Consider the following 46,031-nt stretch of genomic DNA (forward strand, 5'->3'; position numbering starts at 1 on the left):
TTCTTCTTAAAAATTGACTTCTTCACCATCCTGTTGTACTATGTGTACTATAAATAGTAGTACACATAGTACGGACGCGGAAGGAGTGGAATGCCTGCGCCATGATACAACTGAACGAGCGGAGCATGATGCCGATCTACGAGCAGATCGTGCAGCAGCTGAAGGAATCGATTGCGAAAGGGATCCTGCAGGAAGGCGACAAGCTGCCGTCGGTAAGAGAGCTGTCGGCCCAACTGCTGGTTAACCCGAACACCGTCGCCAAGTCGTTCCAGGAGCTGGAGCGGCAAGGCGTGATCGCCACGCTGCGGGGTAAAGGAACATTCGTCGCGAAGCCGGCCGCCTCGCCCGGCATGGAGCGCGAGCGCACCGAGCATCTCCAGGAAGAGCTGCGAGCCGTCATTGTCGAGGCGAGACATCTCGGCATCAGCCGGGAACAGTTTGCGGCGTGGACGGACGAAGAATGGAAACGTTTTGGAGGCGATGAATCATGATAACCGTTAAAGGCTTAAGAAAGTCGATCGAAGACCGCATCGTGCTCGCGAACGTCCACTTCGCGCTGACGCCCGGCAGCGTCGCCGGCTTGATCGGCCGCAACGGAGCGGGCAAGACGACGCTCCTGAAAACAATGGCCGGCATCCTCGACCCGGACATGGGTACCGTCGAATACGAAGGCGTCCCCGTTCACGCCCATCCGGAGGTCAAGCGCAGCATCGTTTTCGTGCCGGATGCACCGGAGGCATTTTACGGCTACACCCCGCTGGAGAGCGCCAAGCTGTACGCGATGATCTACCCGGATTTCGACATGGCGTTTTTCCTCGCCACGCTGGAGAGATTCGGCTTGAACAAGTCGAGAAGAGTGAAACAGTACTCCAAAGGCATGCGCATGCTGTTCAGCATTACACTCGGACTGGCGACCCGCGCCAAAGTCGTGCTGCTCGACGAGCCTACGAACGGAATCGATCCGATCGCCAAGAAGCAAGTGCTGACGCTGCTCATGGAGGCTGCAGAGGAAGGCGTCACCTTGGTCATTTCCTCACATCTCCTCGATGAGCTGGAACGTATTACGGATACGGTCCTGCTGATGAAGGACGGATTGATCGAGCAGTCGATGTCGGCGGACACGATGGGGGACACTGTGCTGAAGCGCCAGATCGTCTTCCGCGGGCAGCCGCCGACAGGATGGCTGGATCGGCCGGATATCCACGTGCTGGACCACATCGGTCGCGTCTATACGGTCCTGATCCAGACGGAGCGAGGAGCGGAGGCGCTGGAGAGGCTGAAGGCGGCCGATCCGCTGCTGAACGAGCCGCTCCCGGTGAAGCTGGAGGATTTGTTTATATGGAAGCTGGGGGGACAAGCGAATGTGGAATAAAGCCTTATGGTGGAAAGAGTATAGGCAAGTGATGTGGCTCGTCTGGATTTTTCCCATCGTCCATTTTCTCTTGCTCGGCATGCAGCGCTTCGATAAGTGGATTCTGGAATGGGAAGAGAAAAGCAGGCTATATCCCCGGACGATCACGGATATGGCCGTTGCCTACAACAACGGGGATATGGAAAGCGTGACGCGTGTCATCCTGTGTTTGCTGGTTGCCTTGTTGGGCGGCATGCTGCTCGGCGCCGAACGCCGTAACGGGGTGCAGGAGCTGATGTTCGCCATGCCCTATACGCGCAAGCAGCTGTTTTGGACGAAATGGATGTTCGGGCTGGTGCTGATTATGGGTTCCACCTTGCTCAACTCCGCGATCGACATCGCGATTGTTCTGAATTCGCCGATCGCCTCGTTTTTCAGCTTCAACTATCATCTGTTTCAGTGCGTGTACACGATTTTTATTCTCATGGCTGTCTACGCGACTGTTCTGTTCATCGGCACGATCAGCGGCAGCATGGCTTCTCAATTGATTTTCTCAGGCATATTCGCCGCCTTGCCGATCGGATTCAGCGTGCTGCTGGAAGTGTTCCTGGAAGTGAACGGTTGGGAGCGGGTGCGGTATTACACCGACAGCTATCCTAGCTCATTGAACATGTGGATGGAAAATATAAGCCTGGTCAGCTACTTATACATGGGAATGGAGTATACGGATGCGTTGCCGATCATCGTGCCTGGTGTCTATTTGCTGCTTTTCACCGTATGGGGATATTGGCTCTATGAGCGCAACCGGCTAGAGAACAACGGTAAACTGATGCTTTTTCCGATCGGGGAGACGACTCTGAAAATCGGCTTCGTGGTGTGCACATCGCTACTGGGGGCGGCCTTCCTGTACGGAATATTCCAAAATAAGGCGTTTATGTACTATGTCGGGCTGCTTGTTTCTATCGTGTTCAGCACGCTGCTCATTCGACGGATGACCAAGGTCAGGTGGAAAGTATAATTCGAGAGCGGAGAGGAGGGGAACCGGATGTTCAAATCAAGCAAGGAGCTGCTGACGCTTGTGGTGGTCACTCTAGTGCTGACGGGATTCAGCTACGGCTTGCAGCCCGGGCGGACTGAGCTGGTGGAGGAAAATATCGATTCCGTCTCGGTCGACAGTCATGGCGTAGGGGGATTGAAGAACTATAAAGATGCGGAGACGATTCGTGCGGCATCGGAGCTGCTGAACGGACTGGATCAGGAGATGACGGAGTCGAATTATCGGGAGAAATGGCAATTTACAAATGTGAACAACTACACGGTACGGATCAATATGAAGGACGGCTCCACCCGTACCTTTTTCATCGAAGCTATGCGGAACCGTGGGGAAGCGTACGTGCATCCGTTCAACCGAGAGCGGACCTATATGTACCCGAACGAGAAATTGGAGCCCCTGGTGCATGACGAATGGGGAGCAAGATAAAAAAGAACGGCCTGAAGCTGAGCGAATCGGCTTTGGGCTTTTTTGTTCTTCCGGGGTTGCAACATCGGACTTTCGATACTAAAATGTATAAGAAGTCATGAAATCGGCATATAAGGTGGAATTAATCATGCATATTACAATTTTGGCGGGAAGCAACCGCAAGGAATCGACGAGCACCCGGCTCTGTGAGTATATTCAGCGTCAAATGGAGGCCAAAGGCTGCACCGTGGAGCTGTTTGATTTGTATAAGAAGCCTCTTCCGTTTTTTAACGCGGACAACCGCAATCCGGATGACGCCAACCTGCAGGAGCTTAAGCTTACGATGCTGAAGACGGATGCCGTCGTGCTCAGCACCCCGGATTACCACGGAGGGATGACCGGCGTGTTGAAAAATGCGCTCGATTTTCTCGGCTTCGATCATTTCGACGGCAAAGCCGTGCTCTCGGTCAGCTCGTCGGGCGGCGCGGTTGGCGTAAGCCCGTTGCAGCAGCTGCAAGTGACGGTGCGCAACGTACACGGGATCAACTGCCCCGAGTGGATCTCGATCGGCGCCGAGTTTCGCCAGTTCGACGAAGAAGGCGCACCGGCGAACGAGAAACTCAAGCAACGGACGCTCAAGACGATCAACTATTTCATTCAGATGGCGGCCAAGCTGAGAGCTTGATCGCATCAAAAACGGCGGGACCGCTCAAGAAGCGGATCCCGCCGTCTTCATTATGGCACACCATACGCGACACCCGGCGTATACGTATTGCCGGCATTCCAGAGCAGAAACTCGTCGATGCCGTTGTCGTGCAAGGCACGGATTTGTTCTTCAACCTCATGTTTGCCGTACTTGATATAGCCTTGCACCCAGGACGCCGTAAAATCTTGCAGCCAGGGCCGGATAATCGGCTTCTCGGCTGCTGCGGCAAGCGGCTCGAGCTTCTTGTGCGTGTCGGCCATCGCCCCGTTGATCGTGGCGTAAGGCGCCGCATCCGGCACCTTGGAGCCGAACCAGCCCGGTCCGTAGTGGCTAGGGTACACCATAGGCGAGATCACGTCGACTTGCTTCGAGATTTTCTCGAAATCTTGCCCGATGCCTTCCGCGGCGGGGACAGAGGCGGCATAGCCGAAGATGTCGACGGATACGCGCACCCCTAGCGGGGCCAGCTGCTCTCTGGCGTACTTCACGAAATCGGCTACAATGTCGGTGCGCGCCCGATCGTCGCGGTCATACTGCAGCGTATCCGCTCTTGTCTCGAAGCCTTCGGGAAAACGGACGTAATCGAACTGGATTTCCTTGAACCCGGCTTTCGCCGCTTCTTTGGCAACCGCCACGTTGTATTCCCATACTTCCTTCCGGTAAGGGTTCAGGAAGCTGTCCGGCGGGTTTTTCCCATTATTCCACAAGGTCCCGTCCGGATTGCGAAACGACAGCTCCGGCCGTTGCTTCGCCAATACCGTATCCTTGAACACAACGACTCTGGCGATCGGGTAAACGTCGTGCTGGTTGAGCTTTTCCATGAGCGCCGGCATATTCGAGATGATTTTCTGCGTCGTTCCCAGCGCTTCCAGCTCTGGATTGCCCGTCTGGTATGTGATGTAGCCGAAATCATCCTTCACGTCGATCACCATAGCATTCAGCTCGGTCTCGTCCATCAGCTTGAGCAGCGTCTCCATTCTCGAGCCGGCCGCACTGTGGGCGGTGGCGTAGACGCCTTTTACGATCGGAGCGGTGCCGGTTTGCGGGTCCTTCTTGACCGCGGATTGCCCGGTGCCGGTGGAGCCGTTTGGCGCTTGCTGCTCCGCCGCTTGCGCGGCTTGGGCTTGCTGAACGTAAGTCTGCAGCGCCTGCTCCATCGACACCCTATCCGGCGACCCGCCTGTCAAACTTCCCCATAACGCGATCAGCGCCGCGAACAGCAGCTCCATTTTCGATGCCCCCTCGTTTCGTCTAGTTGCGGTGTCCGTAACTCCGCTTGCTTTGCCCAACCTATTCGCGCTTCACAATCATTATAGATGGCGGTCTCGAAGCCCGGTAAGAGTCATCTGTAGGATTTTGATGGCTTTTGTCGACTGTTTCGAGTACGATTAGGTGGATTGCCATCCTATATTAGAGATAAGAGTGAAGAGAACATGCAGCCGCCTTACAAGACACCCCCACTAACGCTTATCAAAAGTGTCCTGTTTTCTTATTACGCGATCAATGCTACATTGCTTCCCTATTTGCCCTCCTACTTCGGGCTGCGGGGCTATTCCGCCGTCGAGATCGGCTGGCTGATGAACATCGGGCCGTTCATGGCGATGTTCGCCTCGCCGGTATGGGGCGTCGTCAGCGATCGCTACCGCGCGCTCAAGCAAGTGATTCTGCTGCTGTGGGCGCTTGCGATCGCTGCGAGCATCGGTCTGTTCGTTACCGAAGCGTTCCCGGCAGCGCTGCTGTTCGTCTTGCTGCTATACTTCTTCATGTCGCCTTCGGCGCCGCTTCTGGATACGCTGGTTGTCCGGACGGTCGATGGCTCGCGATCGAGCTACGGCTCGGTACGGCTGTGGGGCTCCATCGGGTTTTGCGTCGTCGCCTTCGCCAGCGGCTACGTGCTGCAGATGATCGGCGGCTTGTCCGGAATCCCCTATTTATTCTGGAGCTTGTGGATCATTCCAATTGTATTGCTGGTGATATTGAAAATACCTTCGTCGTCGAGCGCCAGGCCGGTCCGCTTGGACGATATTCGTCGGTTGCTCGGCAATAAGAGACTGTTGTGGTTCCTCGTGCTGCTGTTCGTCATCGCCATCCCGCACCGGATGAACGACGTGATGTTCACGCTCGTGCTGACCGAGATCGGCGTCTCCGACCGCAGCCTGGGCATGGCATGGTTCTTCGCAGCGCTTAGCGAGATCCCGACATTCGCTTTGCTCGGCCGCTATATGCATCGCTTGAACGAGCTGTCCGTCATGCTGATCGCCACGCTGCTGTACGCGATACGCTGGATTTTTTACGGATTCGTGGACGACCCGGCCATCCTCATCCTGCTGCAGACCACGCATGCGATTACGTTCGCCGCGTTCTGGATCGCCGCCGTGCAGTTCGTCGTTCGGCTTGTGCCGGAGGAGCTCGGCTCGACCGGCCAGACCGTGCTGTCCGCCGTCTTCGTCGGTTTGGCCGGCATTGTGGGCGGGATCGGCGGCGGCTTCATCATGGACGAGCTGGGGAAGGACCCGCTATATTATTTCAGTTCCGTCATTTGTGTAATTGGAGCGGGAATGCTCATAGCCACACGGATGTACTGGAAACGGATCAACGCCGAGTTTTAATGGAAACGAACGCAAAAAAAGACGCCTTAGTGAAGAAAGGCGTCTTTTTGATGTTCAGAAATGCTGAATTGAATAATCTCCATTACATCGGCTGACTCCAGGGCATCCAAGCCGTTCCGGAGCACAATATCCGAGTTCAGCTCGCAATGGCGGAGGAACGGATACAGCTCGGGTGTTAATTTCATTACAATCCTGGACAGTTTTACGGTTTCCATCTTCGTCACCTTCCAATCCTGCGAATTTGAATTCGTGATTAGAAAATACAAAAAGTGGAGCCAAGAGGTGAAGCCAGAACTATATGAAATTACATTCCTATTATACCATAATATCCGGCAGAAAAAGACCACTTTTTGACTAGAGGGTTGCCCTTTTTTTTCCATGAAAGCCGCTGAATGCCGATGGGACTCATTTATGCCGACGAAATTCGCCGATGATATCGACGGTTTCCACGATGTTGACGAACGCTTTCGGGTCGATTTCGCGAATGATTTTGCGCAGCTCCGCCAATTCGTAGCGGGAGGTGACCGTCATCAGCATGTCTTGGCTGCTTTTCGTATAAGCCCCCTCTGTCTTAATGACCGTCACGCCTCGGGGCAGCCGATGCAGCCGTTCGACGATTTGGTCTTTGCAGCGGGTGACGATGAAGGCCGTTACTTTGAGCTGACGGATATGAATCATATCGACTACTTTGCCGGTGACGAAAATCGAGAGCATCGAACGCAGTGCCAAGTCCCAGTTGAACAAATAGCCGAGCATCACGACGACGCCGGAGTTGAGAGCGAAGATAGCGGTCCCGATCGGGAAATTCCAGCGCAAAGACAAAATATAACCCACAATATCGAAACCGCCGGACGACCCGCCTGCCCACAAGGAAATACCGCAGCCGATGCCGATCAGCACGCCTCCGAATACTGCCCCGAGCAGTGGGTCCTGGATGAACGGCTCCTCAGGTATAACCTGCATGAAGTAGGTCGTCAATGCTACGGCCACGATGCTCAGCAGAACGAACCGCCTGCCGACGGCGATCACCCCCCAGACGATAATGGGAATGTTGAATAGCAAATAGAGCAGTCCGATATTCCATTCTGTGTAATAGCCGATTATCATCGCAACCCCGGACACTCCGCCGCTCAGCAGCTGGTGGGGGATAAGGAAGCGGTTGAAGCCCGCTGCTACGAGTATGGCGCCGAATAGAATAAGCAGCAGGCTAATGGCGTTGCGTATGTTCAGATGCCGTGTCATGTCGGATCCCTCCGACGTTTAGTATGGGTGACCAGCATCGGTTTCCATGCATGATGCGGCTGCGGGGCAACAAAAAAAGCTCCCCGTTGCAGGGAAGCTCAGGCGGCTTGCGTCGTGCAATCAGCGCTTCTTCGAGGAGAAACTGCCGCTACGTTTGGTAGTGGAAGGTTTGCTCGTCTTGACCGTCGGCGCGGACCCGTCGTTTTTGCGGACCGAGGACGAGGAGCTGCTCTTCGAAGAAGATGAAGTGCTGCTCTTGGTCGACGACGAGGAACTGCTGGACGAAGACGACGAGGATGTCGATCCGGTAGAAGGCTTCGTCGTGAAATTGCCGGTGCTGCCCGAGCTGCTTGCGCTTGGGGGAGGCGTGCCGGATGTCGAGCCGCTCTTCGGATCCGACGTGGCTGTGTTGCCCTTGGTCGAGAAGCTGCCCGTACCTGTCGACGTCGTAGGCTGCTTCACGTCCGTATTGTTCTTCGGGATCGTGCTGGTGGAGGTCTTCCCCGTCGATGAGTATCCTTTGTAGGTCGGGGTTCCGGAAGATACGGTGCGCTTCGACCATTTGTCCCCGAGCAGGGAGTCCAGCATGACGGCGGTTATATACCCCTGCAGGAACGACGAGTCATAGTGCTGTTTGGCATATTCGATCGAGTCGACCTCGATAATGGAGTTTAGCTCATTGGCCGAGTCCTTCTGTACGTTGATGATGCGGTTGTCGTACACGAGGAACATTTGGTCCGTGCTTTCCTTGCTCATTTCCTTCGGCTTCTCTTGCGCAGCTATATCGCGGGCCGTATCGGGAACGGTCTTGCCTTCGGCGAGATAGATCCGGGATGCGGCTTTCCCTTTGCCGTCGACGTCGACGAGCGGGTACTGCTCCTTCACGTAGCTGCTTGCGTTCGAACAGCCTGCTACTAGAGCGGCCATCAGCAAAAGCGCCAGCCAGCCTTTCCAACGTTTCATCCGGCATCCGCCTCCTTCAGATCAGTTATTTCTTGGCTGCGTTCGGACTTGCGGCCTGCAGCCGCTTCACTTCCGCGGCGGGAATGCGGTTGCCCTGCATCGCTACGAACTTGCCGTCCTGCCATTGCAGGAAGAAGTGTTTCTCCTGATTGGCATAGTACCGCCAGATCAATACCTCGTCATTGCTGCGGAAATCGGTCCGGCCTTCCGTCCGCGTGACGTCCTTGCGATTCCACTCCAGCTCGAAGGTCGTTTCCCCGTCCAGCACAAGTGTGGTAGGCACGTCGCTGGGATCGTCAAGCGAACCTTCCAGAAACTCGCACATGTAGCAGTCCATCGCACGGCCTTTCTCAACGATCAGGCAATCGATGCGGCGGCCGCTTTGCAAATAATAGGCGAACCGGTGCGGCGCGAAGCCGCGGTCGAAGTAGGTGACCTTGCCGGTTACGATATATTCCTCCAGATCGACGGTCACGATATCGCCTACGCCCGTCTCCTCGAGCGGGTGAAGCAGCGAAGCCGGGGCCGGCTCCGGTTTATGCGACTGGCTCTTCAAAATGGATCCGATTCTTTTCCACACCGACATGGCAGCACTCTCCTTGCGCCTGGGCAATCCCAAGATTCTTAACTCATTATACGGGATTCCGAACGGCTAAGTTGCAAAAATTTATAGGTGCCTTGATGGGGGCTTCACCCAAATTCGAAAGCATTCCGCCCCTGCACTGGAAATGCGAAAGGGAGCTGTGCTATAATAACAAAGATATTCTTAAGTTCGGCTAGTATTTTCCAGGTGGAAAATGCTTTTTTTTACGATCAGCTTGCTGATTAGGGGCGAATAGTGCCGTGTGCCGGAAATTTGGAAAAAGGTACATGAAGTTGTGATCGTGTGTCTTCGATAAAAGTCGTGCTTAAGGGTAAATTTAATACTTGGCAAGGGAAAATGGAAGGCCCTGAGAGTAAAGGAGAAGAAAACATTTGAAAGCTTTTTCAGAATTTGAGTTGGACCCGAAGGTACTTCGGGCAATTACGGAGATGGGATTCGAGGAATCGACCCCAATCCAGGAGAAAACGATTCCCCTCGCGCTGGAGGGCCGGGACTTGATCGGTCAAGCGCAGACGGGGACAGGCAAAACCGCTGCATTCGGTATTCCGGTCATCAGCCGGATTGAACCTACGGAAGACCGCATTGTATCGCTGATTATGTGCCCTACACGGGAACTTGCGATCCAGGTAGCGGAAGAAATCAGCAAGCTCGGCCGTTTCAAGGGCATTCGCTCGCTGCCGATCTATGGCGGTCAAGATATCGTCAAGCAAATCCGCGCGCTGAAGAAGAGACCGCAGATCATTATCGGTACGCCGGGCCGTCTGCTCGACCACATCAACCGCAAGACGATCAAGCTCGACAACGTGACGACCGTCGTTCTGGACGAAGCGGACGAGATGCTCGACATGGGCTTCATGGAAGACATCCAGGCCATCTTGAGCCTTGTGCCGGAAGAGCGCCATACGATGCTGTTCTCGGCTACGATGCCGGAGAACATCAAGAAGCTGGCCAAGCAGTTCCTGCGCGAGCCGGAGCATGTATCGGTCATTCCGAAGCAAGTCAGCGCCCCGCTGATCTCCCAATTCTACATCGAGCTGCATGAGAAGCAGAAGTTTGACGCACTGTGCCGCCTGCTGGACATGGAATCGCCTGATCTGGCGATCATCTTCGGCCGGACGAAGCGCCGCGTCGATGAGCTGTCCGAAGCGCTGCAGAAGCGCGGCTACTCGGCCGAAGGGCTGCACGGCGACCTGTCGCAGAACCAGCGCGACCACGTTATGCGCAAGTTCCGCGACGGCAGCATCGACGTGCTCGTGGCGACCGACGTCGCTGCGCGCGGTCTGGACGTCTCCGGCGTAACGCATGTTATCAACTTCGACCTGCCGCAGGATCCGGAGAGCTATGTTCACCGGATCGGCCGTACAGGTCGCGCCGGCCGCGAAGGCAGTGCTTGGACGTTCGTGACGCATCGCGAGATCGACCATCTGCACTTCATCGAGCGCCTGACTCGCCACAAAATTGCGCGCAAGCCTGTGCCTAGTATGGCGGAAGCTATCGAAGGCAAGCAGCGCGTGACGGCGGAGCGCGTGCTGGAAGTCGTCAATTCCGAATCGTTCGGCGAGTTTAAGGGCATCGCCATTCAATTGCTTGAGCAATATGATTCCGTACAACTGGTTGCAGCTGCAATGAAGCTCCTGACCGGTGAGAAACGCGATATCGAGATCGAGCTGACACCGGAAGATCCGCTTCGCGCCAAGAAGCGCCGTCCGGACATCCGCAGCTCCGGCCGCAGAATGCCAGGCTCCTACGTGCGTGACGGCCAAAGCAGCGGCGGCAGCTACTCCGGCGACCGTCGTAGTAGTGGCGGTGGCGGCGGCTATGGCCGCAGCGGCGACGGCAACCGTGGCGGCAGCAGCGGCGGCGGATACCGCGGCAACAGCGGCAGCGGCAGCCGTGGCGGGTACGACCGCGATCGCGGCGGCAGCCGCGAGGGCGGGGATCGCCGCCGGTACGAAGGCGGCGGCGACTACGATCGCCGCAAGTCCAACGACTCCAAGGAGTTCGTGAACAGCTAATAAGGCGTTGCTTTTGAGCCGCCGCAGGGACTTTTGTCTCTGCGGCGGCTTTTTTGTGCTGGAGTCCGACTTTTTCCTGGCTACAGGAGGCGCCCGCTAATTGTAGGGATGCTCCAGTCCGAGTTTCTCCACTTCCAGAGGCGTTATTACGCACCTCTTACAGAAACCCCCGCTCCAATTCGGCAAACTCGGACTGGGGAGCCTAATCAGCCAAGGAGCGGCCTTGCAGTCCGTCTTTTTCGGACTGCATCCAGCGGTTACTTGGCGTTCGGGGGAGGGGGACAGGACCGAACAGATTGGCATTCTAATTGAGAATGATACTTTTTCTCAATTAACTATTTACAGGGAGGCGAGAGCCGTGATATTGTATGTGTCATGAAACTGATAATCATTATCAAATAAACGCTTCGATTGTGAAAGTCACGGTTCCCTAGATTAAGCCGCATCGAAGCTGTTTCCCTAATCCAATCCGCAACTGCCGATCGGAGGATAACCATTGGCAAGCCTTAGCAAATCCAGAGCCAGCATCATCATAATCACATCCAGTCTCCTCCTTGCAGCGGTTATCCTGTCGATCGGTTTAGGCAGCGTAAGGTACACGCCGCTTGAGATTTTCGATGCTCTAATTGGACGCGGAGGAGAAGCTTCCACCACGATCCTGTGGGATATCCGGATTCCGAGAGTGATGCTCGCCGTTATTATCGGAGCGAATCTGGCGATCTCGGGGGCGCTCCTCCAGGCGGTTATGCACAATCCGCTGGCGGATCCCGGGCTGACCGGCGTCTCCAGCGGGGCCGCGGTCGCCGTCCTATTCGTCCTGCTCATCGTGCCGGAATACTCCAGCTTGATTCCGCTCCTGGCGATCGTCGGAGGCGGCTCGGCAGCCGCGATGGTGTACGCGTTAGCGTGGAAACGCCGAGGCATCACCCCGATCCGCGTCATCCTGTCGGGCGTTGCAGTGAACGCCGTGTTCGGCGGCATTATCGGCCTCATGTCGATCCTGTACAGCGACAAACTTCCTGCGGCGCTGCAATGGTTGAACGGAAGCCTGTCCGGGAAAGGGAGAAGCGATGCGCTCGTCATCCTGCCGTATTCAGTGGCCGGCTGGATCGCTGCTTACTTCTGCATCCGCCAGGCGAATATTCTCCGGCTGGGCGAACAAGCGGCGCGCAACCTGGGCGAGAATTTGAACCGGACTCGGCTGTTGCTGTCGTTCCTGGCCGTCTACTTGGCTGCCGTCTCCGTCTCAACCGTCGGGATGGTCGGCTTCGTCGGTCTGGTTGTCCCTCATATGGCGCGGATGATGGTCGGCTCCGATTACAAGAACCTGCTCCCGATGAGTACCGTGTTAGGCTCGCTTGTGTTGCTCATAGCGGACACGGGCGGCAGGTCGCTGTTCGCTCCGCTGGACATTCCGTCCGGCATTGTCATGGCGGTAATCGGGGGACCTTATTTCTTATATCTCATGCGAAAAGGGGATGTGTAACATGCTGGAAACCCAAGCCTTAACAATAAGCTACGAAGGCTCGGCCATCGTCAAGGACGTCTCGCTCAAAGTCGAGGCAGGGGAGGTCGTCTCGATTATCGGACCGAACGGCTCCGGCAAATCGACCCTTCTTAAGGGCATGTCCCGCCTTATCCCATGCGAGCGCGGAGCAGTCTGCATCGACGGCCAGGAGCTCCGCACGCTGAAGAGCAAACGCATCTCGCAGCTGATGTGCATCCTCTGCCAATCCAACCAGACGCCGGGGGATATGACGGTGGAGGATCTCGTCTCATACGGGCGGCTGCCGCACAAAAAATGGTACGAACGGCTGAATGCAGAAGACTATGAAATCGTCGAGTGGGCGCTTGCCAAAACGGGGCTCCTAACGTTTCGTGAACGTCTCGTAGTATCGCTCTCCGGCGGCGAAGCGCAGCGCGCCTGGATTGCGATGGCGCTTGCTCAGCGCTCCAAAGTGCTGCTGCTGGACGAACCTACAACCTACCTCGATATCGCGCATCAACTGGAGGTGCTCGAGCTGGTGCGAACCGTCAATCGCGAGCTGGGCATCACAGTCGTCATGGTGCTGCACGATCTCAATCAAGCGAGTGCTTACAGCGATAAAATTTGTGTCATCCAGAGAGGCTCTATCGCAACGACCGGCAAACCTTGCGACGTGCTGACGCCGGAGCTGATTCGCAACGTATATGGTGTAGAAGCGGAAGTGCAGCCGATGCCGGACAAAGGGTATCCACGCATTCATCCGCTTCGCAAAGCCGAAGGATTAGTTCATTAACCATCCAGAAAACCGTCCGCGGCTCGGGCGGTTTTTTCGCTCCGGCCCGTCTCGAAAACTTTTGCATTTTCCGAACGGGATACGGTATTATGGTAGATGACATAAGTCGAAGGGGGATTCGGTTTTGGAATTTCGTGGAATAATGGGCGGCTTCTACCGCATTTCGGAATGGATCATGCGCTTGTCAGTCATCAATGTGCTGTGGGTGATCTGCTCGTTTCCTTTCTTTTACCTGGTGCTAGCCGGTTTGATCGCAATCAGCGAAAATCCTGATGTTTGGGTGCAATCGCTTACTTTGCTGGCTATCGTCTCCCCGTTTACGCTGTTTCCGGCGACCGCGGCCGTTTTCACCGTTGCCCGCAAATGGGTGACGGGCGATACGGACGTCTCGCTGTTCAAGACGTATTTTCGCGGGTACAAAGAAAACTACTTGCAGGCTATGCTTGGCGGCATTTTCTACATCCTGCTGACCGTCATCGTGATCGTCAACTACAAGTTTTATTTGGAGCAGAGCAATACGCTCAGCTTGCTGTCCGTCTTGTTCATTATCCTGCTTGTCATTTTAGGCGCGTCCATGTTCCATTTCTTCTCCCTGATGGTGCACTTCCATATGAAGCTGTTCCAGCTGCTGAAGAATGCGATTCTGATCACGATCGGCAATCCGCTCATTACGATCATGCTGATCGTATCCAACGGTGCGGTGGCATACGTCAGCTTTACGAAGTTTACGTTCCTCATCCCGTTCTTCATGGGCAGCATCATGGCGACGCTCTCGTTCTTCTGGTTCAACCGGATATTCGACAAGATCAAGACGAGAACGGAGAAGGAGCAGAAGAAGAAGGAAGAGCAAGAGGCGAAGGCGGAAGCGGAGCGGCTTGAAGCGGAAGGCGGCGTCCGCAAGGACGGCGTGGAGCGGTTTGCGGACGGCGATTTCGACCGGGATAGCCATCGCTCGGTGAACGATTCGGACGAGCGTAAATAATACGATTTATGCTGCGAAGTGGAGCCGTTTGTCGCTTATTTCCAGAATGGGAATAGGTGGGCTGGCGGCTTCGGTTTACTTTTTGTTTCGGATGTGCCTATAATAGAGCTACAATTGAATGCATAGCGAACGCTCCTGCGATGTTCGTCACGATTTTCCGAATGTTTTAAACCAATGAAACATTGTTCGGGAGTCCTACATTGCTGCCCCGATGACACGCCCTCGAAAAGGGACTTCAGACTGGCCGCTGCGGACACCCACCTGCGAGAGCGGGTTTGAAACAAGAGAATCGAACGACATATGCGGGTTTCTTTTTTTTGTGCACAGATTTTGGGGGCTCGATTTTTTCAAATACATATCCGGTGGTGACTTGTAATGAAAATCTTTATCGACACGGCCAATGTGGAGGAAATTCGCTCGGCGCACAACCTAGGCATACTCGCAGGTATAACGACCAACCCGTCTCTGATCGCCAAGGAAGGCAAGGACTTCTTCGCCACTCTGCGTGAGATCATCTCGATCGTAGGCGACCAAATTCCGATCAGCGCTGAAGTCATCTCGCTGGAAGCGAACGAAATGATCGAGCAAGGCAAGAAGCTCGCCGCGATTTCGCCGAACATCGTTGTGAAGGTGCCGATGACGCCTGACGGCTTGACGGCTACGCGCGGATTGACCGATCTCGGCATCCAGACGAATGTAACGTTGATTTTCAGCTCCACGCAAGCGATTCTGGCCGCCCGTGCAGGTGCTACGTTCGTATCGCCATTCATCGGCCGCCTGGATGACATCAACCAAGTCGGGATGAACTTGATTCGCGAGATTTCGCAAATTTTCCAAGTGCAAGGCATTCAGAGCGAGATTATCGCGGCAAGCGTCCGCCACACGGCGCATGTGATCGAGGCGGCACTGGTCGGCGCTCATATCGCTACGGTTCCTCTCAAGGTCATCCATCAAATGATCAAACATCCGCTGACCGATCAAGGCATCGAGAAGTTCACCGCCGATTGGGAAAGCGCCAAGCTGAGCAAGTTCTAAAGCTATCATTCGCGAATTCGAATAGAACGTCTTCAATCCCTTCATACTAACGACAACACGGATGCATGTCCGGAATCGTGAGGATGGAGGGATTGTTGCTATGCGCAAATTCAACAGATTCGAAGGGTCGGAGCGATGGAGGTCGCATACGGGCTGGACGATTGCCCTCGGATTGGCTGTGTTATTGTTGGCTGCCCTGCTCGTGCCGCAAGCTACCTATTCGTTCGGCTCGCAAATATTACGGTACGGGGCGCAAGGGACTGATGTTCGCGAGCTGCAAGGAAGGCTTCAATACTTGGACTATTACCGGGGGCGGATCGACGGCGATTTCGGCAGCCAGACGCTGCGGGCGGTGAAGGACTTTCAGTTCAAGTTCGGCATGAAGGTGGACGGCGTCGTCGGCCCGCAAACGAAAGTCCGGTTGTATAACGCGACGAAGAGCTGGGCGCCAGGCGCTGCCGGTCCCGGTCAGAGCACGGTGCCTCCGGCCAGCTCCGCTTTCAGCGACCAGGATAAGCGGATCATGGCTCAGGCAGTATACGGTGAAGCGCGGGGAGAACCGTATATCGGGCAAGTGGCGGTGGCTGCCGTTATTCTGAATCGCGTGCGCAGCTCTTCGTTTCCGAATACGATTTCGGGCGTTATTTTTCAACCTGGAGCATTCACAGCGGTGGCGGACGGCCAGATTTGGCTGACGCCGAACGACGTGTCACTGAAGGCGGTGAACGACGCGATCAATGGCTGGGATCCGACCGGGGAGGCGTTGTATTATTTCAATCCGGATACGGCGACATCGGCTTGGATCTGGACGCGTCCGCAGATCAAGAAGATCGGCAAACATATTTTTTGCAAATAAAGTGTGTAAAATTAGGTGAATGGAACGACATAAATCATCGATTTCCCCTTATGCATGACGTCCAAGTGTGATACAATGTGATCCTATAACACTTTTCCAAAGCGGGGGACGAAGCATAATGGAGAGAGAGCTGGCACTGGAAGTCGTTCGGGTAACGGAGATGGCGGCTTTGTCCGCCGCGCACTGGATGGGGCGAGGACGCAAGAACGAGGCGGATGAAGCGGCGACGACCGCGATGCGCCACATGTTCGATACCGTCTCGGTTCGGGGCACGGTGGTGATCGGCGAAGGCGAGATGGACGAAGCGCCGATGCTGTATATCGGCGAGCAGGTCGGCAGCCTGCAGGGTCCGGAAGTGGACGTTGCCGTCGATCCGCTGGAAGGGACGAATATCGTCGCCCGGGGGCTGGACAACGCGATCTCGGTGCTGGCTATCGCCGATAAAGGGAACTTGCTGCATGCGCCGGACATGTATATGGAGAAGCTTGCCGTGGGACCGGCTCTCGTCGGTAAAGTGGATATCAATGCTCCGCTCGAGGAGACGCTTCAGATCGCTGCCAAGGCGCTGAAGAAAAAGATAAGCGATTTGACCGTCATGATGCTCGACCGCGAGCGCCATGACATGATCGTCAAGACGCTGCGCAAGGTAGGCGTCCGGATCAAGTTCATCACCGACGGCGACGTGGCGGGGGCGATTGCGCCGGCGATGCCGGAGAGCGGCATCGACCTGTTCGTCGGCTCCGGCGGGGCGCCGGAGGGCGTGCTCGCGGCGGCGGCGCTCAAGTGCCTCGGCGGCGAGCTCCAGGGCCGGCTTATGCCGGGCAATGCCATCGAGTACCAGCGCTGTGTATCGATGGGGCTGGCCGATCCGTACAAGGTGCTGTCGATGGACGACATGGTCGGCCAAGACGATGTCATATTCGCCGCGACTGGCGTCACGTCCGGCAGCTTCCTGCAAGGCGTGCGCTACCTGGCCGGGGAGCGGGCGGAGACGCATTCGCTCGTCATGCGAGCGAAGACACGGACGATCCGGCACATCCGGACGCTGCACTACTTGCCGAACAAACAGCTCGTGCACAACGAGCCGCAGGAGTAGCGCGGCTGGCTTGGATGAACGATACTGCTACACCAGAAGACCGTCCGTGAGGGCGGTTTTTGCTTGAAAAAGAGAAGAAAGTTAAGTTCTCCACCATATTGAAGCGTCAGGGGTTTCCTGACTTACTGGGGGAGTCGGACTGCAGAGCAAGGCTACTTGACGATCGGCCGACTGGGGTTGCATCTACCGCTCCTTCACCGCTCACTCCCTGATTGTCCGCACGACACTCCCGGTCCTGGCCGGTAACTATTCGTACGGGAGGGAGAGACAATCTCCGCTCGCTACTCTACTCTGAAAATTCGCCCTCTTTTCAGCAGCCGTGGTGCCGCCTCGCGGCATCGGTGTCTGTAGCCCGAAAAAGTCGGTCTGGAGAGGCGTTCGTCTTCCGCATCGGCCACGTAGTCCGAATGAGCCGAATTGGAGCGACGATTTCCGAAGGGGTGGATGGAAACGGCTCTGCAAGTGGGCAAATTCGGACTGCGAGCCTCTTCCGCCATGCAACCGTCACGGAGTCCGAAAAAGTCGGGCTGCGATAGTGGGGTGGGGAAAGAGTTTGGGCTGCATAGCCTGGTTACTGGCTGGACTCGAGAGTATCGTCCGGGGAAACTGGAGATTTATGTCGGGAGTAGCTGGTAGGTGCTGAGAGTGTCGGCCCCATCCCCCATCCCCCATTCCAACACGACAATCCGAGTCCCGCCAGGACCCTCTCCAGGAGAAAATTGTCCATAGCTTACTCTCGGCAGGCAATCGAAGACCTGATCGCTCGGTGAACTTCCGATCAGGTTTTTCTTATAAGGTCCTCGGGCTGATGAGTGCAGTGCAAGAGCAAGGTTACTTGGCGATCGGCAGGCTTGGGGTTACATCTACAGGCACTATCGGCTCCAACTCACGCGTTCCAGCCCAACCCCCCGGTCCCAGCCAGTACATGATGATTTTGAGCTTGTGGGGACGACATAAGTCTCTACAGAATCGCTATTTTGGTGCAAGGGTGTTGGAGGCGCCCGACAAAAAACTGGCATTCTCGCTCGCTTTCGTATATGATCAAAATTGAAAGAAAACGATCTTAAAAGAAGGTATTCGGGAGGCATTCATGTTCGCCGAAGAACGATACGTACGCATCATGGAAGTCGTAAATCAAGCGGGCAAAGCGACCGTGGCGGAGCTGAGCGAAGCGCTTGGCGTCTCGCAGGTGACTGTTCGCCGCGACCTCGAGAAGCTTGAGGAGAAGGAGCTGCTGCTGCGCACGCACGGCGGGGCAATGGCGCTCCATGCGCATGTGAGCGAAGTCGCGCACGAGAAGTCGTTCTCCGAGAAAGAGGAGGCGCTCGTCGAGGAGAAGGAGCGGATCGCCGAAGCGGCGGCTAAGCTGATCAGCGATGAGGACGCCGTCATGCTGACGCCGGGCACGACGAATATGCTGATCGCCAAGCGGCTTATCGGCAAGAAGGGGCTCAAGATCGTCACGAACGCCGCCAACATCGCGGTGCAGATCGGCAACTATCCGGAGCTGGAGATCATCCTGATCGGCGGCAAGCTGCGGCGCAAGTCGTTCGCGCTCGTCGGCCCGCTGGCGGAGGAGACGCTGCAGAACATTCGCGTGGACAAGCTGTTCCTGGGGGTCGACGGCTTCGACTTGAAGGAAGGGCTGACGACGCCGAATTTGGCGGAAGCGAGCATGGATCGGCAAATGATCTCGATCGCGAAGGAAGTCATTGTCGTGGCCGACCATACCAAATTCGGCAAAGTGTTTTTCTCGCATGTCGCGACGCTTGGAGTCGTGCATACCGTCATCACGGATGAGGGCATCAACAGGGAGCTGGCCGGTCAAATCCGCGAGTTGGGCATCCGGCTGATCATTGTCTAGCGACCCCATTTTTCGGGAAAAGTCTTCTTGTCAGGCGGAACGTTCATCCGTTACAATAGGAAATGAAAGCAAACGAAACGAAACTATCACAAATGTACAAATTCGGGAGGAAGCAATCATGCCATTAGTATCATCCACTCCATTATTGCAAGCGGCTCGCGCAGGCGGCTATTGCATCGGCGCCTTCAACGTGCACACGCTCGAGATGCTCCAAGCGGTCGTAGAGGCGGCTGAAGAAACGGATTCCCCGCTCATCATCCAATCGACCGTCGGCACAGTGAAGCATCTCGGCCCGGAATACATCGCGGCAGCGGCAACCGTCGCTTCCAACCAGTCCAAAGTACCGATCGCCCTGCATCTTGACCATTGTACGGAATTCGACCTGATCGTACGCTGCATTCGCGCCGGGTATACGTCCGTCATGATCGACGCTTCGCATTCTCCGTTCGAAGAGAATGTGCGCCAGACGCTGAAGGTCGTGGAAGTCGCTCGCGCGGCAGGCGTGAACGTAGAGGCGGAGCTCGGCAAAGTAGGCGGTGTGGAAGACGACATCGTAGTAGCCGACAACGAAGCGCTCATGGCCGACCCGGACGAGTGCGCAGAGTTCGTCAAGCGCACGGGCGTGCCTACGCTCGCTCCGGCAATCGGAACGGCGCACGGCATCTACAAGGGTGATCCGAAGATCGACTTCGACCGCATCAAGCGCATCGCCGACCGCGTGGAAGTGCCGCTCGTGCTGCACGGCGGTTCCGGCATCCCGGAAGAGCAGGTGCGCCGCTGCGTCTCGCTTGGCATGGCCAAGATGAACGTGGCGACCGAGCTGCGTATCGTGTTCTCCGACGCGATCAAGGAAGTGTTCGCGGCGAATCCGGATGAGAACGACCCGCGCAAGTACATGGTGCCGGCGAAGAAGGCGCTCAAAGCGGCGGCGATCGAGAAAATGCGGCTGTGCGGCAGCTTCGGGAAGGCGAGCGAGTTCCGCCGATGATCACAACCGTCACCCTGAACGCCGCTATCGATAAGACGTATTTCGTCGACGGCTTCGAGCTCGGCCGCGTATCCCGCGCCAGCCGGATGATCAGCTACCCGGGCGGCAAAGGCGTGAACGTGGCCCGGGTAGCCTATCTGCTCGGCGGCCCGGTCCGGGCGACCGGCTTCGTCGGCGGCAGCAACGGCAGCTACATTGAGCGGCAGCTGGAGCAGCAGGGCATTGCGAACGACTTCGTCCGCGTCGAGGGCGAATCGCGGCTGTGCCTGAACATCATCGATCCGGTCAATGGCCGCTCCACCGAGCTGCTGGAGCAAGGACCGGAGATCGAGGAAGCGCAGGCCGCCGCGATGAAGCACAAAATACGCGAGTTGGCCGCCCAATCGAAGATCGTAACCTTGTCGGGCAGCTTGCCCAAGGGGCTGCCGGCTTCCTTCTACGCGGAGCTGATCGCGATCGTCCGCGCGGAAGGCGCCATGGCGTTCTTGGACGCCAGCGGCGACGCCCTCGTGCAGGGCATACAAGCCAAGCCGTTCCTGATCAAGCCGAACGAAGACGAGGTCGAGAAAATCCTCGGCAAGAAGCTGGAGCGCGTCGAAGATGTGTATTCGAGTGTGTACCAGCTCATGCGCGACGGGATCCGATGCGTCGTCGTCTCGCTCGGAGCGGAAGGCTCCGTGGCCGGCTACGACGGAATTGTGTACCGTATCCATGCTCCCCGCATCGAAGCGGTCAACACCGTGGGCTGCGGCGATTCGTTCGTCGCGGGGATGGCCGTTGCACTCGAGCGGGGCGACTCGATCCAGCAAGCGCTCAAGCTGGCGACCGCAACCGGTACGGCGAACGCGCTTATGCCGGAGGCCGGCAACGTCAGATTGGAAGATGTTTCTCTTTTTCTCGAACAAGTGCGAATCGAAACGATTGCGTAGACATTTCCTTGGCCAATTCCTCCGAATTGGCTTTTTTGTTCGCTTGTTTCATGGTAATATGAAGAGTAGGCGCGAAGTGGACAAATCGCATGATTTTGCGTGGAATGATAGAGGGGGTTTAACACCGTTGTTGAAAAGAACCTTGATTGGACTAATGCGCAGCCATGAGGTGACTGGCGAGAAAGCGAAAGACCCGGCTCTGAAAACCCGCTATTACAAAATTTCGAAGGATCAGCTGTGGGAAGAAATCGTAACACTGCTCAAAAAGCTGCCGAAGTACACCGTGCTCCATGAAGTGAAGAACGTCGGGGAGATCGTCGTCACTAAGAAGACCATGACCGGACGTACGCAGGACATCACATTGACCTTGTTCGCAATCAACCCTGTGAAGTCGGCGGTCGACATTTATTCCGCTTCCAGAGGGTCGCTAGGCGACTTGGGCTCCAATTACCGGACTATTCTCGAGCTGTTCAAGATGTTCGACCAGAAGCTCGCCCGATACAAGATGGACTCCAGATAATAACAAGTCCGTCCCAGACCAAACAAAACAGCGTATCGGCCTCTCGCGAAGCCGATACGCTGTTTTATCATTTACAGAAGCTTCTTAACGGCTTCGATCGCCGCTTCGTAGTTCGGGTGTTCGGTCATTTCAGGCAAGTACTCGACGTATTGGACGGTGTTGTTCGCGTCAATAACGAAGATGGACCGCATCAACAAGCCGAACTCTTTGATTACTACGCCATAGGCTTCGCCGAAGGACTTCGTCTTGTAGTCGGACAGGGTCACGACTTTGTCGATGCCGGCGGCGCCGCACCAGCGGGCTTGTGCGAACGGAAGGTCGACGCTGATCGTCAGGATGGCTACATTGTCGCCCAGATTGGCGGCTTCTTCATTGAAACGGCGCGTTTGCTGGTCGCAGACGCCTGTGTCCAGCGAAGGGACCACGCTGATAAGCTTCACTTTCCCGGCGTAGTCGGCGAGTGTGGCTTCGGTGAGCAAGTTTTTGTTAACCGTGAAATCCGGAGCTTGATCTCCTACTTTCACTTCCGGTCCGAGCAATGTAAGCGGGTTGCCTTTGAATGCTGCAACGCCAGTACGTTCTTGTGCCATGCGGATCATCTCCCATTCGATTGATTATGTAGTGATTTGCCAATCCTTATTATAATCGAACGCGGCGACGCTTGTCCAATTATACCGGATCCCGGTTGTCGCTCCGCCCCCGGCCGAACAAACCTGCCAGCCCTAGCAGTCCGAGCAAACCAAGCCAGCTCCAGTTGGTCTCCGATCTCGCTTCGAGCGTCTTTGGTGTGATCGTATTCATGCGTAGAGTGTCGGTCGTTGTGGAATCCGTATCGATGGTTGCGTCTGCCGACGTTTTCTTTTGAAGGGAACGAGGGTACATGCTGCCAGGGTGAATGCCCAATCCGGACATATCGTAGCCATTGCTGCTGTTAGTACGCTCAGGCTGCTGCGCGATTGCACTTGGAAGCGATGACAGGAATAAAGCGGCCGCAACGATGAAACCAAGCAGGGTGCTTTTACGTATCATGGGGGGACCCCTTTCTTTGAGTGAATGGATCGGATTACTTTCCTAGGATGGGCAAATATTAGCAATCTATCCGTAGCCCGGAGGAAAAAAGAAAGCGTTTGAGGTATGATAAGAAAGAGATATCGCGCTTGAAGAGCGGGAGGGATTTACAATGTTGTTCGTGCGCTACGAGAGCTTCCGGCAGTATATCCGGCTGTATCCGGTCACATCGGCGATTTTGCTCGTTAATATCGCGTTGTTCGTCCTGATGACATGGGTGGGCAGTTCGAAGAATCCGGAGACATTGATTCAATTCGGGGCTTTGTTTAGTGAGCCGCCTTATTCGGGGGAATACTGGCGCTATGTGGCCGCTGCGTTCCTCCATATCGGGTTTGATCATTTGTTGTTCAACAGCTTCTCCATATTCGTCTTCGCACCGCCGCTGGAGCGGCTTCTGGGGCATTGGCGGTATGCGGTATTTTACTTGGGCAGCGGCGTGATCGGAAATGTGGTCGGCGAGCTGCTGCACCGCGGCGTGCATTTGTCGGCAGGCGCTTCCGGCGCCATATACGGCATTTTTGCAGCTTATTTATACATTGCAATCTTTCACAAACAAGCGATCGATAAAAGCTCTTCCACAACGATCAAAATCGTTCTCGTCGTAGGTGTCATCTACTCGTTTATTACCCCGAGCGTGAATTGGTACGCGCATCTCGGCGGTTTCGCGGGCGGATGGCTCTTGTTCCGTCAAATGATTAGGAGGTAAGGGGCTTGGAATTGAGGCAGCTGCAATACTTCGTGAAAGTCGCCAAAAAGCAGCATGTGACGCAGGCGGCCGAAGAACTCCATGTCGCGCAGTCGGCGGTCAGTCGGCAAATCCACCAGCTGGAGGAAGAGCTCGGAATGCAGCTGTTCGTGCAAAAGGGCCGCAACCTGCAGCTTACTCCGGTAGGCAAGCTGTTCCTGATGCGGATGGAGGAGCTGCTGAGCGGACTGGATAAAGCGGTGAACGAAATGCGGGAATTTCTGGATCCGGAGCTCGGCGAAGTTCGCATTGGGTTTCCGCATACGTTGGGGATCAGCTTGATTCCTAAGGTGGTGGCGGAATTCCGCAAGGGACATCCGCAAGTGAAGTTCCGCTTGAAGCAGGGGACATTCTCCAGCCTGATCCGGGATGTGACGCGGGGCGAGGTCGATCTCGCCTTCATCTCGCCGTTCCCGGAGCGTCATGACCAGGTGGACGGCGAAATGCTGCTGACGGAGGAGCTATATGCAGTACTCCCGACCGGTCACCCGCTGGCAGGACAGGAATCGATCCGGCTCGAGCAGCTGAAGGACGACCCGTTCGTTATGTTCAGCGACAATTATTCGCTTCGTTCGATCGTGTATAACGCTTGCAAGGAGGCCGGGTTCACGCCGCAGATCGGGTTCGAAGGCGAAGAGACCGATACGATTCGAGGGCTGGTTGCGGCGGGGATGGGGGTAGGCTTGCTTCCGGAGATGGCGTTAACAGAGATTAGCGACTTGATGCCGGTCAAGGTGAGGGTGACGCATCCCCGGGTGACGAGGACGATTGGTTTGGTACGCCGTAAGGGCGAGAAGCTGCCGATCGTGGCCGAAATGTTTCAGCGGTTTCTGTTTAACCATTTTCGCGAAGATCCCTTAGAAAGCTAACCCAATTGAAAAGACCGTCGGGACAGCGGATGCTGCGCTCGACGGTCTTTGTTGTATCGGATTAATCTTGGTTCCGATTCGTGAAAATCATAATGTACTTGATCAGCTCGAGCAGGGAAATCAGCGCGGCAGCTACGTAGGTGAGAGCCGCGGCGTTCAATACTTTCGCCACTCCGCGTTCTTCCTCATTCGATATAAAGCCTTCCGAAACCATCAGCTCGCGAGCGCGGCTGCTGGCGTTGAACTCGACGGGCAGCGTGATCAGCTGGAACAGTACGGCTGCTGAGAAAAAGATGATGCCAAGACCGAGCAAGAAGTTGAATTGCTGGAAAATCAGACCCGCTATGATCATGAGCGGCGCCACGCCGGATGTGAAGTTCACGACCGGGAACAAGTTATGGCGGGCGACGAGCATCGGATAGTGCTGCTGATGCTGGATCGCATGGCCGACTTCGTGGCAGGCGACCGATATTGCGGCGATTGAGCTCTCGTAGTATACGGGCTCGGACAATCGAACGACGCGACGGATCGGATCATAGTGGTCGGACAGCGCGCCCGGCACCGGCTCGATCGGTATGTCGTGGAGGCCGTTGTTGTCGAGCATCCGACGGGCTGCATCGTAGCCGGTCAATCCCGAGGATGCGGCGACTTGTGCCCAACGGTTGAACGTGCCCTTCACTCGGAACTGAGCCCACATCGAAACGACGAAAGCGATAATGATCAGATAATCCATCGGGTGAAAAAACATGACATTCCCTCCGTATTTTTTAGTCTACATTAGTGGACCTTTACCCAGAAGAATCAGAAGCGCTTCAATACAAGCGGCACTCTGTGCGGCCAAACCGCCTAAGGCGCTCTTCGCTTGGCGGGGCTTCATCTGCGACAGCAGCGGACTGAGCTCTTTCACTTCCCGCTCGAGCTGCTTGAGATGAAGCTGCAGGGATGTAAGCTTTTCTGTCACCGCTTCATCCTTGGTTGCTTTTTGCCACTGTTTCAAGCTGTCCTTGATCTCTTCCAGGGTGTATTTTTCTTTCTTCATTTCTTCTATACGTTTCAATCGGACTATGGTTTCATCCCCGTACAACCTATAGTTCTTTTCGGAGCGTTTATCCGGAAAAATAAGGCCGAGCTTCGTATAATAGTCGATCGTGCGCTGACTGACACTGGAGAGCCGCGCCAATTCACCGATTCGATATAAGGCAGTCCCCATCGGTCTCCCCCCTTTCAGTATGTACCGTTTCCCTCCATAGATTCATCATAACGAATGAAAACCGTACAGTCAAACGTTATGCTTCGATGTTCGGGTGGCTGACAAGTCAATCTGAATATTACGTGATGAATGATGACATGAAAGCTTGTACTTACGAATGTTCACAAATAAAAAACTAACTAATGTACGGATTTTTACTAAAATGATAAAAAACCATATTGTCAAATTCTGAAGTGGTAGGTATAATGACACTATCGGTTTCATTAAATGTTATAAAAATTGACATGAAGGTGGGTAATTGAATGAAACGGGTCCTTTTGATGGTAGCTTTACTGGTGTTAGCTTTTCCGACGTTCGCTTTTGCAGCGGATGAACCTCCGACTAACGAGCAGTTGTTTCAAGCGGTTGATGCAGTATGGATTATGTTGGCTGCCATCCTGGTTATTTTTATGCAAGCCGGATTTGCCCTTCTGGAATCAGGATCCACTCGAATGAAGAATGCCGGTCACGTAGCCGGTAAAACGATCCTTACGTTCGGTATAGCAGCCCTTGCCTTCTGGGCGGTAGGCTTCGGTCTAGCCTTCGGCGACGGCAACAAAATCATCGGCTTCAGCGGATTTTTCGTTAACGGTACGGAAGAGCAAGCGGCCGAATCATTCGGTGCTCTGTCGTTCTCTATTGTCCCGATCGGCATCAAGTTCCTGTTCCAGCTCGCCTTCGCCGGCGTCGCGCTGGCCATCGCCTGGGGCGGCTTCGCAGAGAGAGCGAAACTTTCCGTATACTTCGTCTTCGGCGTCCTCTTCACGGTAGTGATCTATCCGTTCGTAGCTCACTGGATCTGGGGCGGCGGCTGGTTGGCCGACCACGGCAAGCAAGACTTCGCCGGCTCCACGGTCGTTCACTTGCAAGGCGCTACGGCGGCATTGGTCGCTACTCTGCTTCTCAAACCGCGTCTCGGCAAATACAATAAAGATGGCAAACCTAACTTGATCCCTGGTCACAACCAAGTGTTGTCTGTGCTCGGCGTCATTATTCTCTGGATCGGCTGGTTCGGCTTCAACCCAGGCAGCACGCTCTCCGCTGTCAACGACGGATTCTTCGGCTTCATCGCATTGAATACAAACCTTGCTGCAGCTGCCGGCGGTGTAGCGGCGCTGGTAGTGTCCTGGATGTACTTCGGCAAAGCCGACATTCCTAGCATGTTGAACGGCGTATTGGCTGCACTCGTGGCCATCACCGCATCTTGCGCCTTCGTAGAGCCTTGGGCAGCGGTTGTTATCGGTCTGGTCGCCGGTACGCTGACATTCTTCACCGCTCAATGGTTCGAGAAAGCCGGTATCGACGATCCGATCTATGCCTTCTCCGTGCACGGTATCGCGGGGATCTGGGGTTCGCTCTCCACTGGTTTCTTCGCCGCACCTCGTCTGGTTGAAATAGTGGGCGTCGGTAAGGAAGGCTTGTTCTACGGCGGCGGTCTCCATCAGCTGGGCGTGCAGGCAATGGGCGTAGGGGTAGCATTCGTCTTCGTCTTCGTCGTCTCCTACATCATTTTGAGCATCATGAAAGCAACCATGGGGCTGCGCGTAACGGAAGAAGAAGAAATCATGGGTCTGGATATCAGCGAGCACGGTTCTTACGGATATCCGGAGCACCTGAAGAAATCGGGCGGCGAGTCGGTGAGCGTCTAATCCGAGCTGCCGGAGGGGCATCATGGAGGGCTATAACCTTTCCCATATGGAAAACAGCATCAATCGGGCTGTGCAGGTGGAAGAGCTGCGCAGCCTCCGGGAACAAATGCTCGACCATTTCCCGGCCCCTCCTGCTTACTTGCACATCGGGGACTGGTACAGTCAATTGAATCGGTTGCACGACCAATTCATCAGGAGAACCTTGATTCTGAGCGAGCGCAAGCTCCGCGAGGAAGGACGGGGTTCTCCTCCCGTTCCTTATACGTATGTGGTGGTGGGCAGCGGGGGCAGGTCCGAGCAGACGCAATGGAGCGACCAGGACAACGGATTGGTGTACGCGGATCCGGGCGAAGCGGGGCAGGAGGCGGCATCGCTTTATTTTGAGCTGCTGAGCGAGGAAGTGTTCCTGTCGCTGCAGCAGATCGGCTACCCGCCGTGCGAAGGCAACGTGATCTGTACGAATCCGCAATGGCGCAAGCCGTTGTCGCAATGGCTCCGCATGCTCCGGGAATGGTTCAACGATCCGACTTGGGAAAATGTTCGCTACTTGCTGATCGTATTCGATCTTCGCGGATTGCACGGGGTGTCGCTGGCCGCCGCGTTGAAGGAAGCTTTCGCTGAGGAAGTGCGCCGCAAGCCAGGCATTCTAGGCGCTATGCTGCGCAATACATTGCATCACAAGCCTTCGCTCGGACCCTTCGGCAATTTGATCACGGAACGATACGGCCCGGATGCGGGAGGGCTGGATATCAAATACGGCTCCTATATTCCGCTGATCAATGGAATCCGGCTGCTCTCGATTATGGCAGGGGTCCAGGAGACGTCGTCTCGGCTTCGATTGGGGGAGCTTGCCAAGCGAGGGTTTATTACGGAGGAACACGCCCAACGGTGGAATGAGGCGCTGCAGTTCGCACTATGGTTAAGGACCCAGACGCCGTATCAATCGGACAACGGAATTTACTCCACCAGAGGCATCATACAGGCGGAGCAGCTGAGCCGAGAGCTGAAGCAACGGCTGAGGCGCGCGCTTCGCGACGGACACGAGCTGCAGCAGGCGGTGCGGAAGCGGGCTGAGCGGCTGCTCGTGGAACGGGGGGATTCGGGATGAAGGATATGTCTACGGTAGGACGCATGTGGCATCTGTACAAAAAAGGCGGGATCACGCCGGCCGTCGCCTCGATGTTCGATCCGCAAAACGCGCAACATATGGCCTTTATTCGTTCTTTCATGAAGGAGCAGCGCAAAAACAGCTTATATGAGGTGCGGCTGGAAAATATGGAAGCGGTCGTTTTCGACCTGGAGACGACCGGTTTCTCTCCGTATAACGGTGACGAGATTATTTCGATCGGTGCTATATCAATCTCTGGTGGTTTCATTAAGCAAGAAGAGACATTTTATAGCTTGACCCAGCCGAAAGGGAAAATACCCGAACAAGTAGAAAGGCTGACGGGCATCACGACCGAAGAGGCTGCGAAGGCGCCGGAGCTCATTACAGTGCTGCGGGAATTTCTCGAATTTGTGCAGCATCGGGTACTGATCGTGCATGGCAGCGGACATGACAAACATTTTCTGAACTCTGCGTTGTGGAAAACGTCCAAAGTCAATTTGTCGCATCGGCTGCTCGATTGTTTGATTTTGGCGAAACGCATGCACCCGAAGCTGGGCAATTACAGTCTGGACGCGCTTCTGGATATGTATGAGATCGAGTCGGACAGCCGCCATCATGCGCTTTACGATTCCGTTATGACCGCTCGGCTGTGGGGCAAGCTGCTGCATGAGGTGATGGAGCGAGAGGTGCTTACGCTTGGGGACTTATATGAATATTTAAGCCATTAAACCATTCGCTGCGGGGAAAGCCGGTCGAATGGTTTTTGTTTGGTTGAAGATTGGCATAGGCAAACCAGTTCGGACTAGGAAGCAATGAAACGATCACATGGACGGGCAAACAACTCCATTCTGAGCTAAGGTCCTCTTCGGAAGGAAATGCTGATGTAACGGGATGGGAATGGAAGGTGCCGATTAGGCGGTGCCGCTCGTTCATAACGATGGGAACCCATTCGACGGGGTCGAACTGAAATCGACGACACGAGTCTGATGCTGCATTTTTCAAAAACGCACACCCGGTGACCGTAAACTCGGAAGCTTCTGCGTCAGTAGGATAACCGAATAAAACGCCGCAGCCTTCCTCGGGAGATCGTGTAATGCAGATCTGGTTTATCGACTCGTACATTGCGGAAGGAACGGTTACGGAACCTGTTTTCAAGGGAATCCCTCCCTGGTTTTGACGTGTTTCTTCCATTATAATGTACTCCAATTGAGAATGCTTATTATTCTTAATTAGTTCACTTGTTTGTCCGGTTTGATCAGGAAGAAGACCAGGCCGAGCACGACGAGCGAGAGGACCGACACCGAAATGAAGACGAGCCGCTCCGATTTGTCCATCATCCACCCGAACAGTGGCGGTCCGACCGCAACTCCGAGGAAGCGCAAGCTGTTGTACAACGAGGTGATCATGCCGCGCTGCTCGCGCTCGACGGAGCCGGTGATCATCGTATTCAAGCAGGGGAGGAGCAGACCGGTGCCGATGCTGCTGATCGTGAGCAGACCGATGAACAGGTACAGCTTGTTGAAAAAGAAGATCGTGGCGCCGAGTGCAATGACCATGAGGATCAGACCGATATTCATAAGCCAGCGCATGAGGATGCCGTTTTTCTTGATGACGCTCCCGGTAATGTAGGAGGTTGTGACCATCCCGAGCAGCGGAATGGCGAGCACGAGCCCTTTTCGGACCCCGTCGATGTTATAAGGCGCTTCCTCGAGCCGGTTGGACAAGTAGAATAGCACGCCGAACAGGATGAATAGTCCCATGGAGCCTGCGACGAAGGATGTGATGAGCCAGCGTCCTTTTTGCTTAAGGATTTGTAGGATCGATTTCAGATAAGCGCCGAGCTTCTGCTCCTGTTTGTCCCGTTTCGGTTCCTTGATCAGCCAAATGACCGCTACAAGGGAGAGCGCACAGAAAACCGGGAAAGCGAAAAACGAGGCGTACCATACGATTAGAGCGAGCAAGGAGCCTATGATCGGGCTCAGCACTTTGCCGGTACCGTTAGAGGCTTCAGTTAGGCCCAGCGCTTTGCTTTCAGTGCCGCCTTTGTACAGATCGCCGACTAACGCCATCGCTACCGGTGCCGTGCCTGCTGCCGCCATTCCCTGGATTGCCCGGGCAATAATGATCACCGTATAGGAGTTCCAGATCGCTCCGAACCCGGCAAGCACGCCAGCCGAGCCATATACGATCAGAGCCGGGATGATGATCACTTTACGGGAAAATTTATCCGACAAATAGCCGATGACCGGAATGAAGATGCCTGCGGAGAAGGAGAACAACGTGATGACGAGGCTGCTCTGGAATTGGGAAATGCCCAGCTCCCGCTGCATGTCGGGCAAGATCGGGACGAGCATGGAGTTGCCGAGCACGAGCACTAGCGGAATGGAGGCAATCGCCATAAACTCCAGCCAGCGGGCTTTTCCTTCCGTTCCTTGGGATTTTGTCTCCGACTTGTTGGACGAGGCTTGGGCATGGTCGGCATCGTCTTCGATATCGCTCTCAAACACGATTTGCAATCTTCGCTTCTTGGTCGTGGTCGACATGTTGTTCCTCCGTGACATAAGGTTTCGTTTGTTACTATTGCCCTTCGAAGAAACCTCCATGCAAGCAGGGTATTGCCAAAATTGCGTGAGCGTGAGCTCCTATATAGGATCAAGGGATTGGAAATGCAGCTTGGTGGCATGCTAAAATAGAAGAGATCGGAAATGAAACGATTGGAAGGCATACTATGACAAACAAACGAAATTGGCTCATCGCCGCGCTCATCGTAGGATTGGCGGTTGTAGCCGTTTATCAAAATGTCTCCGCCGGAGACCAAGCCGCATCCGTCCCGACCGAGACGGCTCCTCGACCGAACTACTTGGCGCCTACGCTTGCTCTGGAAGGACTGGACGGGCAATCGTATCAAGTCGGCGGCACAAGGGACAAGGTGCTGTTGATCAATTTCTGGGCGTCCTGGTGCGGACCATGCGAGCTGGAGGCTCCTGATCTGAAGCGGCTGGCTGACAAGTACAAGGATGGCATGGAGCTTTACGCCATTAATGTGACCTCGCAGGATCGAATGGACAACGTGAATTCGTTCGTCAAGCATTTCGGCTTTGACTTCCCGGTGTTGCTTGATCCAGACGGGCAAGCGTCGGACACGTACCGGATTCGGGGATTGCCGACTACGTTTCTGGTGGATCGCAACGGCGTTATTACCGACGCCTTCAATTTGCTGAACCCGGACGAGCTGGAGAAGCGGATAAAGGAATTGCTGGCTAAGTAAATTAAAACCCGGGTTCGCAGCCGTGTGGCTAAGCGTACCCGGGTTTCTTATTGTCGTTCAGTGGTTTAGTTGTTTAGTTGTTTAGTGGTTGACCAGTCCGACCTGCTCTTGGGATTCCTCCGACTTGCATACGTACGTCTTGCCGATCAGCGCGTATTGGATACTGTCCACGAGCGCTTCCCAGCTCGCTTCAATTACGTTCTCGGATACGCCTACCGTGCTCCAGGTGTTGTTGAAGTCGGTCGTCTCGATCAGGACGCGGACCTTGGCGGCTGTTGCGTCTTTCTCGTCCAGCACACGCACCTTGTAGTCCGTCAGGTGGAATTGCTTGATATCCGGATAATAAGGCGAGAGCGCTTTGCGAAGCGCATTGTCCAGCGCGTTGACCGGACCGTTGCCTTCCGCCGCGGTGTAGACGGATTCGCCGTGCACCTTCAGCTTGACGATCGCTTCGGAATTGACGGCATTGCCGGACGACTTCTCCACGAGCAGCTTGAACGACTCCACGGTGAACGCTTCTTTGATGTCTTCGAATGCTCTTCGCAGCAGCAGCTCGAGAGAGGCGTCTGCGCCTTCGAACTGATAGCCGCGATGCTCGAGCTCCTTGATCTTCTCGATGATGTCGCGGGTTTTCGTCGACTGTTTGTTCAGATCGAGCTTCAGCTCGGTTGCTTTGACCATCAGGTTGCTCTGGCCGGCCAGCTCGGAGACGAGGACGCGTTGTTTGTTGCCGACTAGCTCAGGCGTAATATGTTCATACGTCTTAGGATGCTTCATGATGGCGGAGACATGGATGCCGCCCTTGTGCGCGAACGCTGCCGCACCGACGAACGGCTGGTTGACCGGCATATGCACGTTGGCAATCTCGCTGACATAGCGGGCGATGGTTGTTAAGCTGGCGAGCTGTTCCTCGCTGATGCACTTGTATGGCAGCTTCAGCTGCAGGTTCGGGATGACGGAGCACAGGTTGGCATTGCCGCAGCGCTCTCCGAAGCCGTTGATCGTGCCCTGTACTTGACGGGCCCCGGCTTGGACGGCTGCGATGCTGTTCGCTACGCCGAGCTCGCAGTCGTTGTGGGCGTGGATGCCGACCGGCGCTTGGATGCTCGCGCACACGGCCGCGACGATCGCCGACACTTCGGTCGGCAACGAGCCGCCGTTCGTATCGCAGAGCACGACCCAGTCCGCGCCGGCCGATTCCGCGGCTTTAACGGTCTGCAAGGCGTAATCCGGGTTGTTCTTGTAGCCGTCGAAGAAATGCTCGCCAAGATAGATGACTTCCATACCCTTGCTCTTCAGGTAGCGCACGGAATCATGGATCATCGCCAGATTTTCCTCAAGCGTGGTCTGGATGGCGGTATGCACATGGAAGTCCCAAGACTTCCCGAAGATCGACGCTACGCTGACGCCGGCTTCCACGAGCCGATTCAGATTGTGGTCGTTCTCGGGCGAGATGTCCTTGCGCCGCGTGCTGCCGAATGCAGATATTTTGGCATTCGTCAGCTTAAGCTCCCGCGCCCGGTGGAAAAACTCAATATCCTTGCTGTTGCTGCCTGGCCATCCGCCTTCAATATATTGAACGCCCAATTGGTCAAGCTTCAGAGCGATTTTCAATTTGTCGTCGACCGTCAAGCTGATCCCTTCGCCTTGCGTTCCGTCTCTCAATGTTGTGTCGAATATGCTTACTGAATTGGACATCGAAACTGCCTCCTTAACACCTTCGTCAGAAATGCCGCCGTTTTAGCTTAACCTTGATTATAGCATTTTCTGTCGGGAATGTTGAATAAATTTTCACAAGCGGGTAAGCTGAATAAGGGGGTGTGGCGCATGTTCAACCGAAACGAGCATTATCCGAAAAACGGTAGAGTCATCCTTCATATCGATATGAACGCCTTCTATTGCTCCGTGCATGAGGCGGTCGAGCCGGCGCTGTACAAGAACAAGCCGATCGCCGTATCGGGCAGTGTCGAGAAGCGCAGAGGCATCATCGTCACCTCTTCCTATGCGGCCAGAGCGAAGGGAGTCAAGACCGGCATGCAAGTCCGCGAGGCGCTGAAGCTGTGCCCCGAGTTGATCCTGCTGCAGCCGAACTTCGATCTATACCGGCAGTTTTCCCGCCGGTTTATGAATATAGTCTATGAATATTCACCGTTAATGCAGGCCATGTCCATTGATGAATGTTTCGTCGATATTACCGGCTCGAGCCAGTTCGGTACGCCGCTTGAAATCGCCGAGCGGCTGCAGGCGCGCATCCGCGAGGAGCTGCATTTGCCTTGCTCGATCGGCGTCGCCCCGAACAAGCTGCTGGCGAAGATGGCCTCGGACATGAAGAAGCCGAACGGACTGACCGTGTTGCGCAAGCGGGATGTGCCCCGACTGTTATGGGACAAGCCTTGCTCGTTTATGTACGGTATCGGCGGCCGGACAGCGGAGAAGCTGACCAAGCTGAACATCACGACGATCGGCCAGCTGGCTGCGGCGGACGAGGCGTTCCTGGTCAAGGAGTTCGGGGTGAACGGGAGCTGGCTGAAGCAAGCGGCGAACGGCAACGACGACTCCCCGGTGCTCGAGGATCGGGAGCCGAGCAAGTCGATCGGGCATACGACGACGCTGCCTTATAATGTGACTTCGTTCGCCGAAGTATCCCGCGTGTTTCTGAATTTGGCCGATCAGGTGGCACGCCGCCTTCGCCGCCAGCATATGGTGTCGGGAACGATCCAGATTACGATTCGCGATCCTTCGATGAAGACGATTACACGTTCTTTTACGTTGCCGACCCCGACCGAGAATGCCGACGACGTACATAAAACGGCTTGCGGCTTGTACGTAAAGCATTGGAAGGAAGGCAACCCGATCCGGCTTCTCGGCATTACGCTGCAAAGCTTGCAGCCAAGAGAAACGGCGGCGATCCAGCTGGACCTGTTCGACTACAAGGAGCACCCCCGCAAGGAGCAGCTCAACCGCACGATGGACCGAATCCGCGACAAATTCGGCGAGAGCGCTATTTTGACGGCCGGTATGCTGGGGGATGATCCCTCTTCCTTGATTCGCAATCATAAGGTGCGAGGCACCTCGCTGCAGATGGACCATCTTCGGGTGCCTCTGGAGGAGGAGAAGGAGTGAATGCAATGGAGGGCTGGAACCGGTCGGAGTCAATAGTAACGGAGTGGCGGCTGCCTGTGATCGGCTTCGCCGGCTATTCGAATAGCGGCAAAACTTCGCTCGCTTCTCAAGTAGTGGCATTGCTGGAGCGGGAAGGCGTTCGCGTCGCGGTCGTGAAGCATGACGGACACGGGCATTACAAGGAAGCGCCGGGCACCGACTCAGCGCTTTATCTGGAGGCGGGAGCTTCTGCCGTCGCAGTGTTGTCGCCGGAAGGATTCGTGCTGAGAGAGCGCCGATTGGATTGCAGTCTGGAATGGATGGCGGAGCGTCTCTCGAAAGAGACGGATTCGGCTGGAGGATGTCCATACGACCTGGTTGTCGCTGAGGGGTTCAAGTCAGGTGACCATCCGAAAATAGCCGTTGCCCGAAGAGCCTCCGATCTCGCTATCCTGGATGTAGGACCTCGAGAGGCTTGGATTGCGCTGGCTTGTCCGAGCTCTCTGATGCAGGAGAAGCGGCTCGATCTCGAAGTCTTGGCCATGGACGATCCGCTCGAGGTGTCGCGTTTTGTCCTGCTTTTCCTGTCGAAGCAAGCGGGACTTGCCAAGGGCATAACTCCTTCCGGGCTTGCATAGGCTGGTTTCGTATGGCAACTGGTTGTCTTAAAGTGTTTGAACTTTCATAGGTTTTGTATTATATTACTACATGAGGCTATATATTTGAGGAGGATACCATTATGGCAAAATACACATGGGTAGAGAAAGATACTTGTATCGCATGCGGCGCGTGCGGTGCGACTGCCCCCGACATTTACGACTACGATGATGAAGGTCTGGCCGAAGTTATCTTCGACGGAGACGGCAACACCGGCACAACCGAAATCCCGGACGATCTGTACGACGATCTGCAGGATGCTTCCGACGGCTGCCCGACCGACTCCATCAAGATCGGCGACGCCCCTTTCAATAAATAAGGATTGCGTAAGACAACCCTGTCTCTTCCGCTAAGAGACGGGGTTTTTTTGTTGTAAAATTAACATAAACAGTGATTGCCATTATCCGCCAACCCCTATAAAATAAGCTTAGGTACTTATGCCCATCGAGGATCATGGGAGTATGGAAGCAAGGTAGAATTTTGTTGATAGGTTAGCTCGGGGGAGGACCATAATGAGCAAGAAGAACTGGAGAACGTCGATCATTGCGGCTATAGTTATAGCCCTTATTTCAGTGCTGTCGTATACGACGGGGACAGGAGGTTCGTTTCATTACGTCGAGAATCCATTGCGAGATGCGCTCAGCGGCGTGATGCAGCAGCATGAGCCGGATACGCAGATCAAGATCATCAAGATCGACTCGAAGTCGCTGGAGGCGATCGGTCAATATCCATGGGATCGCACCGTCTACGCGAATTTGATCGAGAAGCTCCAGAGCGGCAAAGTGGCGGCGGTCGGCGTCGACGTGCTGTTCCCGGAGCCGAGCAAGGAAGCCAAGAACGATCAGGCGCTCGCCGATATTATGAAGAAATACAAGAACGTCGTGCTTCCGGTCAACGTCCTGTTCCCGCCTCAGCAGAAATCCGCTGATCAATTGGAATACGAACGGATCGAGTATCCTACAGCCGCTATTAACGCCCCTAAATCTCAAATCGCCCACATTAACGTTTTTCCCGATACGGATGATAAGGTTCGCCGCTTGATCGTCGGCATCCCCGAGAAAGAGGGGGGCATGATCGAAGCGTTCAGCGTGAAGCTGGCCAACCTGGCGCTGCCGGCCGAAGAGCAGGTGCGTTGGGACGAAGCCGATAAACAATGGAAACGCGGTTCGACGGTTATCCCTACCAATTCTCGCAATCAAGTATTGACTCAGTTTTATACTAAGCCTCGGCAAGATGCCGATTTGAAGACCGGCTATAGCAATTATTCGTTCTCCGACGTGTTGAGCGGTAAAGTTCCGGCTTTGGAATTCGAAAACGATATCGTGCTGATCGGACCGTTCTCGACGGGTCTGCAGGACGAATACATGACGCCGATGAGCAAGGTCATCAAGATGTTCGGGGTCGAAGTGCACGCCAACATGCTTCAGTCAATTCTCGACGGCCAATTCTGGGTGGAGCTGCACGAAGGCTACGGCATCGCCTTGTTGCTTGCCCTCGTTCTGCTGACGTTTTACCTGTTCAATCGGTTCAAGGGCCGGTCGGCCATTTTCGTTTATGTCGGAGCCTTGATTCTGTACATGGCCGCGTTCGAGCTGTTCAACGAGGCTTTCCATATTTTCCTGCCGATTTTTTATCCGCTAATGGCGATTACGCTTATGTATGTCTGGTCGATCATTCACCATTACTTGGCGGAACGTCAGGAGCGCAACCGCGTGACGGGCATCTTTGGCCGATTCGTACCGAAGACGGTCGTGGACAAAATGCTGACTTCCGGCGACGAAGTGAAGCTGGGCGGCGAGCGGATGGACATTACGCTCATTTTCGTCGATATCCGCGGGTTCACGACGTTGTCGGAGAAGCTGGAGCCGGAGCAAGTTATCGCATTCTTGAATGAATACCTCGATGTTTGTACCAAAGCGGTGTTCAAGTTTAACGGCACGCTCGACAAGTTTATCGGCGACGGCGTCATGGCGATATTCGGGGCTCCGATCCGCTATGACAATCATACTGAGCTTGCGGTCCGCTCGGCTCTGGAGATGAAGAAGCAATCCGCTATCCTGGAGCAGAAGCTTATGGAGAAGCTAGGGTTTACGGTTCGTTTCGGGATCGGAATCAATTGCGGCCCTGCCGTCGTAGGGAATATCGGCTCCGAGGATCTGCGCCTCGACTATACGGCGATCGGCGATACCGTCAACTTGTCCGCACGTTTGGAGTCGAATGCGAAGCCGGGCCAAATCTTGATCAGCGAGAATGTGTATAATCGAGTCGGCCATCTGTTCGAAATCGAGAGTATGGGCGAGATCAAGGTGAAGGGGAAAGAATTACCAGTGCCGATTTATCAGGTTCATGCCGAGAAAGGTCTCTCGGAAGCGGCCGCTTCTGCCGAAAAATAGATAGAGGAGTCCATCGCACTAGGAATCGGAGCACGTAATACATGTTGCAAACGGGGAGGAACAGCTGGATGAGAAGGAATGGAAGAAAGACGCTTGTCTTGGTGCTGCTGATCGCCCTGCTCTCGAATATTTTCGGGGCAGCGGCGTTCGCCAAGGAGAGTCGGGCTGCAATCATTGTAAGTATTGAAGGTACGGTGATGGTAACCAAAGCCGGCGGTTCGAACGCTTATCGGGCTTTCGTGGAGATGAGCCTGAACCAGGGGGACCATATTCGTACGGAATCGGGGTCCAGCGTCGTGCTGCGCATTGTCGATCAACAAGATGAAGTGACGATCGGCGAGAATACGGAAATGTACATATCCAGCCTGATCGATACCGACAGCGGCAAGAAGTCCAAGCTTAAGATGTGGGCCGGATCGATGTGGTTTAAGGTGAAAAAGTTGGTCAATGCCGATGACGAGTTCGAAGTCGAGACGCCGACCGCGGTCATGGGTGTCCGGGGCTCCAACGGGTATATCGAGTCCAAGCTCGGGATGCTGTTGGCACTTATGACGTCCGGGATTTTGGCGACCTCATCCACGGACGGCGAAGGCAATGCGACCGGCGAGCCGGCTAACGTATATCCGGGTCAGCAGATCAGCCTGCTGCCGGGGCAATCTGCAGATGATATCTCGGAGAATGTAACGCCGCTCGATATTGATTCATTCGTCCAAAATGCATCTCCTGCTATGCTTTTGCAGATGATTTCGACCATCAATGACATTCGTGAAGAGAACGAACAGTTCGTCAAGGATGTTGCTGACGGGAAGAAGTCCGTTGATCCAAAGACAGGCTTGAACTTGGGTTCCTCGTCGGTTCTTTCCTCCTTCGGCTCCAACCTGACGAACCTGGTCGCCAACATTTCGAAGGCCGCGATAGACACGAACAAATTGCCGGCCGATCAAGTTCAGAAGCTGATCGATCAAGCCAATGCGAATACAACCGGCGAGAAGATCGACCTGAACAATGTGAAGCCGTTCGATACGAAGATCGGTATGGATCCTGATGTTCAGAAGGCGAAGCAAGAGCAGCTCGAGAAGATGAAGCAAGATCGTGAGCGGCTCGCTCAAGAAGAGAAGCAGAAGCTGGAGCAGAAGCAAAAAGAGAATGCAGCTCTTCTGGCAGCGGCGGAAGCCGAGAGGAAGCGGATTGCGGATGAGAACTTGAAGGCGGAACTAGAAAGACAGCGGAAAGCGGAAGAAGCCTTTAAACAGCAGTTGGCTGAAGCAGATCGGCTGAAGTTCGAGGAAGCGAAGAAGAAGGCGGACGAGGAGAAGAAGCGGCAGGAAGAAGCGCAGGTGAAGAACAATGCGCAAACGACGCCAACTCCGACACCAACGCCTACTCCAACACCGACGCCAACGCCACCTCCTACTTCAACGGAGGAACCGGCTTCAACACCGACACCAACGCCACAGGCTCCTACGAATGTAACAACAAACAAGTCGAAGGTGAACGCAGCGTCGAATTCGATCACCATTTCGGCTAAGTCGGCGGTTGGTACCACGATTCAACTGCGGTTAGGCTCCTTGGTCGTTCAATCGGTTACCGGTCAAGGCGATACGCCAGTGTCGATGACTTTGACGGGACTGCCGCAAGGCGTCTACAGCAATTACACGGTTCGAGCTGTCAATGGCAGCGTTTCGAGCTCAAATGTTGCCGTACCAACATTTGAAGTAGATTTGTCGGCACCGATTGCTCCGGAGATCATATATCCGACCAGTCCATACACGAGCTCCACGGGAACGGTTTCCATTGTTGTCAGTTCACAAGAGCCGCAAGCCTTTATTAGCTTGTACAACGGTAGCTCTTTAGTGGAGTCAAAGTATGTGGAGACAAGCGGTCTAGCAACCTTTTATGTGTATCATTTGACTGGAAATGTTACCTTTACTGCGAAAGCTCAGGATTTGGCGGGTAATGTAAGTGACGCTTCGTTGCCACTGGTGGTTACTAGTACCGCCATTCCGGATCAAACGATCGAATTTACGGTTGATCAGAGTGGAATTTCCGGACCTGCGAGCTTAGACATTCAGGCGGGCGGTTTCTTGAATGTCGATATCAATTTGAAAGATGTAACCATTTATGCCGCTGAGTTGCATTTGGGCTACTTGAATCATGTCGTCATGATTTATAACATGGATCCTACACATAACGCGGCTTACAATGGGAATGTGATCTTCGATCCAGCTACAAGCGTGGCGGCCCTAACAGAATATCCCGGATATGAGTCAAGAGAAATTGTATATGTCGTTTCGAATTATAGTGGAACAACTTCTGGAGAGAACATTCAGGTTCAGGGGACCAAGAAGCTGATCCGCATTCCAATGCTAGCTCTCAGTAATGGAATTGGAGAGGCGACTGGAGGCTCCTTCGATCTAAATGTGATGCTTGTGGATATAACCGGTCAAGTTGTGGGTGAGTTCACCAAATCGGTTAATTATGAAATTCACTATAGCGCTCCCTCCGGCGGAGGCCCAGCTTAATGATAACCCGCATACGCAAAAGGATTTCATTGTTCATGCTCGTACTGCTGACTATGGGATTGCTTCCCATAGTCAGCCTTGTACCTGTAGGAGTTCCGAGTGCTTCGGCAACTAAACCGAATTGCGATTCGGTAACGGCTGCGGTCTATACGACTGTATACGACACTGAGGCAGGAACCAGCACTTGCCTGATCGCAAACGGGGGAGTACTGAATTTGGCTGATGTATATAGCTCACCGCCGCTCACAGCCGAGTACGACTTGAACATCTATAACTGGAGCTTAAGAGGACAATCCGCAAAAGTCGTTGATAGTCAGGGCTTGCCTCGCAACAGCGCTGCGACAATTAGCGAAGACGGACACGCGCAGCTGCAGGACATCACCGTTGTCCACAATGAACTCTTATTTGTAGTCATTGGCAACAATGGCGACTCGGATCAAATGATTGTTCCGTTCGGCTACATGGAACCAACAATCCTCTACTATCAGTTGAAGTTGAGCTCAGCGGATCCGGATGCAAGATTAGTCTCTGCCGTTTGGGGCAATACTTCCCGTCACGTCATTCAACCCGTTCCCAATGTGTATTATTTTTCAACGAACGAGTCGGATGACTTGGAAGACATCCGAGATGAGGTAGTGTACTCCGTTGTGGAGTCATCCGACGCTGGCGGGGGAAAGAAGTACTTTCTCTCCGCGGTCGTTCAAGATGAATCAGGAAGCGGTTGGGGACGAGTTATAGAGAACACCTTGAATATGGCGAAGCCATGGGAGCAAACCAATGTCAGCTTCACAATTGACGGGGTGAATCAATCGCAGGTTACGGCCGTTCATCAACAAATTATTGAAAGTAACTCATCGGCCCGTTATGTGATTCCCTATCAGCCCGTGAACGAGTACAGCGCTTCGATAGAGTACTTTAGGAATTCAGAGTCCTATGCTTCCCCGATGTATCAAGTCATCCAAGTGGAGTCGTCGGATGCTCAGTATGTTTTTGTGAACGACCAATTATCATTTTCATCCAGCTCGTCGCCAACTCCGCATCAAGTGAGTCGGAACGTGAGCGAGTTTAAACAAATTGGCTTTGAAGTGGCGAATGAAGAGGTTTCGAATAGAATCGGATTAGAATTTAGTTCCGTAATTAGTGTGAATGGGGTTGGTTACTTAAAGTACGAGGTTTCCATTGACCCAAGGAAGCAACTGCACTATTTATATGAAATGTATCCGGAAAGCTTGAGTTATGCAATCGGAACTTACGGTGTTGTGCGGGGAGATTCATTTTTCAGGAAACAGCTCTACCCCGCGACAGGAGTACCGGTGTTTGTTTTAGGTCGAAAAATCAATACCTTTGAAATTGGCGCAACTAATCCTTACTCTTCGGAGTATCGCCTGATCCTGAGAAATACCGACGGGGATTCGCTGACCCCATCCAATAATCTCCCTATGTTGTTTGAGCTATTTCGAGATCAGGAAAAAAAACTAGGCCCTGTATCGTATTCGGATTTCATCTACTACATATCGAGTTCGGATGAGAGTGAGTATACCGTGAGGATGCTGTACGAGGGTCCTGCCTCCCTGGACGCGAATGTATTCGATCGGGCCAGCTTTCAAAACGTTATGACTGCCTCGATCCCGCTAACTATTGTTCAATTGCAGAAGGTTAACGAGAACACGGGTTCACCTGAAAACGCCAATTTACATAATGTCAAAGTAACGCTGCAGGCTGTAAATGAAGATGCTATATCCGGTTATTACAATTTCATCTCCTATTACTCCGATATGACCGGAAAAATGATCCTTCGAGGGTACGGACCCGGTCTCTGGAGAGCAGTGACATATGAATGGTATGATTCACTCGCGGAATCCCCTTATATTCAGATCAATCAAGTACTCATTAATGGGACTCAGTATACTCCAGGTTCCTCGTCTAATACCAAAACATTGAAAGTGGTTAATCGAAGAATTTCCCAGGATACAACCGAATTCTGGAATCTAAAGGACATCGTCCGGTTCTCAGGTAAAATTGAAAGCATGCAGTTCGATTTTAATCAAGACGGGACAGCAAATGCCGAAGATTATAAATACTTGATGCAGACGATTCCGCCGTATTTATTCCGGCATACGGATTGATCTCATCCACTAAAGGAGAACGCAATGAAACTTTTGCGAAAAGTAACTATCCCGCTGCTGTCATCGGCGTTATTGCTGGGCAGCTTGGCGTCCGCAACGGCGGCATCGTTAGACCAAGCCATGGTAGCAGGTGAGAATCAGATTCTCGGCAGCGTTTCGACGGTTGCAGGGAAAGGCGATCTGGGGGAAACGGATGGCCCTGCGAATACGTCGTTGTTCCGTAGCCCATGGAGTTTGCTCCCGCTCGCGGACGGCTCGTTCCTGATCGCGGACTCCAAGAGTCACTTGATCCGCAAGCTCTCAGCCAGTGAAGTCAGCACGTATGCGGGCATTACCTTCAAGCTGGACGCTTACAACAACCCGATCGGAGCGCTCCTGGACGGGAAGCTGGCTGCTTCGGTGTTCCAACAGCCCAAGGGGCTGGCGGCGGATGCGAAGGGCAATGTCTACGTTGCGGACTCGGAGAATCATGCGATCCGTAAAATCGACACCGCCGGACAAGTGACCACACTGGCCGGTAATGGGGTGTTCGGCAGCAAGGATGCGAAGGGCAAGGAAGCTTCCTTCTACTCCCCGCAAGATGTGGCTGTGGCAGCCGACGGTACGCTTTATGTGGCCGATACGCTGAACCATTCGATCCGCAAAGTGTCGGCTGACGGGGTAGTGACCACCTTAAACGCCCCTTCGACTCGCACAGTTGAGGTTGTGCCGGGGCAAGTCGTTCCTGCGGGCGACTACAAGGACGGCGAGCTGAAATCGGCGATGTTCAATGAACCTGCCGGGATTGCGATCGACGCAAAAGGCAACTTGTACGTGAGCGACACCGGCAATCAGATGATCCGTTATATTGACTTAGCTGCAGGTACAGTCACAACAGTTGCAGGGTTCGTTCCGGAAGCCGGCGCTCCGCTTTATGAGAAATCAGCGCTTTATGCTATCGGCGATATTAAGGATGGCGAGGCCAAGCAAGCACGATTCGACTTCCCTAAAGGCCTGGCAGTTACACCGGGAGGCGGGGTAGTCATCGCCGACAGCTTGAACCACTCTGTACGTTACTTGAAGGACGGAGTTGTATATACGTTAGCCGGAGATCCAAATGCCCTCAGCGGATTCACGGACGGTCCGGATCGGAAGGCCGGCTTGCAAAATCCAACCGACGTCGCTGTAGCGGCTGATGGCAGTGTATGGGTTGCGGATGCCTACAATAACAAGATTCGCAAAATCGACTTCTACGAGCTGCCGGGCAACATCACGAACGACGGTTCGATCAAGGTACTGAACGGGACTACGCCAATCGTCTTCGAATCCGCTCCTGAGAATGTGAACGGCCGCGTGATGGTTCCGATTCGGGCTATTACGGAGGCGCTGGGCTATAAGGTTGGCTACAAGGAAGATCCGGCCACTGGTGATCAGACCGTGCGTTTGACCAAAGGCAATGTAAGCGTTGAGCTGGGTATCGGCAAAATGGAAATCAAACGTATTGTCGCGAATACCCCGGATGTAGTCAAACCGATTGACGTCGCCCCGTACATCAAGGATGACTTGACTTTTGTCCCTGTTCGTTTCTTCACGGAAGAGCTTGGACTCGATGTTCAATGGCACGGTGCTACACAGACCGTCATTCTAAGATAAGCAGCCTATACAGCGCAAAGATTGGACTTGATGATGCCGGCATACATGCTGGCATTGTTTTTTATGCGGAGCGTCGGAAGGTGGGGGCAGGATGAGGCATCTTGCAAAGTTGAAATTAGCTGTGTGGATTGCGATAGCAATCAGTTTGTTTTCCTATTCCATGCTGGGGGCGCGTGTGGCAACGGCGAAGGAGAGTCGTGCCGCGCAAGTCATATCCGTTCAGGGAACCGTTATGATCACCAAGGCAGGCGGATCGAATGCTTATCGCGCCTTTGAAGACATGAACCTAAATCAAGGCGATCATATTCGAACGGAAGGCGGCTCCAGCCTCGTGCTCCGTATTGTGGATCAAGAGGATGAGGTCACCATCGGCGAGAATACGGAGCTTTATTTGTCGAGTTTGATGGAGGCCAACGGCGGGAAGAAGTCCAAGGTGAAAGTATGGGCCGGCTCGCTATGGTTTAAGGTAAAGAAGCTGGTGAATGCGGAAGATGATTTTGAAGTGGAGACACCGACTGCCATCATGGGGGTGCGGGGCTCGAACGGTTATATTGAGACGCGGCTTGGGCAAATTTTTGCCATTATGGCCTCCGGCATTTTACAAGCCTCACCAACGAATGCTACGGACTCAACCGACACGGAAAACTCCAACCCTTCCACCGCTACGATTTATCCGGGTCAGCAAGTGCAGTTAACCGATGATCCTACGGTCGACCCTTCGGTTGGCGTAATGCCCCTGGACATTCGAGAGTTCGTGAAAAAAGCGGATAAATCGATGCTGACCCAATTAATCAACACGATTGAGCAAATCAAACAAGAAAATGCGACGCTCGTCAATCAGGTAGGTACGAGAGATAAGCAGGTTGACCCGAAATCCGGGCTGGATTTGGCCAATCAGGATACCTTGTTGCTTTTTGGTGAAAACCTGAATTCTCTCGTCGAAAACATTGCATTAATTTCATTGGAAGAGAAGAAATTTGAAGCTACCGAGATGACGGCACTGATTGAAAAAGTCAACGAATCCTCCACTGGGGGAAAAGTAGATTTAACGAATGTGAAGCCTTTCGACACGACCATTGCGCAAAATCCGGAAGTGCAGAAGGCGAAAGAAGCCGAGCTGGCTCGACTGGAGGAGGAGCGCAAGCGGAAGGCAGATGAGCAAAAAAGACTTCTGGAAGAGCGTGAGCGTCAAAATGCGGCGTTGTTGGCGCAGTTGGAGCAAGAGAGGAAGCGCCAGGAAGAAGCCAATCGCCAAGCTCAGGCGGAGCAAAAACGGCTCGCGGAAGAGGCGTACGCGAAGCAGCTGGCTGCCGAGGAGAAGGCTCGTTTTGAGGCGGATCGCCTGAAGGCGGAGCAAGCGAAACAACAGCAGCAGCAACAGCAGCAACAAAACCAGCAGCCGCAACAGCAAAATCAGCAAAATAATCAGCAACAGCCTAACCAGCCGACTGGGGGCGGTTCGCAGCCGGAAGAAGAGGCTGCTCCCGGGATACCGGTTGTGTTGAGCCCCGTGAATACTTTGATCACCAATGCAGCTAGCGTAACCGTTCGTGTAAGAGGGACGCTTGGGAACACGGTTCGGGTTTGGAACGGATCGGCCAAATTGGGCGAACAAGTGATAGGCACGAGTGGAGAGGTTTCTATTGCGATTGCATTGAATAATGGAAGTTATTCCTTGCAAGTCGATGCTGTGAATGGCTCGGGTGTAGCGAGCAACAAGGTGGCGGTTCCGTCCATCGTAATCGACCGAATCGCTCCGGCGGCTCCTGTGATCGGGGAAACACCAGCATACTGGAACGCGGCAAGCTTGAAAGAAGTGAAAATTTCTGCTGAGCTGGGTTCATCGTTGAAGGCTTATTTGAACGAAGCGGCTGTCCCATTCGTAACAAGGACGGTGACTGCTGCGACCTACGAAACGATTCAAGTGCCGGTGACGAGCGATGGAACGTACGTAGTTCGGGTGACGGCAACCGATCCAGCAGGGAATGTAAGTGCGGTTAGCTCGGTTAGTGTCAAGCTGGATACGGTTGCGCCAGCTGTGCCGGTAGTGGAAGCAGCTTCGTACTGGAACACAGCGAGTGCGAAGGAACTGGCTGTGAAAGCGGAGTTAGGTGCAACGATCAAAGTGTATCACAACGAGAGTGC

Annotated in this window: 43 protein-coding genes and 1 other RNA gene; 32 read left to right on the plus strand and 12 right to left on the minus strand. The window is 54.4% G+C overall.

Annotation, left to right across the window (positions count from 1 at the left end):
- The first annotated feature begins 101 nt into the window (after positions 1–101).
- From PKO02S_RS17490 to PKO02S_RS17510, 5 genes are all read left to right on the plus strand, one after another.
- Positions 102–491: a GntR family transcriptional regulator gene (locus PKO02S_RS17490; protein ID WP_127585133.1), complete on the plus strand. Its 390-nt coding sequence runs from the start codon at positions 102–104 to the stop codon at positions 489–491.
- Positions 488–1,372: an ABC transporter ATP-binding protein gene (locus PKO02S_RS17495; RefSeq protein ID WP_127585134.1), complete on the plus strand. Its 885-nt coding sequence runs from the start codon at positions 488–490 to the stop codon at positions 1,370–1,372. The genes PKO02S_RS17490 and PKO02S_RS17495 overlap by 4 nt, the downstream gene beginning before the upstream one ends.
- Positions 1,362–2,369, plus strand: coding sequence for an ABC-2 transporter permease (locus tag PKO02S_RS17500; protein WP_127585135.1), 1,008 nt, complete (start codon positions 1,362–1,364; stop codon positions 2,367–2,369). Before PKO02S_RS17495 ends, PKO02S_RS17500 begins: the two co-directional genes overlap by 11 nt.
- Before the next feature lie 27 nt (positions 2,370–2,396).
- Positions 2,397–2,831: a hypothetical protein gene (locus tag PKO02S_RS17505; protein WP_127585136.1), complete on the plus strand. Its 435-nt coding sequence runs from the start codon at positions 2,397–2,399 to the stop codon at positions 2,829–2,831.
- A gap of 127 nt (positions 2,832–2,958) precedes the next feature.
- A complete protein-coding gene (locus PKO02S_RS17510; protein ID WP_127585137.1) occupies positions 2,959–3,495 on the plus strand; it encodes an NADPH-dependent FMN reductase in 537 nt (178 codons plus the stop codon).
- 50 nt (positions 3,496–3,545) lie between these two features.
- Here PKO02S_RS17510 and PKO02S_RS17515 read toward each other — a convergent pair whose 3' ends face one another.
- The gene (locus PKO02S_RS17515) at positions 3,546–4,745 is read right to left on the minus strand and encodes a putative glycoside hydrolase (RefSeq protein ID WP_127585138.1); all 1,200 of its coding nucleotides are present in this window, start codon (positions 4,743–4,745) and stop codon (positions 3,546–3,548) included.
- Between the two features lie 204 nt (positions 4,746–4,949).
- Here PKO02S_RS17515 and PKO02S_RS17520 point away from each other — a divergent pair, with 204 nt between their 5' ends.
- Positions 4,950–6,125: an MFS transporter gene (locus PKO02S_RS17520; protein ID WP_127585139.1), complete on the plus strand. Its 1,176-nt coding sequence runs from the start codon at positions 4,950–4,952 to the stop codon at positions 6,123–6,125.
- A 26-nt stretch (positions 6,126–6,151) separates the two neighbouring features.
- On the opposite strand, the gene PKO02S_RS17525 is transcribed toward PKO02S_RS17520, so the two are convergent.
- The 4 genes from PKO02S_RS17525 to PKO02S_RS17540 all read right to left on the minus strand — a co-directional run bounded on the left by PKO02S_RS17525 (position 6,152) and on the right by PKO02S_RS17540 (position 8,916).
- Positions 6,152–6,340: a hypothetical protein gene (locus PKO02S_RS17525; protein ID WP_127585140.1), complete on the minus strand. Its 189-nt coding sequence runs from the start codon at positions 6,338–6,340 to the stop codon at positions 6,152–6,154.
- A 190-nt stretch (positions 6,341–6,530) separates the two neighbouring features.
- Positions 6,531–7,367 (minus strand): YitT family protein, encoded by an 837-nt coding sequence (locus PKO02S_RS17530; protein ID WP_127585141.1) that lies wholly within the window; start codon positions 7,365–7,367, stop codon positions 6,531–6,533.
- Between the two features lie 120 nt (positions 7,368–7,487).
- Positions 7,488–8,330: a DUF4247 domain-containing protein gene (locus PKO02S_RS17535; protein WP_127585142.1), complete on the minus strand. Its 843-nt coding sequence runs from the start codon at positions 8,328–8,330 to the stop codon at positions 7,488–7,490.
- A gap of 25 nt (positions 8,331–8,355) precedes the next feature.
- Positions 8,356–8,916, minus strand: a complete 561-nt coding sequence (locus PKO02S_RS17540) for a DUF4178 domain-containing protein (RefSeq protein ID WP_127585143.1) — start codon at positions 8,914–8,916, stop codon at positions 8,356–8,358.
- A gap of 389 nt (positions 8,917–9,305) precedes the next feature.
- On the opposite strand from PKO02S_RS17540, the gene cshA reads away from it, so the two are divergent.
- From cshA to PKO02S_RS17600, 12 genes are all read left to right on the plus strand, one after another.
- The gene (gene cshA, locus PKO02S_RS17545) at positions 9,306–10,949 is read left to right on the plus strand and encodes a degradosome RNA helicase CshA (RefSeq protein WP_127585144.1); all 1,644 of its coding nucleotides are present in this window, start codon (positions 9,306–9,308) and stop codon (positions 10,947–10,949) included.
- 496 nt (positions 10,950–11,445) lie between these two features.
- Positions 11,446–12,435 (plus strand): FecCD family ABC transporter permease, encoded by a 990-nt coding sequence (locus PKO02S_RS17550; protein ID WP_127585145.1) that lies wholly within the window; start codon positions 11,446–11,448, stop codon positions 12,433–12,435.
- A gap of 1 nt (position 12,436) precedes the next feature.
- Positions 12,437–13,228 carry an ABC transporter ATP-binding protein gene (locus tag PKO02S_RS17555; RefSeq protein WP_127585146.1) on the plus strand — a complete coding sequence of 264 codons (792 nt, stop codon included), beginning with the start codon at positions 12,437–12,439 and terminating at the stop codon, positions 13,226–13,228.
- 124 nt (positions 13,229–13,352) lie between these two features.
- On the plus strand, positions 13,353–14,210 hold the full coding sequence (locus PKO02S_RS17560) for a YesL family protein (protein ID WP_127585147.1): 858 nt from the start codon (positions 13,353–13,355) through the stop codon (positions 14,208–14,210).
- Between the two features lie 129 nt (positions 14,211–14,339).
- Positions 14,340–14,523: non-coding RNA, 6S RNA (gene ssrS, locus PKO02S_RS17565), on the plus strand.
- 62 nt (positions 14,524–14,585) lie between these two features.
- Complete coding sequence (gene fsa / locus PKO02S_RS17570; RefSeq protein ID WP_127585148.1) at positions 14,586–15,245, plus strand: fructose-6-phosphate aldolase; 660 nt, start codon at positions 14,586–14,588, stop codon at positions 15,243–15,245.
- A 100-nt stretch (positions 15,246–15,345) separates the two neighbouring features.
- On the plus strand, positions 15,346–16,101 hold the full coding sequence (sleB, locus tag PKO02S_RS17575; protein ID WP_127585149.1) for a spore cortex-lytic enzyme: 756 nt from the start codon (positions 15,346–15,348) through the stop codon (positions 16,099–16,101).
- A 118-nt stretch (positions 16,102–16,219) separates the two neighbouring features.
- The gene (gene glpX, locus PKO02S_RS17580) at positions 16,220–17,197 is read left to right on the plus strand and encodes a class II fructose-bisphosphatase (protein WP_127585150.1); all 978 of its coding nucleotides are present in this window, start codon (positions 16,220–16,222) and stop codon (positions 17,195–17,197) included.
- A 1,090-nt stretch (positions 17,198–18,287) separates the two neighbouring features.
- A complete protein-coding gene (locus PKO02S_RS17585) occupies positions 18,288–19,061 on the plus strand; it encodes a DeoR/GlpR family DNA-binding transcription regulator (RefSeq protein ID WP_127585151.1) in 774 nt (257 codons plus the stop codon).
- A 118-nt stretch (positions 19,062–19,179) separates the two neighbouring features.
- Complete coding sequence (fba, locus tag PKO02S_RS17590) at positions 19,180–20,049, plus strand: class II fructose-1,6-bisphosphate aldolase (RefSeq protein ID WP_174819919.1); 870 nt, start codon at positions 19,180–19,182, stop codon at positions 20,047–20,049.
- On the plus strand, positions 20,046–20,978 hold the full coding sequence (gene pfkB, locus PKO02S_RS17595) for a 1-phosphofructokinase (protein ID WP_127585152.1): 933 nt from the start codon (positions 20,046–20,048) through the stop codon (positions 20,976–20,978). Before fba ends, pfkB begins: the two co-directional genes overlap by 4 nt.
- A gap of 127 nt (positions 20,979–21,105) precedes the next feature.
- Positions 21,106–21,498, plus strand: coding sequence for a DUF1499 domain-containing protein (locus PKO02S_RS17600; RefSeq protein ID WP_127585153.1), 393 nt, complete (start codon positions 21,106–21,108; stop codon positions 21,496–21,498).
- A 71-nt stretch (positions 21,499–21,569) separates the two neighbouring features.
- Here the strand turns inward: PKO02S_RS17600 and tpx are convergent, their stop codons facing one another.
- Positions 21,570–22,088, minus strand: a complete 519-nt coding sequence (gene tpx, locus PKO02S_RS17605; protein WP_127585154.1) for a thiol peroxidase — start codon at positions 22,086–22,088, stop codon at positions 21,570–21,572.
- Positions 22,089–22,167: 79 nt separating this feature from the next.
- Positions 22,168–22,527: a WGxxGxxG family protein gene (locus PKO02S_RS33305; RefSeq protein WP_164821522.1), complete on the minus strand. Its 360-nt coding sequence runs from the start codon at positions 22,525–22,527 to the stop codon at positions 22,168–22,170.
- Positions 22,528–22,678: 151 nt separating this feature from the next.
- Here PKO02S_RS33305 and PKO02S_RS17615 point away from each other — a divergent pair, with 151 nt between their 5' ends.
- Entirely contained in the window at positions 22,679–23,272 is a 594-nt protein-coding gene (locus PKO02S_RS17615; protein WP_127585155.1) for a rhomboid family intramembrane serine protease, read from the plus strand.
- Between the two features lie 5 nt (positions 23,273–23,277).
- Positions 23,278–24,180 (plus strand): glutamate biosynthesis transcriptional regulator GltC, encoded by a 903-nt coding sequence (gene gltC, locus PKO02S_RS17620; protein ID WP_127585156.1) that lies wholly within the window; start codon positions 23,278–23,280, stop codon positions 24,178–24,180.
- Between the two features lie 61 nt (positions 24,181–24,241).
- Here the strand turns inward: gltC and PKO02S_RS17625 are convergent, their stop codons facing one another.
- Both PKO02S_RS17625 and PKO02S_RS17630 read right to left on the minus strand, forming a co-directional pair.
- Positions 24,242–24,928 carry a zinc metallopeptidase gene (locus tag PKO02S_RS17625; RefSeq protein WP_127585157.1) on the minus strand — a complete coding sequence of 229 codons (687 nt, stop codon included), beginning with the start codon at positions 24,926–24,928 and terminating at the stop codon, positions 24,242–24,244.
- Positions 24,929–24,952: 24 nt separating this feature from the next.
- Complete coding sequence (locus tag PKO02S_RS17630) at positions 24,953–25,390, minus strand: MerR family transcriptional regulator (RefSeq protein WP_127585158.1); 438 nt, start codon at positions 25,388–25,390, stop codon at positions 24,953–24,955.
- A 302-nt stretch (positions 25,391–25,692) separates the two neighbouring features.
- Between PKO02S_RS17630 and PKO02S_RS17635 the strand changes: the two genes are divergently transcribed.
- From PKO02S_RS17635 to PKO02S_RS17645, 3 genes are read left to right on the plus strand one after another with little or no spacing between them, the layout of a single operon-like run.
- Complete coding sequence (locus PKO02S_RS17635) at positions 25,693–27,078, plus strand: ammonium transporter (protein ID WP_127585159.1); 1,386 nt, start codon at positions 25,693–25,695, stop codon at positions 27,076–27,078.
- A gap of 22 nt (positions 27,079–27,100) precedes the next feature.
- On the plus strand, positions 27,101–28,186 hold the full coding sequence (locus PKO02S_RS17640) for a DUF294 nucleotidyltransferase-like domain-containing protein (RefSeq protein ID WP_127585160.1): 1,086 nt from the start codon (positions 27,101–27,103) through the stop codon (positions 28,184–28,186).
- Positions 28,183–28,914, plus strand: coding sequence for an exonuclease domain-containing protein (locus tag PKO02S_RS17645; protein WP_127585161.1), 732 nt, complete (start codon positions 28,183–28,185; stop codon positions 28,912–28,914). The genes PKO02S_RS17640 and PKO02S_RS17645 overlap by 4 nt, the downstream gene beginning before the upstream one ends.
- On the opposite strand, the gene PKO02S_RS17650 is transcribed toward PKO02S_RS17645, so the two are convergent.
- Entirely contained in the window at positions 28,877–29,377 is a 501-nt protein-coding gene (locus tag PKO02S_RS17650; protein ID WP_127585162.1) for a Mov34/MPN/PAD-1 family protein, read from the minus strand. The genes PKO02S_RS17645 and PKO02S_RS17650 overlap by 38 nt on opposite strands.
- 38 nt (positions 29,378–29,415) lie before the next feature.
- Positions 29,416–30,585: an MFS transporter gene (locus PKO02S_RS17655; RefSeq protein ID WP_373865216.1), complete on the minus strand. Its 1,170-nt coding sequence runs from the start codon at positions 30,583–30,585 to the stop codon at positions 29,416–29,418.
- Between the two features lie 329 nt (positions 30,586–30,914).
- On the opposite strand from PKO02S_RS17655, the gene PKO02S_RS17660 reads away from it, so the two are divergent.
- The gene (locus tag PKO02S_RS17660; RefSeq protein WP_127585164.1) at positions 30,915–31,454 is read left to right on the plus strand and encodes a TlpA family protein disulfide reductase; all 540 of its coding nucleotides are present in this window, start codon (positions 30,915–30,917) and stop codon (positions 31,452–31,454) included.
- Between the two features lie 81 nt (positions 31,455–31,535).
- Here PKO02S_RS17660 and cimA read toward each other — a convergent pair whose 3' ends face one another.
- The gene (gene cimA / locus PKO02S_RS17665) at positions 31,536–33,152 is read right to left on the minus strand and encodes a citramalate synthase (protein ID WP_127585165.1); all 1,617 of its coding nucleotides are present in this window, start codon (positions 33,150–33,152) and stop codon (positions 31,536–31,538) included.
- Positions 33,153–33,281: 129 nt separating this feature from the next.
- Between cimA and PKO02S_RS17670 the strand changes: the two genes are divergently transcribed.
- The 8 genes from PKO02S_RS17670 to PKO02S_RS17705 all read left to right on the plus strand — a co-directional run.
- Entirely contained in the window at positions 33,282–34,577 is a 1,296-nt protein-coding gene (locus tag PKO02S_RS17670) for a DNA polymerase IV (protein ID WP_127585166.1), read from the plus strand.
- A gap of 5 nt (positions 34,578–34,582) precedes the next feature.
- Positions 34,583–35,194 carry a molybdopterin-guanine dinucleotide biosynthesis protein B gene (gene mobB / locus PKO02S_RS17675; protein WP_246067105.1) on the plus strand — a complete coding sequence of 204 codons (612 nt, stop codon included), beginning with the start codon at positions 34,583–34,585 and terminating at the stop codon, positions 35,192–35,194.
- A 101-nt stretch (positions 35,195–35,295) separates the two neighbouring features.
- Positions 35,296–35,532 carry a ferredoxin gene (locus PKO02S_RS17680; protein WP_127585168.1) on the plus strand — a complete coding sequence of 79 codons (237 nt, stop codon included), beginning with the start codon at positions 35,296–35,298 and terminating at the stop codon, positions 35,530–35,532.
- 193 nt (positions 35,533–35,725) lie between these two features.
- Positions 35,726–37,606, plus strand: a complete 1,881-nt coding sequence (locus tag PKO02S_RS17685; RefSeq protein ID WP_127585169.1) for a CHASE2 domain-containing protein — start codon at positions 35,726–35,728, stop codon at positions 37,604–37,606.
- 68 nt (positions 37,607–37,674) lie between these two features.
- A complete protein-coding gene (locus tag PKO02S_RS17690; protein WP_164821523.1) occupies positions 37,675–40,128 on the plus strand; it encodes a FecR domain-containing protein in 2,454 nt (817 codons plus the stop codon).
- Positions 40,129–40,163: 35 nt separating this feature from the next.
- Positions 40,164–42,254: a hypothetical protein gene (locus PKO02S_RS17695; RefSeq protein WP_127585171.1), complete on the plus strand. Its 2,091-nt coding sequence runs from the start codon at positions 40,164–40,166 to the stop codon at positions 42,252–42,254.
- A gap of 24 nt (positions 42,255–42,278) precedes the next feature.
- Positions 42,279–43,886, plus strand: a complete 1,608-nt coding sequence (locus PKO02S_RS17700) for an NHL domain-containing protein (RefSeq protein ID WP_127585172.1) — start codon at positions 42,279–42,281, stop codon at positions 43,884–43,886.
- Between the two features lie 91 nt (positions 43,887–43,977).
- Positions 43,978–46,031: FecR domain-containing protein (locus tag PKO02S_RS17705; protein ID WP_174819920.1), on the plus strand; the 2,054-nt coding region annotated here is incomplete at its 3' end.

Origin of the sequence: Paenibacillus koleovorans NBRC 103111 (assembly GCF_004000845.1) — a bacterium.
In the GTDB taxonomy this organism is placed as follows: Bacteria; Bacillota; Bacilli; order Paenibacillales; family NBRC-103111; genus Paenibacillus_AA; species Paenibacillus_AA koleovorans.

Coding starts and splice junctions, on each gene's coding strand:
- PKO02S_RS17490 (WP_127585133.1), top strand. CDS start 102: ATGATACAACTGAACGAGCGGAGCATGATGCCGATCTACGAGCAGATC.
- PKO02S_RS17495 (WP_127585134.1), top strand. CDS start 488: ATGATAACCGTTAAAGGCTTAAGAAAGTCGATCGAAGACCGCATCGTG.
- PKO02S_RS17500 (WP_127585135.1), top strand. CDS start 1,362: ATGTGGAATAAAGCCTTATGGTGGAAAGAGTATAGGCAAGTGATGTGG.
- PKO02S_RS17505 (WP_127585136.1), top strand. CDS start 2,397: ATGTTCAAATCAAGCAAGGAGCTGCTGACGCTTGTGGTGGTCACTCTA.
- PKO02S_RS17510 (WP_127585137.1), top strand. CDS start 2,959: ATGCATATTACAATTTTGGCGGGAAGCAACCGCAAGGAATCGACGAGC.
- PKO02S_RS17515 (WP_127585138.1), bottom strand. CDS start 4,745: ATGGAGCTGCTGTTCGCGGCGCTGATCGCGTTATGGGGAAGTTTGACA.
- PKO02S_RS17520 (WP_127585139.1), top strand. CDS start 4,950: ATGCAGCCGCCTTACAAGACACCCCCACTAACGCTTATCAAAAGTGTC.
- PKO02S_RS17525 (WP_127585140.1), bottom strand. CDS start 6,340: ATGGAAACCGTAAAACTGTCCAGGATTGTAATGAAATTAACACCCGAG.
- PKO02S_RS17530 (WP_127585141.1), bottom strand. CDS start 7,367: ATGACACGGCATCTGAACATACGCAACGCCATTAGCCTGCTGCTTATT.
- PKO02S_RS17535 (WP_127585142.1), bottom strand. CDS start 8,330: ATGAAACGTTGGAAAGGCTGGCTGGCGCTTTTGCTGATGGCCGCTCTA.
- PKO02S_RS17540 (WP_127585143.1), bottom strand. CDS start 8,916: ATGTCGGTGTGGAAAAGAATCGGATCCATTTTGAAGAGCCAGTCGCAT.
- PKO02S_RS17555 (WP_127585146.1), top strand. CDS start 12,437: ATGCTGGAAACCCAAGCCTTAACAATAAGCTACGAAGGCTCGGCCATC.
- fsa (WP_127585148.1), top strand. CDS start 14,586: ATGAAAATCTTTATCGACACGGCCAATGTGGAGGAAATTCGCTCGGCG.
- sleB (WP_127585149.1), top strand. CDS start 15,346: ATGCGCAAATTCAACAGATTCGAAGGGTCGGAGCGATGGAGGTCGCAT.
- glpX (WP_127585150.1), top strand. CDS start 16,220: ATGGAGAGAGAGCTGGCACTGGAAGTCGTTCGGGTAACGGAGATGGCG.
- PKO02S_RS17585 (WP_127585151.1), top strand. CDS start 18,288: ATGTTCGCCGAAGAACGATACGTACGCATCATGGAAGTCGTAAATCAA.
- fba (WP_174819919.1), top strand. CDS start 19,180: ATGCCATTAGTATCATCCACTCCATTATTGCAAGCGGCTCGCGCAGGC.
- pfkB (WP_127585152.1), top strand. CDS start 20,046: ATGATCACAACCGTCACCCTGAACGCCGCTATCGATAAGACGTATTTC.
- tpx (WP_127585154.1), bottom strand. CDS start 22,088: ATGGCACAAGAACGTACTGGCGTTGCAGCATTCAAAGGCAACCCGCTT.
- PKO02S_RS33305 (WP_164821522.1), bottom strand. CDS start 22,527: ATGATACGTAAAAGCACCCTGCTTGGTTTCATCGTTGCGGCCGCTTTA.
- PKO02S_RS17615 (WP_127585155.1), top strand. CDS start 22,679: ATGTTGTTCGTGCGCTACGAGAGCTTCCGGCAGTATATCCGGCTGTAT.
- PKO02S_RS17625 (WP_127585157.1), bottom strand. CDS start 24,928: ATGTTTTTTCACCCGATGGATTATCTGATCATTATCGCTTTCGTCGTT.
- PKO02S_RS17630 (WP_127585158.1), bottom strand. CDS start 25,390: ATGGGGACTGCCTTATATCGAATCGGTGAATTGGCGCGGCTCTCCAGT.
- PKO02S_RS17635 (WP_127585159.1), top strand. CDS start 25,693: ATGAAACGGGTCCTTTTGATGGTAGCTTTACTGGTGTTAGCTTTTCCG.
- PKO02S_RS17640 (WP_127585160.1), top strand. CDS start 27,101: ATGGAGGGCTATAACCTTTCCCATATGGAAAACAGCATCAATCGGGCT.
- PKO02S_RS17645 (WP_127585161.1), top strand. CDS start 28,183: ATGAAGGATATGTCTACGGTAGGACGCATGTGGCATCTGTACAAAAAA.
- PKO02S_RS17650 (WP_127585162.1), bottom strand. CDS start 29,377: ATGGAAGAAACACGTCAAAACCAGGGAGGGATTCCCTTGAAAACAGGT.
- PKO02S_RS17655 (WP_373865216.1), bottom strand. CDS start 30,585: ATGGCGATTGCCTCCATTCCGCTAGTGCTCGTGCTCGGCAACTCCATG.
- PKO02S_RS17660 (WP_127585164.1), top strand. CDS start 30,915: ATGACAAACAAACGAAATTGGCTCATCGCCGCGCTCATCGTAGGATTG.
- cimA (WP_127585165.1), bottom strand. CDS start 33,152: ATGTCCAATTCAGTAAGCATATTCGACACAACATTGAGAGACGGAACG.
- PKO02S_RS17670 (WP_127585166.1), top strand. CDS start 33,282: ATGTTCAACCGAAACGAGCATTATCCGAAAAACGGTAGAGTCATCCTT.
- mobB (WP_246067105.1), top strand. CDS start 34,583: ATGGAGGGCTGGAACCGGTCGGAGTCAATAGTAACGGAGTGGCGGCTG.
- PKO02S_RS17680 (WP_127585168.1), top strand. CDS start 35,296: ATGGCAAAATACACATGGGTAGAGAAAGATACTTGTATCGCATGCGGC.
- PKO02S_RS17685 (WP_127585169.1), top strand. CDS start 35,726: ATGAGCAAGAAGAACTGGAGAACGTCGATCATTGCGGCTATAGTTATA.
- PKO02S_RS17690 (WP_164821523.1), top strand. CDS start 37,675: ATGAGAAGGAATGGAAGAAAGACGCTTGTCTTGGTGCTGCTGATCGCC.
- PKO02S_RS17695 (WP_127585171.1), top strand. CDS start 40,164: ATGCTCGTACTGCTGACTATGGGATTGCTTCCCATAGTCAGCCTTGTA.
- PKO02S_RS17700 (WP_127585172.1), top strand. CDS start 42,279: ATGAAACTTTTGCGAAAAGTAACTATCCCGCTGCTGTCATCGGCGTTA.